This is a genomic window from Kitasatospora sp. MBT66, assembly GCF_000710405.2.
Lineage (GTDB): Bacteria > Actinomycetota > Actinomycetes > Streptomycetales > Streptomycetaceae > Kitasatospora > Kitasatospora purpeofusca.
Genome location: NZ_JAIY01000011.1, coordinates 290588 through 345803, shown reverse-complemented (window position 1 = coordinate 345803; position 55216 = coordinate 290588). Strand labels below are relative to the sequence as shown.

Annotated in this window: 49 protein-coding genes; 22 read left to right on the top strand and 27 right to left on the bottom strand. The window is 73.8% G+C overall.

All coding sequences use genetic code 11. The features are described 5' to 3' along the window. Window positions 1-802, bottom strand: an 802-nt coding sequence (locus tag BI06_RS32305; protein ID WP_043474092.1) for an NAD-dependent epimerase/dehydratase family protein, incomplete at its 3' end; no start/stop codon positions are given. 264 nt (window positions 803-1066) lie between these two features. Here BI06_RS32305 and BI06_RS32300 point away from each other — a divergent pair. Continuing rightward, entirely contained in the window at window positions 1067-1438 is a 372-nt protein-coding gene (locus tag BI06_RS32300; protein ID WP_149030555.1) for a hypothetical protein, read from the top strand. Window positions 1439-1541: 103 nt separating this feature from the next. Here BI06_RS32300 and BI06_RS32295 read toward each other — a convergent pair whose 3' ends face one another. Continuing rightward, window positions 1542-2456, bottom strand: a complete 915-nt coding sequence (locus BI06_RS32295; RefSeq protein WP_043474087.1) for a LysR family transcriptional regulator — start codon at window positions 2454-2456, stop codon at window positions 1542-1544. A 120-nt stretch (window positions 2457-2576) separates the two neighbouring features. Next, on the bottom strand, window positions 2577-3566 hold the full coding sequence (locus tag BI06_RS32290; protein ID WP_043474085.1) for an aldo/keto reductase: 990 nt from the start codon (window positions 3564-3566) through the stop codon (window positions 2577-2579). Between the two features lie 231 nt (window positions 3567-3797). Here BI06_RS32290 and BI06_RS32285 point away from each other — a divergent pair, with 231 nt between their 5' ends. After that, window positions 3798-5330: an AMP-binding protein gene (locus BI06_RS32285; protein ID WP_043474082.1), complete on the top strand. Its 1533-nt coding sequence runs from the start codon at window positions 3798-3800 to the stop codon at window positions 5328-5330. A 34-nt stretch (window positions 5331-5364) separates the two neighbouring features. Here the strand turns inward: BI06_RS32285 and BI06_RS32280 are convergent, their stop codons facing one another. Then, a complete protein-coding gene (locus tag BI06_RS32280) occupies window positions 5365-5739 on the bottom strand; it encodes a hypothetical protein (RefSeq protein WP_030397190.1) in 375 nt (124 codons plus the stop codon). A 309-nt stretch (window positions 5740-6048) separates the two neighbouring features. Between BI06_RS32280 and BI06_RS32275 the strand changes: the two genes are divergently transcribed. Next, the gene (locus BI06_RS32275) at window positions 6049-6534 is read left to right on the top strand and encodes a hypothetical protein (RefSeq protein ID WP_030397191.1); all 486 of its coding nucleotides are present in this window, start codon (window positions 6049-6051) and stop codon (window positions 6532-6534) included. A 78-nt stretch (window positions 6535-6612) separates the two neighbouring features. On the opposite strand, the gene BI06_RS32270 is transcribed toward BI06_RS32275, so the two are convergent. Then, window positions 6613-7107, bottom strand: coding sequence for a DUF1269 domain-containing protein (locus BI06_RS32270; protein ID WP_233290373.1), 495 nt, complete (start codon window positions 7105-7107; stop codon window positions 6613-6615). A 276-nt stretch (window positions 7108-7383) separates the two neighbouring features. Between BI06_RS32270 and BI06_RS32265 the strand changes: the two genes are divergently transcribed. Continuing rightward, on the top strand, window positions 7384-8286 hold the full coding sequence (locus tag BI06_RS32265) for a polyphosphate kinase 2 family protein (protein WP_030397193.1): 903 nt from the start codon (window positions 7384-7386) through the stop codon (window positions 8284-8286). Between the two features lie 171 nt (window positions 8287-8457). Next, window positions 8458-11181 carry an HAD-IC family P-type ATPase gene (locus BI06_RS32260; RefSeq protein WP_043474080.1) on the top strand — a complete coding sequence of 908 codons (2724 nt, stop codon included), beginning with the start codon at window positions 8458-8460 and terminating at the stop codon, window positions 11179-11181. A 30-nt stretch (window positions 11182-11211) separates the two neighbouring features. Here BI06_RS32260 and BI06_RS32255 read toward each other — a convergent pair whose 3' ends face one another. After that, a complete protein-coding gene (locus tag BI06_RS32255; protein ID WP_063795054.1) occupies window positions 11212-11451 on the bottom strand; it encodes an amphi-Trp domain-containing protein in 240 nt (79 codons plus the stop codon). A 423-nt stretch (window positions 11452-11874) separates the two neighbouring features. Between BI06_RS32255 and BI06_RS32250 the strand changes: the two genes are divergently transcribed. Together BI06_RS32250 and BI06_RS32240 are read left to right on the top strand one after the other, a co-directional pair. Next, window positions 11875-14463: a collagenase gene (locus tag BI06_RS32250; protein WP_233290372.1), complete on the top strand. Its 2589-nt coding sequence runs from the start codon at window positions 11875-11877 to the stop codon at window positions 14461-14463. A gap of 336 nt (window positions 14464-14799) precedes the next feature. Next, on the top strand, window positions 14800-15144 hold the full coding sequence (locus BI06_RS32240) for a 5-carboxymethyl-2-hydroxymuconate Delta-isomerase (protein WP_037782013.1): 345 nt from the start codon (window positions 14800-14802) through the stop codon (window positions 15142-15144). Window positions 15145-15187: 43 nt separating this feature from the next. Here the strand turns inward: BI06_RS32240 and BI06_RS32235 are convergent, their stop codons facing one another. Continuing rightward, complete coding sequence (locus BI06_RS32235; RefSeq protein WP_030397199.1) at window positions 15188-15442, bottom strand: hypothetical protein; 255 nt, start codon at window positions 15440-15442, stop codon at window positions 15188-15190. Between the two features lie 732 nt (window positions 15443-16174). Here BI06_RS32235 and BI06_RS32230 point away from each other — a divergent pair. Together BI06_RS32230 and BI06_RS32225 are read left to right on the top strand one after the other, a co-directional pair. Further along, on the top strand, window positions 16175-17392 hold the full coding sequence (locus BI06_RS32230; RefSeq protein WP_082558825.1) for a hypothetical protein: 1218 nt from the start codon (window positions 16175-16177) through the stop codon (window positions 17390-17392). A 145-nt stretch (window positions 17393-17537) separates the two neighbouring features. Continuing rightward, a complete protein-coding gene (locus tag BI06_RS32225; protein ID WP_063795053.1) occupies window positions 17538-19748 on the top strand; it encodes a tetratricopeptide repeat protein in 2211 nt (736 codons plus the stop codon). 97 nt (window positions 19749-19845) lie between these two features. Here BI06_RS32225 and BI06_RS32220 read toward each other — a convergent pair whose 3' ends face one another. The 4 genes from BI06_RS32220 to BI06_RS32205 form a co-directional block, all read right to left on the bottom strand. Then, the gene (locus tag BI06_RS32220; protein WP_149030554.1) at window positions 19846-20355 is read right to left on the bottom strand and encodes a DUF6545 domain-containing protein; all 510 of its coding nucleotides are present in this window, start codon (window positions 20353-20355) and stop codon (window positions 19846-19848) included. Then, window positions 20348-20899 carry an ImmA/IrrE family metallo-endopeptidase gene (locus tag BI06_RS32215; protein ID WP_051742394.1) on the bottom strand — a complete coding sequence of 184 codons (552 nt, stop codon included), beginning with the start codon at window positions 20897-20899 and terminating at the stop codon, window positions 20348-20350. The genes BI06_RS32220 and BI06_RS32215 overlap by 8 nt, the downstream gene beginning before the upstream one ends. 91 nt (window positions 20900-20990) lie before the next feature. Continuing rightward, entirely contained in the window at window positions 20991-21446 is a 456-nt protein-coding gene (locus BI06_RS32210) for a helix-turn-helix domain-containing protein (protein ID WP_043474077.1), read from the bottom strand. Window positions 21447-21597: 151 nt separating this feature from the next. Further along, entirely contained in the window at window positions 21598-22305 is a 708-nt protein-coding gene (locus BI06_RS32205) for an SDR family NAD(P)-dependent oxidoreductase (RefSeq protein ID WP_043474074.1), read from the bottom strand. A gap of 259 nt (window positions 22306-22564) precedes the next feature. On the opposite strand from BI06_RS32205, the gene BI06_RS32200 reads away from it, so the two are divergent. Next, on the top strand, window positions 22565-23047 hold the full coding sequence (locus BI06_RS32200; protein ID WP_043474072.1) for a GNAT family N-acetyltransferase: 483 nt from the start codon (window positions 22565-22567) through the stop codon (window positions 23045-23047). A gap of 27 nt (window positions 23048-23074) precedes the next feature. Here BI06_RS32200 and BI06_RS32195 read toward each other — a convergent pair whose 3' ends face one another. The 3 genes from BI06_RS32195 to BI06_RS32185 all read right to left on the bottom strand — a co-directional run bounded on the left by BI06_RS32195 (window position 23075) and on the right by BI06_RS32185 (window position 24981). After that, a complete protein-coding gene (locus tag BI06_RS32195) occupies window positions 23075-23446 on the bottom strand; it encodes a hypothetical protein (protein WP_030397207.1) in 372 nt (123 codons plus the stop codon). Beyond that, window positions 23443-23694: a toxin-antitoxin system HicB family antitoxin gene (locus tag BI06_RS32190; RefSeq protein ID WP_030397208.1), complete on the bottom strand. Its 252-nt coding sequence runs from the start codon at window positions 23692-23694 to the stop codon at window positions 23443-23445. Before BI06_RS32190 ends, BI06_RS32195 begins: the two co-directional genes overlap by 4 nt. Window positions 23695-23775: 81 nt before the next feature. Continuing rightward, window positions 23776-24981 carry an FAD-dependent monooxygenase gene (locus tag BI06_RS32185; protein ID WP_043474070.1) on the bottom strand — a complete coding sequence of 402 codons (1206 nt, stop codon included), beginning with the start codon at window positions 24979-24981 and terminating at the stop codon, window positions 23776-23778. A gap of 134 nt (window positions 24982-25115) precedes the next feature. Here BI06_RS32185 and BI06_RS32180 point away from each other — a divergent pair, with 134 nt between their 5' ends. Continuing rightward, window positions 25116-25712, top strand: coding sequence for a TetR/AcrR family transcriptional regulator (locus BI06_RS32180; RefSeq protein ID WP_037782016.1), 597 nt, complete (start codon window positions 25116-25118; stop codon window positions 25710-25712). A gap of 120 nt (window positions 25713-25832) precedes the next feature. Here the strand turns inward: BI06_RS32180 and BI06_RS32175 are convergent, their stop codons facing one another. Further along, window positions 25833-27314 carry a cytosine permease gene (locus BI06_RS32175; protein WP_043474067.1) on the bottom strand — a complete coding sequence of 494 codons (1482 nt, stop codon included), beginning with the start codon at window positions 27312-27314 and terminating at the stop codon, window positions 25833-25835. Between the two features lie 262 nt (window positions 27315-27576). Between BI06_RS32175 and BI06_RS32170 the strand changes: the two genes are divergently transcribed. Next, the gene (locus tag BI06_RS32170; RefSeq protein ID WP_043474316.1) at window positions 27577-28314 is read left to right on the top strand and encodes a VOC family protein; all 738 of its coding nucleotides are present in this window, start codon (window positions 27577-27579) and stop codon (window positions 28312-28314) included. Window positions 28315-28359: 45 nt separating this feature from the next. Here the strand turns inward: BI06_RS32170 and BI06_RS32165 are convergent, their stop codons facing one another. Further along, on the bottom strand, window positions 28360-29574 hold the full coding sequence (locus BI06_RS32165; protein ID WP_043474064.1) for a trans-acting enoyl reductase family protein: 1215 nt from the start codon (window positions 29572-29574) through the stop codon (window positions 28360-28362). A 299-nt stretch (window positions 29575-29873) separates the two neighbouring features. Between BI06_RS32165 and BI06_RS32160 the strand changes: the two genes are divergently transcribed. The 5 genes from BI06_RS32160 to BI06_RS32140 all read left to right on the top strand — a co-directional run bounded on the left by BI06_RS32160 (window position 29874) and on the right by BI06_RS32140 (window position 34195). Then, window positions 29874-31259, top strand: coding sequence for an NAD(P)/FAD-dependent oxidoreductase (locus BI06_RS32160; protein ID WP_063795052.1), 1386 nt, complete (start codon window positions 29874-29876; stop codon window positions 31257-31259). Window positions 31260-31264: 5 nt separating this feature from the next. Beyond that, the gene (locus tag BI06_RS32155; protein WP_043474061.1) at window positions 31265-31774 is read left to right on the top strand and encodes a nuclear transport factor 2 family protein; all 510 of its coding nucleotides are present in this window, start codon (window positions 31265-31267) and stop codon (window positions 31772-31774) included. Between the two features lie 308 nt (window positions 31775-32082). After that, on the top strand, window positions 32083-32643 hold the full coding sequence (locus BI06_RS32150; protein WP_030397216.1) for a dihydrofolate reductase family protein: 561 nt from the start codon (window positions 32083-32085) through the stop codon (window positions 32641-32643). Between the two features lie 227 nt (window positions 32644-32870). After that, the gene (locus BI06_RS32145) at window positions 32871-33113 is read left to right on the top strand and encodes a DUF397 domain-containing protein (RefSeq protein WP_369826281.1); all 243 of its coding nucleotides are present in this window, start codon (window positions 32871-32873) and stop codon (window positions 33111-33113) included. Window positions 33114-33235: 122 nt separating this feature from the next. Continuing rightward, window positions 33236-34195: a Scr1 family TA system antitoxin-like transcriptional regulator gene (locus BI06_RS32140; RefSeq protein WP_051742389.1), complete on the top strand. Its 960-nt coding sequence runs from the start codon at window positions 33236-33238 to the stop codon at window positions 34193-34195. A 27-nt stretch (window positions 34196-34222) separates the two neighbouring features. On the opposite strand, the gene BI06_RS32135 is transcribed toward BI06_RS32140, so the two are convergent. After that, on the bottom strand, window positions 34223-35050 hold the full coding sequence (locus BI06_RS32135) for an SAM-dependent methyltransferase (protein WP_043474059.1): 828 nt from the start codon (window positions 35048-35050) through the stop codon (window positions 34223-34225). A gap of 224 nt (window positions 35051-35274) precedes the next feature. Next, window positions 35275-35721: a hypothetical protein gene (locus tag BI06_RS49810; protein ID WP_149030553.1), complete on the bottom strand. Its 447-nt coding sequence runs from the start codon at window positions 35719-35721 to the stop codon at window positions 35275-35277. Window positions 35722-36545: 824 nt separating this feature from the next. Between BI06_RS49810 and thpR the strand changes: the two genes are divergently transcribed. After that, window positions 36546-37163 carry an RNA 2',3'-cyclic phosphodiesterase gene (gene thpR / locus BI06_RS32125; RefSeq protein ID WP_051742387.1) on the top strand — a complete coding sequence of 206 codons (618 nt, stop codon included), beginning with the start codon at window positions 36546-36548 and terminating at the stop codon, window positions 37161-37163. Between the two features lie 41 nt (window positions 37164-37204). Here thpR and BI06_RS32120 read toward each other — a convergent pair whose 3' ends face one another. Both BI06_RS32120 and BI06_RS32115 read right to left on the bottom strand, forming a co-directional pair. Beyond that, window positions 37205-38557 (bottom strand): glutamate-cysteine ligase family protein, encoded by a 1353-nt coding sequence (locus BI06_RS32120; RefSeq protein ID WP_043474053.1) that lies wholly within the window; start codon window positions 38555-38557, stop codon window positions 37205-37207. Beyond that, entirely contained in the window at window positions 38554-40086 is a 1533-nt protein-coding gene (locus BI06_RS32115; protein WP_107113449.1) for an NAD(P)/FAD-dependent oxidoreductase, read from the bottom strand. Before BI06_RS32115 ends, BI06_RS32120 begins: the two co-directional genes overlap by 4 nt. Window positions 40087-40509: 423 nt before the next feature. Between BI06_RS32115 and BI06_RS32110 the strand changes: the two genes are divergently transcribed. Continuing rightward, window positions 40510-41583 carry an NAD(P)-dependent alcohol dehydrogenase gene (locus tag BI06_RS32110; protein WP_082558824.1) on the top strand — a complete coding sequence of 358 codons (1074 nt, stop codon included), beginning with the start codon at window positions 40510-40512 and terminating at the stop codon, window positions 41581-41583. 67 nt (window positions 41584-41650) lie between these two features. On the opposite strand, the gene BI06_RS32105 is transcribed toward BI06_RS32110, so the two are convergent. Next, window positions 41651-43036 (bottom strand): amidase family protein, encoded by a 1386-nt coding sequence (locus BI06_RS32105; RefSeq protein WP_051742382.1) that lies wholly within the window; start codon window positions 43034-43036, stop codon window positions 41651-41653. Window positions 43037-43161: 125 nt separating this feature from the next. After that, entirely contained in the window at window positions 43162-43524 is a 363-nt protein-coding gene (locus tag BI06_RS32100; protein WP_233290371.1) for a hypothetical protein, read from the bottom strand. A gap of 316 nt (window positions 43525-43840) precedes the next feature. Between BI06_RS32100 and BI06_RS32095 the strand changes: the two genes are divergently transcribed. Beyond that, window positions 43841-45316: a glutamate synthase subunit beta gene (locus BI06_RS32095; RefSeq protein WP_043474051.1), complete on the top strand. Its 1476-nt coding sequence runs from the start codon at window positions 43841-43843 to the stop codon at window positions 45314-45316. Here the strand turns inward: BI06_RS32095 and BI06_RS32090 are convergent. Beyond that, complete coding sequence (locus BI06_RS32090) at window positions 45306-45902, bottom strand: TetR/AcrR family transcriptional regulator (RefSeq protein WP_051742380.1); 597 nt, start codon at window positions 45900-45902, stop codon at window positions 45306-45308. The two genes, BI06_RS32095 and BI06_RS32090, sit on opposite strands and share 11 nt — an antisense overlap. A 105-nt stretch (window positions 45903-46007) precedes the next feature. Here BI06_RS32090 and BI06_RS32085 point away from each other — a divergent pair, with 105 nt between their 5' ends. Continuing rightward, window positions 46008-46478 carry a nuclear transport factor 2 family protein gene (locus tag BI06_RS32085; RefSeq protein ID WP_043474048.1) on the top strand — a complete coding sequence of 157 codons (471 nt, stop codon included), beginning with the start codon at window positions 46008-46010 and terminating at the stop codon, window positions 46476-46478. Between the two features lie 18 nt (window positions 46479-46496). Here the strand turns inward: BI06_RS32085 and BI06_RS32080 are convergent, their stop codons facing one another. From BI06_RS32080 to BI06_RS32070, 3 genes are all read right to left on the bottom strand, one after another. After that, a complete protein-coding gene (locus BI06_RS32080) occupies window positions 46497-46928 on the bottom strand; it encodes a hypothetical protein (RefSeq protein WP_030397228.1) in 432 nt (143 codons plus the stop codon). A 182-nt stretch (window positions 46929-47110) separates the two neighbouring features. After that, window positions 47111-47851, bottom strand: a complete 741-nt coding sequence (locus tag BI06_RS32075) for a class I SAM-dependent methyltransferase (protein ID WP_043474045.1) — start codon at window positions 47849-47851, stop codon at window positions 47111-47113. 221 nt (window positions 47852-48072) lie between these two features. Beyond that, a complete protein-coding gene (locus BI06_RS32070) occupies window positions 48073-49656 on the bottom strand; it encodes an FAD-binding oxidoreductase (RefSeq protein ID WP_043474043.1) in 1584 nt (527 codons plus the stop codon). A gap of 66 nt (window positions 49657-49722) precedes the next feature. Here BI06_RS32070 and BI06_RS32065 point away from each other — a divergent pair, with 66 nt between their 5' ends. After that, entirely contained in the window at window positions 49723-50346 is a 624-nt protein-coding gene (locus tag BI06_RS32065) for a TetR/AcrR family transcriptional regulator (RefSeq protein ID WP_030397231.1), read from the top strand. Window positions 50347-50453: 107 nt separating this feature from the next. Here the strand turns inward: BI06_RS32065 and BI06_RS32060 are convergent. After that, the coding region (locus BI06_RS32060) for a DUF11 domain-containing protein (protein WP_043474041.1) at window positions 50454-55216 on the bottom strand (4763 nt) is incomplete at its 5' end.

The following is a 55216-nucleotide window of genomic DNA, read 5'->3' as shown; positions in this document are numbered from 1 at the left end:
CCACGGCCGCCAGCGCCGCGAGGTTGGCGGCGGCGACGTCCTCGACGTGGACGAAGTCCCGGCGCTGGCCGCCGTCCTCGAAGACCCGGGGCGCCTCGCCCCGGGCGAGGGCCGACCGGAAGAGCGAGGCCACCCCCGCGTACGGGGTGTCGCGCGGCATCCCCGGGCCGTAAACATTGTGGTAGCGCAGCGTCAGCACGGCCCCGCCGCAGGCACGCGCCCAGGCCGCGGCCAGGTGTTCCTGGGCGAGCTTGGTCACCGCGTAGACGTTGCGGGGGTCGGCGGGCGCGCTCTCCGCGACCAGGTCCGGCCGCAGCGGAGCGTCGCAGACCGGGCAGGGCGGCTCGAACCGCCCGGCGTCCAGATCGGCCGGCCGCCTCGGCCCCGGTGCCACCTCGCCGTGCCGCGCACAGCGGTAGCGCCCCTCCCCGTAGACCACCATGGACCCGGCCAGCACCAGCCGCCGGACACCGGTCCGCGCCATCGCGGCCAGCACCACCGCCGTACCGAGGTCGTTGCAGCCGACGTACTGCGGCGCGTCGTCCAGGTCCAGCCCCAGCCCGACCATCGCCGCCTGGTGACAGACCGCGTCCACCCCGGCCAGCGCCCCCTCGACGGCGGCCGCGTCCCGGACGTCCCCGCGCCGGAAGTCGACACCCGGGGGCAGCACGGGCGCCCTCCCGGCCGGATGGACGGCCGGCAGCAGGGCGTCCAGCACCCGCACCTCGTGCCCGGCCGCGACCAGGGCTCGTACCACGGACACGCCGATGAAACCGGCACCGCCGGTGACCAGGATTCTCATGCCGCCGACGCTAGCGGCCGCCCGGACCCGCGGCGCCCCGACACGGGGCGGCGTCAGGGAACGGTAAGACGCGGGCGGGTCGCACGACGGTCGGGCGGAACGCCTGGCACAGGCGTTGCGACCGACCGGGGTGGACGCCGCGCCCGCCCCGGTCGGCGGTCAGCGGCTCGGCTCGGCGGGCCGGCCTGGAAGAACGGGAACCGAAGGCGACTTCATGATCGTCTCCAGTTCCGGTACGAACGGACGATCGAGTGGGGGACGGGCATGGCGAGGACGACGGGCGTGGTGCTCTGCTTGCTGGCGGCGGGTGCGGTCTGGCTGCTCGGCATGATGTCCGGCATCGAGACCCGGCCGACGCGGGCCTGCGTCACCGAGCTCTACGGATGGGACCCGGCGGAGTACCGGGAACCCGAGCACAGGGACATCCGGATCGAGGAGTCGTTCTTCCCGCCCTCGCACGTCTGCCGCTGGCCGGACGGCCGCTCCGTCGATCTGGTGCCCTGGTGGAACGCCCCGCTCCTGTTCGGCGCGCTGGGCGGCGCCGTCCTGCTGCCGGCGTACCCGCTGGCCCGGCGCGCGGTCGCCCGGCGGCGGGGTCGCAGCACGCCGTCGCGGGCCGTTCGCACCGGGAGGTAGACCGACAGGTCGACGGACGGCGGCGGCCGGACCGCTGGCACGGCCTGCCTCCGGGTGCGGCGGCCTCGTCCGGCGTCACCCACCACACCGAAGCGAGGGGCCGTCAGGGGGCGGTCGGCGCCGCGAAGAGTGACCGGATGGTCTCGGTGGCGAGCTTGCGCAGCCAGGTGTGGGCGCGGTCGTCGTCGTAGCGCTGGTGCCACAGCAGGTGCAGCGGGACCTCGGGCAGTGGGAGCGGCAGGGGCAGGGTGACCAGGCCGAGCCGTTCCCGGGCCGTGCGGGTGACCGCGTCGGGGAGGGTGACCACCAGGTCGCTGTCGAGGGCGAGTTGCAGCGCGAAGGCGGCGGTGGGTCCGGCGGCGACGACGTGGCGTTCGAGGCCGCGGTGGGCCAGGGCGTCGTCGATCGGGGAGTGCAGGCTCCCGCGTCGCGAGACTGTGAGGTGTTCGGCGGCGGCGTAGCGCTCGACGGTCAGCGGCTCCTCGGTGAGGGGGTGGCCCGGGCGGACGGCGACGGTCAGCCGGTCCGTGCCGACCAGGTGGTGGCGGATGTCGGGGAGGGTCGGAGTGCCGGAGCCGGATTCGAGGTCGACCTCGCCCCGGCGCAGCTCGGTGTCGTCCGTGCCGGGCTCGGCGGACAGGCGCAGCCGGACGCCGGGTGCCTGGCGGCGGACGGCGGTGATCAGTGCGCTGCCGCAGGCGGCGGTCAGGGTGTCGTGCCAGCGCACGGTGAACACCCGTTCCAGTGAGGCGAGTTCGATCTCCTGCTGGGCCGACAGCAGCTGCTGGGCCTGCTGCACGAGGGTGTGGACCTGGGCGCGCATGGCGAGCGCGCGGGTGGTGGGCACCATGCTGCGGCCGGTGCGGACCAGGATCTGGTCGCCGGTGGCCTTGCGGATCCGGCCGAGCGAGCGGCTCATCGCCGGGGCGGTGACGTGTAGGCGGGCCGCGGCGCCGGCGACGCTGCCTTCCTCCAGCAAGGCGTCCAGGGCGGTGAGGAGGTTCAGATCCAGTTGCATGACAGTCACTCTACAAGTGCACAGAATGCACTCGTTGTTAATGGCTGAGGGCCCTGCCTGCGAAGCGCGGGCGCCCATCACGGCACCGGCACCTGTGCCGGTGCCGTGATGGGCGGTGGTTCAGCGGTTCACCGCGCGCATCCCGTCCTCGTCGTAGCGCTCGCCCTCGACCGCGGGCAGCTCGGCCTCGATGCGGGCCAGGTCCTCGGCGGTCAGCTCGACGTCGACCGCACCGGCGTTCTGCTCCAGGTAGCTGCGGCGCTTGGTGCCCGGGATCGGCACGAGGTCCTCGCCGCGGGACAGCACCCAGGCGATCGCCAGTTGGGCCGGGGTGATGTCCTTCTCCGCGGCGATCTCCTTCACCTTCCCGGCGAGCCGGAGGTTGGCCGCCAGATTGGCCTCGGTGAAGCGCGGGTTGGTGCGGCGGAAGTCGTCCTTGTCGAGCTCGTCCGGGGAGCTGAAGCGGCCCGCGAGGAAGCCGCGGCCCAGCGGGGAGTACGGCACGAAGCCGATTCCGAGCTCCCGGCAGGTGGGGAGCACCTCGGCCTCCACGTCCCGGGTCCAGAGCGAGTACTCGGTCTGGACGGCGGTGACCGGGTGGACGGCGTGGGCGCGGCGGATGGTCTCCGCGCTCGCCTCGCTCAGCCCGATGTGGCGCACCTTGCCCTCGGCGACCAGTTCGGCGAGCGCGCCGACGGTCTCCTCGATGGGCACGGTCGGGTCGACCCGGTGCTGGTAGTACAGGTCGATGCGGTCGGTCCCGAGCCGCGTCAGCGAACCGTGGACGGAGCTGCGGACGTGCTCGGCCGAGCCGTCCTGGCGGCCCACGGTCGACATGTCGCCCGGAACGGCTTCGTCCATGCGGTAGTTGAACTTCGTGGCGATCACGTACTCGTCACGGTGCCCCCGGACGGCCTCGCCGACCAGGGACTCGTTGGTGAGCGGCCCGTAGACCTGCGCCGTGTCGAGGAAGGTGATGCCGAGGTCCAGGGCACGCCGGACGGTCGCGACGCCCTCGTCCTGGTCGGCGGTGCCGTAGAAGGCGGACATCCCCATGCAGCCGAGGCCGATGGCCGAAACCTGGAGATCCCGCAGAGTGCGCTGTCGCATGTGGCGACCCGGCCCTTCGTCTCGTTCTTGCCGTTGGTTCCTGGTGAGGCCCCGACGCCGGCACCGTTCCGGGGCCCGGGCCCGGGCCCGGCGACCGCTCGGCCACGTCTCCTCGGAGAGGACCCTACGGTGCGCCCCGCTCCGGGGAACTGACCTGGCGTCGGTTCGGCGTGCCGCCCGGTGCGCGGTTAGCCTGGGTCCGTGGTTGCTGCCTACCAGGAAGAAGTGGCCATGAGCGTAGCGGAGTTCATCAGCGCACCCGCCCTCGTCCTGAGGTCCCTCGCCCGGGACCCCGACCGGCCGGCCGTCACCACCGCCGACGGCACCACCCTCACCGCCGGAGAGTTGGCCGCCACCGCCTACCGCCTCGGCCACGAACTCGTCGCCCGCGGCGTCACCCGGGGCGACACCGTCGCCCTGCTCACCGGCAACACCCCCGAAGCGCTCGCCGCCCGCTACGCCGCCGGGGTCGCGGGTGCCCGGGTGGTCAGCTTGTACGAGGGCATGAGCACCGCCGTCCTCGCCGGGATCGTCGCCAGTGTCGACACCGCCGTCCTCCTCGTCGACGCCGAACGGTACGCGGAAGCAGTGGAGTTGACCGCACTGACCGACGTGCCGACGGTGCTCGCCCTGGGCCCGGGCCCGGCCGCGGTCGGTGAGGACGCGATCGCCGCCGCCGCCCACCGTCCCTCCGAGCCCCCGGCCGTGCGGATCGGCCCGGAGGACCACCTGGGCATCCGCCACACCGGCGGTACCACCGGCATCCCCAAGGGCATCCTCAGCCTGCACGGCCCCTACCGCCGGGTGTTCGACATCCCCTTCGGCCCGGACGGGAAGGCGCCCCGCTTCCTCGCGGCCACCTCGCTCGCCCATCTGGCCGGAGTGCTATCCGATCTGACGCTCCATCACGGTGGATCGGTCTTCCTCCAGCGCTCCTTCGACCCCGGCGAGGTGCTGGCCGCCGTCGAACGCGAGCGCATCACCGACCTGTGGGTCCTGCCGCCGCTGCTCCACCGGCTGCTTGACCACCCCTCGATCACCGGCACCGACCTCTCCAGCCTGCACCGCGTCAGCTACGGCGGCTGCGTGGCCTCCCCGACCCGGGTCCGCGAGGCCATCGAGGTGTTCGGGCCGATCCTGACCAGTGGCTACGGGATGTCGGAGGCGCAGAACATCGCCGTCCTCACCCCGCAGGACCACGACCGGACCGGGCCCGACGGACAGCTCTCCGTCGGCCGCCCCCTCCCGGGTGTCGAGGTGGTGATCCGCTCCGCCGACGGCGCCCCGCTGCCGGCCGGCGAGCAGGGCGAGATCCACGTCCGCTCGCACTCCCTCATGGCGGGGTACTGGAAGCGCCCGGAGCTGACCGCGGAGGTGCTGCGCGACGGCTGGCTGCGCACCGGGGACATCGGCCACCTCGACCAGGACGGCTACCTCTACCTGGCCGACCGGCGCACGGACCGGATCATCGTGGTCGGCGGCCACGTCTACCCGTCGGAGGTGGAGGAACTGCTGCTCACCCACCCGGACGTGGCCCAGTGCGCCGTCCTCGGCGTGCGCGACGCGCAGCAGACCGAGCACGTCCACGCCGTGGTGGTCCCCGCGCCCGGGCGGCACCCGGAACTGGCAGACGTCCGCGCCTTCGTCACCACCCGCAAGGGCCGGATCTACGCGCCGGACGCGCTGCACCTGGTGCCGGAGATCCCGCTCACTTCCGCCGGCAAGCCGGACAAGAAGCACCTGCGCGCGACCCTCGCGGGCTGACCCCGGGCCGGGGGCCGACCCCCGGTCGGCCGCCTCACAGGAGCGTGAGCACATCCTGGTGCGCCCCGTCGAGGACGAGGCCGTTGTCCCACCGGACCCGGACCGTCACCCGCTTCCCCCGCTCGCGGTGGGCGGTCCACTCCGGTTCCAGTTCGGCGATCTCCGCCTCCAGCCGCTCCCGGCTGCCCGCCGGCATGGTGTGCCCGTAGTCCTCGAACAGTGCCTTGAGCCGCTGGTACTCGCGGACCTCGTGGCTCTCCGGGAGCTCCCCGTCCACCCGCTCGACGGTGCCCTCGATGCCGGCGCCCAGCGCGAGGAACCCGACCGCGGCCCCGGGCTCCCCGGCGAAGGCCTCGCCGATCCCGAGGTCCTCCGCCAACCGGACCCGCCGGCCTTCCTCCAGGGTCATCCGTCCGCTGCCTCTCCGTCGATCCGTCGTGGTTCCGCCGTTGTTCCGCTGCCGCCGCCGACCCGGCGGGCCCGCGACCAGGCCATTATCCGCGCTGCCGACCCTGCCCCTGGCCGGGGCCCGCACCGGGCGGTACTGCGTACGGCCGGCCGTCACGCGAAATTCACAAACCGGCATCTACTCGCATAGACCGACGGTGGGTCATCCTGGTGCGGCATTCGCGGGCGAGTCCGAGGTCCACCACACCCTCACCTGGAGAAGCCGATGAAGCTCATGAAGCTGACGAGGCCCATGACGCCGATGAAGCCGATGAAGCCACGTACCGCAGCAACCGCAGCCACCGTCGTCGCCCTGGCCCTGGCCGGCCTCGCCGTCTCGGCGCCCACGGCCGGCGCCAGCGGCACCAAGCTGTCGCAGGCGACGGCGGCCGGCCAGTTCCGGAGCGCCGGCATCACCTGGAGCTCCAGCGGCGGCTGCACCACCCGCTCCAACTCCACCTGCACCTCGTTCGAGCAGATCAACTCGGGCACGGTGAGCACGATCATCACCCTCAAGCAGTCCAGCGGCTGCGCCATCAACATCACGGGCGGGACCGAGGTGGGCCACGCCTCCGGTACCTACAGCCACTACAACGGCTACAAGGTCGACATCTCCCGCAGCTCCTGCATCGACGGCTACATCCAGAACAGCTTCACCTACATCGGCCTGCGCGGCGACGGCTACCCGCAGTGGAAGGCAGCCTCCGGCAACCTCTACTGCAACGAGGGCAGCCACTGGGACATCCTGGTCTACTGACGCCGGTCCACCGGGGGGCCGGCCGCTCCGGCCGGCCCCCCGGTGGCCCCGGCCGCGCTCACTCGCTCTGGCCGGCGCTCACTCGCCCTCGGTGAACGCCTCCCGCAGCCGGGCCTCCTCCTCCGCCGAGAGGTTCGTCTCCAGGAGCTCGGCGTGCCGGCCGGTGAACTCCGTCCTGACCCGGTCGACCACGGCGTCCGAGCTGAGCACGAACAGCGCCGAGGTGCCCGGGGTGACCTTCTCCCGCACCTGGCGCACGAAGTCGTCGTCGATGCCGACGTGCGCGAGGTGCCCGCCGAGCGCACCCCCGGCCGCGCCCAGCGCCGCGCCGAGCAGGGGGACGAAGAAGATCAGCCCGAGGATGAAGCCCCAGAAGGCGCCACCGACGGCGCCCATCCCGACGAGGTCGCCCAGATGACGGGTCCTGGGCTTCCGGGCACCGTCCGGCCAGCTGACCACGGCGCCGTCCTCGACCTTGATCAGTTCCTGCCGCTGGAGCTTCTGCAGGGTGTCGAGGGCTTCGTCCGCCCCGGTCGCGGTGGGGAAACGCCAGACCGTCAGGGTCGCCATCATGGTCTCCGATCGCAGGGGAATGCCCGAAGCCCCATCGTCGTCCCGGGCCCGGGCCGCCGCCACGCACGGCCGTCGGACGGGCGACCGGGGTGACCCCTGGCTGCTCGTGGGCCCCACCCCCGGACGGGCGAAGACGGATTGACGCCGCCACCGGGCGGCCACAGCGTGGCAGATGGCACTCCCTCCGCAGACCCGCCCGGCCCCGCCGGCTGTCCAGGTCCACCCGACCGCGCGGACGGAGCGACCGGCGGGCTGCGAAAGGAACCGGTGCGCGCGATGTCGGACGGACGGGCGGCCCAACGCGTCGCGAAGTTCATCAAGCCGCTGCGGGTGAAGCCGGGATCGACGGTGGACCTCACGGAGGACTTCGATCCCCGGTACAAGGCGGGCATGAAGAAGAGCGAAGGCGTCGAGCTGCTGCGCACCGGGGTCTCGCTGCTGGCCGACCTCCAGGCGCGGCTGGCCGCCCAGGACACCTACGGCGTGCTGTTCTGCCTCCAGGCGATCGACGCCGGCGGCAAGGACGGGACGATCCGCCACGTCATGAGCGGGGTGAACCCGCAGGGTGTCCGGGTGAGCAGTTTCAAGGTGCCGTCCGCCGAGGAACTCGACCACGACTACCTGTGGCGGTACGCGCAGCGGCTCCCGTCGCGCGGCGAGATCGGCATCTTCAACCGCTCGCACTACGAGGAGGTGCTCGTGGTGCGGGTCCACCCGGAGAACCTCGACCGGCAGAAGCTGCCCGAGGAGGCGAAGGGCCCGGACGTCTGGCGCCGCCGCTACCGGGAGATCAACGACTGGGAGCGCTACCTCACGGACAACGGGATCAAGGTGGTGAAGGTCTTCCTGAACCTCTCCAAGGAGGAGCAGCGCCTGCGCTTCCTGAAGCGGATCGACCGACCGGAGAAGAACTGGAAGTTCTCCGCGGCCGACGTCCACGAGCGGGAGTACTGGGACGACTACCAGGAGGCGTTCTCCGAGATGCTGTCGGCCACCAGTACGCCGTGGGCGCCCTGGTACGTGGTGCCGGCCGACCGCAAGTGGTTCGCCCGGATCTGCGCGGCCGGGGTGCTCGCGCACACGCTGTTCGGGATCGACCCGCAGTACCCCACGCTCGACGGGAAGGCGCGCAAGGAACTCCTCGCCGCCCGGCGCGGGCTGGAGTCGGAGGCGCCCTGACCGGGGCGCCGGGTCGGTCCGAGACGTGCCCGGACCGACGGACAGGTCCCCGGTCCGTCCGGCGCGTCCCCGGACTGGCCCGAGCGTCCCGACCGGCCCGAGCGTCCCGACCGTCCCGAGCGTTCCGACCGTCCTGAGCGTCCCGACCGTCCCGATCGTTGAGGAGTGAAGATGGCGGAGCAGCCCGGCGGGTCCGGACCGCAGGAGGCCTGGCACACCCTGACGCCGGAGCAGGTCGCCGCCCGGCTGGGCGTCGACCCGGCGGTCGGGCTCGGCGCCGCCGGGGCGGCCGAACTGCTGGCCGCCGACGGCCCGAACACCCTCCCCGAGGAGAAGCGGAAGCCGGACTGGCTGCGCTTCCTCGACCAGTACCGCAGCTACATGCAGATCATCCTGGTCGCCGCGGCGGTGGTCTCGATGGCCATCGGGGAGTGGACCACGGCGATCCTGCTGATCGTCCTGACCCTGCTCAACGCGCTGGTGGGCCTGCGCCAGGAGGGCAAGGCCGAGAGCGCGATGAACGCGCTGAAGTCGATGATGGAGGCGACGGCGCGGGTCCGGCGGGACGGCGCCGAGGCCGAGATCCCGGCCGAACAGCTGGTGGTCGGCGACATCGTGCTCCTCGCGGCGGGGGACGAGGTCCCGGCGGACGGGCGGATCGTCGTGGCCGGTTCGCTGCAGATCGACGAGTCCGCGTTGACGGGGGAGAGCGTCCCGGCCGCCAAGGACGCGGGCACCCTGACGGAGGCGGACCTGGGGCCGGGGGACCGGACCAACATGGCGTTCATGAACACCCCGGTCACCCACGGCAGCGGACTGCTCGTCGTCACCGCGACCGGCGCCGGGACGGAACTGGGCCGGATCTCCCGGATGCTGTCGGCGACCAGGAAGGAGCAGTCGCCGCTGACCCGCGAGCTCAACACCCTGACGCTGTGGATCGCGGCGGCCGCCGGCCTGACCATGGTGGTGATGTTCGCCCTCGGCCGCAGCCGCGACCAGGCGTGGGACACGCTGTTCGTCAGCGCGGTCTCGCTGGCGATCGCGGCCATCCCGGAGGCGCTGCCGACGGTCAGCCAGGTGATCCTCTCCGTCGGCAGCCTCAAGCTGGCCGAGCGCAACGCGATCGTCAAGGAGCTGCCGTCGGTCGAGACCCTCGGCTTCACCTCGGCCGTCAACTCCGACAAGACCGGCACGCTGACCATGAACCAGATGACGGTGGTGGAGGTGGTCAGCCCCACCGACCGCTACACCGTGTCCGGCACCGGCTACCGCCTGGAGGGGCGGATCCACCACGCCGCCGGATCCTCCCCGAGTATCGAGGACGCAGTGCTGCCCTACCTGGTCGCCAACGACGCCGAACTGGTCGACGGAGCGGTGGTCGGCGACCCGACCGAGGGCGCGCTGCTCGTCCTCGGCCACAAGGCGGGCCTGGACATCGCGGCCACCCGGGAGCGTTTCCCCCGGCTGGCGGTGCTGCCGTTCGACCCCGGCTACAAGCTGATGGCCAGCTTCAACGAGGCGAAGGACGCCGACGGCCGGCCGGTCGTGCGCTGCTTCGTCAAGGGCGCGGCCCCGGCGGTGACCGCCCGCGCCGCCACCGCGCTCGCGGACGGCGCGGGCATCCCGTGGGACGAGGAGCTCGCCGGCCGGGCCCGGGCGCAGAACGAGCGGATGGGCGCCGAGGGCCTGCGGGTGATGGCCGCCGCCTACCGCGATCTGGACCCGGCGGACTTCGACCCGGCGGGCGACCTGCTCGGGTACGTCACCGAGCTGCGGATGACCAGCCTGGTGGGCATGGTCGACCCGCCGCGCGAGGAGTCCAGGGCCGCGATCGCCGACGCGCAGGCCGCCCACATCCGGGTGCGGATGGTGACGGGGGACGACGTCACGACCGGCGCCGCCATCGCCCGCCAGCTCGGCATCGGCGGCGAGGCGGTGCTCGGCGCCGAGTTCGCGGCCTGGCCGGAGCAGGAGCGGCTGGACCGGATCGACGGCATCGGCGTGGTCGGCCGGGTCGCGCCCGAGCACAAGGTGCTGCTCGCGGCCACCCTCAAGCAGAAGGGCGACGTCGTCGCGATGACCGGTGACGGGGTGAACGACGCCCCGGCCATCAAGGCCGCCGACATCGGCATCGCGATGGGCAGCGGCACCGAGGTGGCGAAGAACGCGAGCCGGATGGTCCTCGCCGACGACAACTTCGCCACCATCGTCTACGCGGTGGAGGAGGGCCGGAAGCTCTACGACAACCTCACCAAGTACATCCGCTTCGTACTGGTGCTGCTGGTGACCTTCGTGCTGACCTTCCTCGGCGCCGCCGTCCTGAACATCGCGGCCGGCGAGCCGTTCACCCCGCCGCAGGTGCTGTGGGTCCACTTCGTCGTCAACGCCCCCTTCGGCTTCGCGCTCGGTTTCGACCGGGCGAGCCCGGGCCTGATGCGGCGCACCCCGCGCCCGCGCGGCGAGTCCGTGCTGACCGGGCCCGTCCTGATCACCGTCGGACTCGCCGGACTCGCCGTCACCGCCGCCCTGCTCGGCCTGATCAAGCTCGGTGAGCGGCACTACGACAGCCTGCCGATCGGCAACTCGATGGCGTTCACCGCCTTCGCGCTCTGCCTGATCGTGGCGGCCTACGAATGCCGCAGCGAGCGCGGCTCGGCGCTCGGCGTCAGCACCTTCGACAGCAAGCAGATGAACCGGGCCGCCGTCGGCGAACTCGTCCTGGCCGTCCTGGTCACCCAGATGGACGTCTTCCACCGCATCCTCGGCACCACCGACCTCGACGCCCGGCAGTTCGGCTGGGCCCTGCTCGCCGCCGTGACCCTCCTCGCCCTCTGGGAACTCGGAAAGCTCCTCGCCCGCGCCCTCTCCGGCCACCACCCGTCACCCGCCGGGTGACGCGCGGCTCCCCGGCCGGGGCGGGGGGCGTCAGCGGTCGGTGGGTTCGGTGTGCCAGGTCAGCTCGACCTCCAGCTCGATCTTGCCGTCCTCCAGCTCGACCTCGATCTCGGTGGAGAGCTCGTCGGGGATCCGCAGGGTCAGCCGTCCCGGTCCGAGTTCCAGCTCGGCCTGGCCGCCGCGTCTGAGCGCGGCCGCGAGGGCTTCCAGCTGACCGGCGGCCTCGGTGTGCGACAGGGTGCGCTTCTGGGTGAACTCAAGATCCTTCACGGGTGCCTCCCGCTCCCAGGAGAATCAGCGGCATCCCCCCATTCTGGTTCCGTTTCCTCCGGTCGGCCCGCCGGGGCGGCGGGACGCCGACCGGGCCGCGGGGCGGGGACATGTCCACGGGCTGGGACGGGCGGCGAGTACTTTTCGTGTTCCGCCGGTCGCGCTCGGGAAAGCCGTACACATGCCTTCGGGTGCGGAGCTGCGGCGCTCGCGGGGGCGGTCCGGGCCCGGTGTCACGGTGCGCCGGAAGTCGAGGACTTGGTTCCGTTCCACGCCTTCCACGGCAATGTGAAGTATGCAATTGTACATGCCGCACTTCACCGAACCGATGGTGTGCCGATCCCCGCGGCCTGCCCTTCGACGGTCCCCACCCACGCCCGGTCGTGACCCCACGACGCCCGGGTACAGCTCGGAGGCCCCCACTTGAGTCCCACCCGCATACCCGGCCTGCCGCAACTGGCAAGGCTGCTGACCCTCGTTCTGGCGCTGTGCACCGTGCTCGCCGTGTTCGCCCCCGGCAGCCACGCCGCCCCGACGGCCACCCCCACGGCCCCGGCCGGCACCGGCACCCTGGCACCGCAGCCCGCCGCCGGAACCTCCCCGTACACCGGGGAGGCCGACCGGGGCACGCCCGTCCCGGCCAGGAACCGGGCACCGTTCAACGCCCCGCTGGACGCGGTGGCTTCCGCCCAGTCCCTGGGTCTGACCACCAGCACCATCGGCCGGGCCCCGTCCGCCGGGAGCGCCGCGAAGTCCCTCGGCAGTGCGGCTCCCTCGGCCGCCGAAGCCGCCTGCAACGTCTCGGACTTCACCTCCCGCACCGGTGACGCCCTGGTCCAGCAGGTCAAGGCCGCCACCAGCGACTGCGTCAACCAGCTGTTCAACCTCACCGGGAACGACGCCTACTGGGCGTTCCGCGAGGCCCAGATGGTGAGCGTCGCCGACGCGCTGCGCTCCTCCGCCTCGGTCTACCCGGGCGACAACAGCACCTCGGTCGCGCAGTTGGTGCTCTTCCTGCGGGCCGGCTACTTCGTGCAGTGGTACCACGCGTCCGACGTCGGCACCTACGGCACCGCCCTGCAGAACTCGATCCGCGGGGCGCTCGACTCCTTCTTCAACAGCGCCCGTTCGCGCGACCTGACCGCCGCCAACGCCGCGATCCTCGGCGAGACGGTCACCCTGATCGACAGCGCCCAGGAGAACAGCCGCTACCTGCCGGTGATCAAGCGGCTCCTGACCGACTACAACCCCGCCACCCACAACGGCGTCAAGGGCATGGCCGGAGCGGTCAACAACGTCTTCAGCGTGCTGTTCCGCGGCCACCAGCTCGCGGGCTTCCCGGCCGCCGTCGCCGCCGACCCTTCGCTGCTCGACACCCTCTACAACTTCGCCGCCGTCAACGGCTCCCTCTACGGCACCGACTTCGGCTACCTGCCCTACAACGCGACCCGTGAACTCGGCCGCTTCGTCCAGTACACCGCGCTGCAGCCCAAGGTCCGCCCGCTGCTCAAGGGCCTGGCCCAGCAGAGCTCCCCGAGCGGACGGACGGCCTACCAGTGGGCCGCCGTCGCGGAGATGGCCACCGAGTACGACGCCGCGAACAGCGCCTACTACGGCACCACCGACGCGGCCGCGCGCCTGCGCACCGGCCTGCTGGCGACCAACTTCACCTGCTCGTCGAGCATCCGGATCATCGCCCAGCAGGCGACCTCCGACAACCTGAACGCCGCCTGCCGCAGCCTCACCTCCCAGGACGCCTACTTCCACACGGTGGCCAAGGACAACGGCGCGGTCGCGGACGACCGCAACACCACCATCGAGGTCGTCGTCTTCGACAGCCCCTTCGACTACCAGGTGTTCGCCGCCTCGATCTACGGCATCAACACCGACAACGGCGGGATGTACCTGGAGGGCAAGCCGAACGCGGCCGGCAACCAGCCGCGCTTCCTCGCCTACGAGGCGCCCTTCACCAAGCCCGCGTTCGAGGTGTGGAACCTCAACCACGAGTACACCCACTACCTCGACGGCCGATTCGACATGTACGGCGACTTCGACGCCGGTGTGACCACCCCGACCATCTGGTGGATCGAGGGCTTCGCGGAGTACATCTCCTACTCCTACCGCAAGGTCAACTACGACGCGGCGATCTCCGCGGCGGGCCTGCACACCTACAAGCTCTCCACCCTCTTCGACACCACCTACGAGAACACCAACACCGAGCGCACCTACCGCTGGGGCTACCTCGCCGTGCGCTACATGCTGGAGCAGCACCGCAACGACGTCGACGCCGTGCTCGCCAAGTACCGCACCGGTGACTGGAACGGCGCCCGCGCCGTGCTCAAGACCACCATCGGCACCCGCTACGACGCCGACTTCGACACCTGGCTCACCGCCTGCGCCGCCGGCGCCTGCGCCAACACCACCCCGCCCGCCAACCGGCCCCCCACCGCGGCCTTCACCGCCTCGGTCAACGGCAGCAGCGTCAATCTGACCGACCTGTCCACCGACCCGGACGGCACCGTCGTCGGCCGGACCTGGAGCTTCGGCGACGGCACCGGCTCCACCGCCGCCAACCCCTACAAGACCTACCAGAGCCCCGGCACCTACACCGTCACCCTGACCGTCGTCGACGACAAGGGCGCCAAGGCCACCACCAGCCGCAGCCTGGTGATCACCGCCGCGAGCGAGTGCGCCAACCCGGACGTCCGCGTCCTCGACCGCAACTGCGCCCGCAGCAACGTCTCCGCGACCACCGGGAACTACGCCCACTTCTACCTCTACGTGCCGGCCGGCACGCAGAACATCACCGTCAGCACCAGCGGCGGCACCGGCAACGCCGACCTCTACTACGACTGGGGCAGCTGGGCGACCAAGAACAGCTACGTCACCCGCTCGGCCAAGGCCGGCAACACCGAGTCCCTGACCATCACCAACCCCCCGACCGGCTACGTCTACTTCAGCCTCCTCGCGGAGGAGGGCTTCAACGGAGTGACCGTCACCTCTCGCTACTGAGCCCCGGTCCCCTGACGCCGGCCCCGTGACCCGGGCCACGCAGGTCCACCCTTTCCCCGGCAGGCGGCCGGGGAACGGGCCCCCGGGACACCACCGGCCGCCCGCCGCCTCCCCGGGGCCGGGCGGCCGGTGCCGTCCGCGCCCGGGCGCGGGCCGTCAGGCGCGGGCGGCGAGGATCGCGACCCGCACGTGTTCGGTGAACGTCTCCTGGCCGGCCGGCAGGCACCGCCGGACGTACTCGGCGAACGCGGGGCGGTCCGCGGGCGCGGGCGTGGGGCGGTAGCGTCGCGGGCACCGCCCGCCGGGCCCCGGCGGGTCCTGTCTCCGGAGGTTCCCTTGCCGCAGATCCTGGTCGACCACTCGGCCGAGCTCGACTTCGACCGTGCCGTCTTCGCAGAGGAGGTGCACCGGGCGATCACCGAGGTGATCGACACCACCGTGCCGGACTGCAAGACCGTCTTCCGCCCGGCCGCGCGGTACGTGGTCGGTGACGGGACGACGGGGGAGGCGGTGGTGCTGGTGGAGATCAAGATCCTGGCCGGCCGCAGCGTGGAGCAGCGCGCGGAGCTGACCGCCCGGGTGCTCGCCGTGCTGGAGTCCTGCGTCACCGTGCCGGCCGCGATCGGGGTCGAGGTCACCGAACTGGACCGTGCCACCTACCGCTTCGTTCACCACCGGTAGTGGGTCCGGCGCCCCGCCGGGCGGGGCGCCGTGCGAGGTCCGGTCAGCTCACGCAGGTGAGGATGACCTCCCAGTAGCCGGGGGCGATCACCTCGACCTCCGAGCTGCACTGGGCGTCGGTGTAGCCCGCGGCGTGCGCGGCGGCCCAGGCCCGGTTGGTGGCGGCGGACGGGTTGGGGCCGTAGGCCCTGAAGAGCTTGGTCGCGGTGACCGATGCCTCGGCGGCGGTGCCCGCGGCGCCGAGCAGGGCCACGGTGGCGAGGGTCACGGCGGCGATGCGGCGAGGAAGCGAACCCATGGCTGTTCTCCACTGTCCTGGATGGATGGTGCGGGAAACGGCACGTGCGCTGTCGTTGCAAGCAGGGACTGTAGCAATCGATGTGACGGTCCGACAGACGCCGGACGGTCGGGATCGATCGAGGGCGGAGGGCGTCCTCGCCCCGGGGTCCAGGAGCGCGTCGCCCGCCGGGTGCAATTCATTTCAGTTTATATTCTGGCGCGGCATCGAAGCCCGCCCGGCGGCCGCAAGCGGACTTCGTCGCCCCCGGCCGGCCCCGTGGAAGTCGGCCCTGACCTGCGCGCTCGACCTCGTCTTGCCCGGGGGTTTGCCAATCGCCGGTGTGCCGTTCTCTTGACGCGGGTGACGGGGGTTCATCACTCTTGGCCTCGGCCAGCTGGTGTGGCTGGGATGGAGAACCACATTCATCTCAGCTCATGCCTCCTCATGGCCTCGACCACGAGTCGTGGAAGGAGGTGTCCGTCATGAAGAAGATCGTCGTCCGCAAGGCCGGCCCGGTCCGCCTGACCAGCACGGCGCGTGCGCTGTACCTGCCGTGGGACTGCATGGTGCAGGTCTGATCCGACCCCGAGGGCAGGGGACGGCGGTGCCGGTCGGGCGCATCACGACCGGCACCGCTCCCTCCGACCGCTCAACCGGTCGAACCGCTCCACCCGTTCACCCCGTTCCACCCGTTCACCCGCTCCATCCGTCCGTTCCCTCCGCCCGCCCCACCTCCCGCAAGGAGGCCCCGTGCACTCCCCGGTGGACAGCAACTCCGACGCCCCGGGCCTCGACCTGGACCGACCGCTGCCCCTGCGCCGGCTCGTCTACCTGGAGGAGGCCGACGAAGTCACCATCGGCAGCCCGGAGACCGACACCTACGCCGTCTTCCCGGCCGACGGCGCGGAGCTGGTCCGGATGCTGGCCGACGGCCTCACCCCGCGCGAGGCGGCCGAGCGCTACCGGACCGCGCACGGCGAGAGCGTGGACATCGCCGACCTGGTCGAAGTGCTCGCGGACCTCGACCTCCTCCGCCCCGCCGACGCGCCGACGGTCGAGACCGCGCCGGTGCGCTGGCAGCGCCTGGGCGGAATCGTGTTCGGCCGCCCGGCGCTGGTGGGTTACGCACTCGTGACGGCCCTCGCCGCGGTCGAGATGGTCCGGGTGCCCGCCCTGGTCCCGCGCACCGACAACCTGTTCTTCACCACGTCCTACACCCTCGTCGTCCTGCTCCTGTTCTTCGGCCAGGCGCCGCTGCTGGCGCTGCACGAGGCGTTCCACGCGCTGGCCGGGCGTCGGCTGGGACTGCGCTCACGGCTCTCGGTCGGGCACCGCCTGGTGTACCTGGTGCTGGAGACCTCGCTCGACGGCCTGGTGAGCGTGCCGCGCCGACAGCGCTACCTGCCCATCCTGGCGGGCATGCTGGCCGACGTGCTGGCGATCGCCGTCCTCACCCTGGTCGCCGACGCGACGCGCGGGGGCGCCGCCACCGTCGCCCGGCTCTGCCTCGCGATCGCCTACGCCACGGTGCTGCGGCTGGCCTGGCAGGGCTTCTTCTACCTGCGCACCGACCTCTATGTGCTGCTCAGCACCGCGCTCGGCTGCGTGAACCTGCACGCCGCCGCGGTCGACGTGCTCCGCAACACCGTGGGGCGGGTCACCGGGCGGCCGCCGGTGGACCTGGAGGTCCACCATCCCGTCGACCGGCGTGCCGCCCGCTGGTACTCCTGGCTGATGGTCGTGGGCTACGCGTTCACCCTGACGATGTTCGCCGGCGTCGTCGTACCGACGGCGTACCGGCTGCTGCACGACGTGTGGCTGCGGATGACCGGCCAGGGGTCGACGGCCGCCCGGCTGGACTCGATCGTCCTGCTGCTGCTGAGCCTCGCCCAGACCGCCGCCGTCGTGGTCCTCGCCGTCCGGGAGCGCCGCGCTGCCCGGCGCCCCGCCCCCGCCCGGACGGCCTGACACGGACGGCCTCGCCCCGGACGGCCCGACACGGACCGCCTCACCCCGGGACGGCCTCGCCCCGGACGACCCGCCCCACCGTTCGCGTCACCACCCGCGACCACCTGCCCCACCTCCCCGTCACCGCACGAAAGGCAGCTGTGCCATGGCCGAACACCGCCACCACTGGGTCCGCGCCGCCGGGCGCCCCGCCCGCGCCGCCGCCCGCGCGACGCTCGACCTGCCGCCCGTGCTCGCCGTGGTGAACGCGGACCGCCGCCTGCGCGGGCCCTACACCGCCGTCGGGTCGATCCTGCGGGCGACCCTCCCCGACGCGCTCGCGCGCTGCCCCGAAGCCGTCGCCGGGCACGACATCGAGCTCCTCTCGACCACCCCCGAACTGCGGGACCTGGTGCCCGCCACCCGTGAGACACTCACCTCGCTCGCCGTGCCCAAGGAACGCACCCGCTTCTACTCCGCGCTGCGCACCCTGCGGATCGCCCACGGCCTGGTCGAGTTCCTGGAGGCGTACCTGCGCGCCCTCGGCACCGGCCCGCACACCCTGGTCGTCGAGGACGCGCACCGGGCCGATCCGACCGACGGCGAATTCCTCGCCGTCCTGCTGCGACGGATCGACCCGGCACTGCTGACCGTGGTCGTGACCACCGGCACCGAGCCGCTGGAGCGCCCGGACGGTCCGGGCCGCGAGACGCTGCCCGACGCGCTCGCCGCCCACTGCGCGGCGCACGACCAGGACGATCCGGTACTCGACCGGGCCGACCGGGGGCCCGCGACGCGCGGGCAGGCCGAACTCGGCCGCGCCCACATCGCCGCCGACGGCATCGGTGACGACGCCGACGTGCTCGCCGCCTACCTGGCACTCCCGGCCGACGAACGCGCCCGGCTGCACGACCTGCGGCGCGCCGAACTGGAGACGGCCGGCGAGTCCTCGCTGCGGCTGGGAGCGATCGCCTGGCACGCGGAGCACGGCAGCGACCCCGCCGGCGTCGGGGCGGACGTCCTGCGCCACGCCCTCGACCACTGCATGGACCTCGGCTACTACCACGCCGTGGTGGACCTCGGCGAGCGCGGCCGCCGGCTGGTGACGCACGAGAGCAACCCGAACCACTGGTGGGCCTTCACCACCAAGATGACCACCTCCTACGCCGCGCTCGGCCTGGCGGAGCGGGCCCTGCCGCTGTACGACGAGGCCCGTGCGCTCAGCGCCTCGCCCGAGGTCCACATGCAGGCCGCGTACGCCACCGCCATGCTGCACACCCGGCACTTCGAGGCCGGGCGCCGCGACCACCAACTGGCCCGCGCCTGGGTCAACCAGGCCATCGCCTTCGCCCGTTGGCACCCGGACCCGAAGGAGCGGGAGGCGCGCGTGGTGTTCAACCGCAACGGGCTCGCGCTGATCGAGGTCCACCAGGGGCGCCCGGCCGCGGCGCTGGAACTCCTGGACGCCTGCATCGCCCGGCTGGACGAGACCCTGGAGCCCGACGAGCACGCGCTGCACCGCTCGGTACTGCTCTACAACCGGGCCCAGGTGCACGCGGCACTCGGCCACCACACCGAGGCCGTCGCCGACTACACCGCGGTGATCGAGTGCGACCCCAACTACGCCGAGTACCACTTCGACCGGGGCATGCTCTGGCGCGACCTCGGTGAGCCGGAGCGCGCCCTGGCCGACTACGAGCACGCCATCCGGCTCTCCCCGCCCTTTCCCGAGGCCTACTTCAACCGGGCGGACGTGCTGGCCGAGCTGGGCGAGACCGAGGCCGCGGCGGCGGACTTCGGCTATGTGCTCCAGCTCGACCCGGAGTTCGACGAGGCCCGGATAAACCGGGCCGCCCTGCTGATCGAGACCGGCTCCCACGACCTCGCCCGGGCGGACATCGGCGCCGGGCTGGAGCGGAACCCGAAGAACGCCCGACTCCTCTGCCTGAAGGGGCAGTTGCTGGCCGCGGAGGAGGACCTCGCGGCGGCGGCCGGGGCCTACGCGGAGGCCCTCGACGTCGACCCCGGCTCCGCCGAGGCATGGGCGCTGCTCGGCGAACTCCGTTATCAGGAAGGTGACTTGGACGGCGCGGGCAGCCACCTGGCGCGCGCGGTCGAGCTGTCGGCGGAGCCTGGCATCCGGTTCAACCTGGCCGTGGTCCACCACGACGCCGGCCGGTACGGGGAGGCCGTCCGGCTGCTGGACGAGGTGGTCGAGGCGACCGAGGACGTCGACGCGCGCCTCCAGCGGGCCCGTTGTCTGCTCGGGCTGGACCGTCCCGAGGCGGCCAAGGCCGATCTGCTCGCCTGCCTGGAGGCCGATGCCGGGGCGGCGGAACAGGTGTACGGGCTGATGCCCGAGCTGGCCCGAGGCTGAACCAGCCTTCCCGACAGCACCGTTGGAGTACGCCGCACCAACCGCCCCGCCGCCCCGTCGCACGTCCGGCGGGGCGGCCGGGTCGGCGCGTCGGACGTCACCGCGCCGTCGCGACCCCGGCCAGCTCCGCCCGCACCCGGCGCCGGACATGGGCCATCACCGGTGAACGGCGATAGGCGGCGGCCACCTCGACCAGCCACGCCGCCTCCTCGCGCAGACCGGCCGTGAGCTGGTGCGGCACCCACCCCTCGGCGGGGCCGACGGGGAAGCGGTGCCCGGCGCGGGCCGCCTCCAGGGCGGCGGCGATCGCGGCGGCCTCGACCACGATCGCGAACTCCTCCGTCCCGATCGGGCGGACCACCTCGCCCACCCAGAACGGCACCCGGGGGTGCAGATACGGGCGCAGCGACAGCTGGCCGTCGCGGATCTCGATGATCCGCCGGAACAGCGCGAACCGGACGCCCCCGCGCCGACCGCCCCCGGGGCCGAACCACGGCTCGGGGGTGACGAGTTCGATCTCCGGACGCTCCGCCCGCAGCGCCGACCAGAGGGGACCGAGCCGGTGGAGGTCGGCCCAGTCCCGGACCGGTCCGCCCCCCTCACCCATGCCGCGCCGTTCCACGCGCCCGCGTTCCGCCGCGTCCGGCTCCCAGCCGGAGGACGCCCTCGGCCAGCTGCCCGACCACCGAGGACCGTTGACGCCGCAGCACCCGGTGCAGGGCCAGCGAGGCGACGAGCTCCGCCTCCTGCTCCTGCCGCTGGGTGTACACCGACCGTCCGAGCACCCGGCGGACCAGCTCGTGCGACAACCGGGGCGTCAACGCCTCCCGGACGTCCTCGCCGAGCACGGCGCCGTCCCCGGTGTGCCGGCAGAGGAGGTGGCCGATCTCGTGCAGCACGATGTGCTGCTGGTGCAGCGCGGTGGTGTCGACGGCGTAACCGATGTAGTCCGCGCGGTCGGTGCTGATCAGCACACCGCAGGGCGAGTGCGCGGGGCCGGAGAGCGGGACCAGTTCGATGGGTCTGCCCCGCAGCCGGGCCAGCGAGTCCGTCAGCGCCCGGATGTCGAAGGGCTCCGGGAGCGGTATCGAGTCCGCGACGCCGCGACATCGACGCCAGAGCCCGCGCTCGACCCCATCCGGATGCCCCACGTCCGTACCCCCTGCTGCTCCACCGCCCGAGTCGGGAGGCGATCCTACGGACGGGGGCGCCCGGGGAGAACCGCTTCGACAACGATTGCCGCTACCTGCCGCCGGCCCCGCCACCGGCCCCGGCGTCGGGCCTGCCTGCGGCCTCGCGGCGGGCGATCGCCTCGATCATGTCGCTGATCGTGCCCAGCCCCTCGGGCGACAGGGCCACCGCGCGCAGCGCCACGTCCCGCACCCCGGCGTCCCGCAGCGCGCCGAGCAGCGCCAGCTCCTCGGTGATCCGCACGCTCTGCCGGTCGTCGAAGAAGTACGCGGGCGGCACCTGGAAGAACTGGGCCAGCGCCTCCAGATGGCGCTTCGTCGGATTGTCCCGGCGGCCGGTGCGGAGCTGCCACAGATAGGTCGCCGAGAAGGTCTCGCCGGTCGCCTCCCGGCAGGCCCGGGCGACCTCCTCGTGGCTGTACGGCTCGCGGTCGGGACGGCGGACCACGTCGAACAACCGGTCCAGCTTCGCGGCGAGCGTGGACGCACCGGAGTCTGCTTCGGGCACGGCGCACCTCTTCCCTCACCCCGCGGACACGCCCCGTGCGTGTGCGGAACCACCACTCGCGACCGATCACCCATTCTAGGGGCCGCCGTCAAACCCCCTGTCCGTGGGACGGCGACGGTGCACGCCCCAACTCCCCGGCCGGGCGGGCCGCCTACCAGTCCAGCGGCTTCCCGTCGCGGAAGAACCCGCCGGTGGGTCCGGAGTCGGGCAGGGTCGCGGCCCAGACGACGCCGGCGGCGCCCCGGTCGACGGGCGCGCCGCCGGGGCCGCCCATGTCGGTGGCGATCCAGCCGGGGCAGACGGCGTTGACGAGGATCCGGTCGGCGCGCAGCTCGGCCGCGAGCTTGCGGGTCAGCGCGTTGAGGGCGGCCTTCGAGACCCCGTAGGCGGGCGTTCCGCCCGACATGTGTGTCAGCGATCCGGACTCGCTGGACACGTTGACCAGGCGCGGGTGCGCCGACCGGCGCAGCAGCGGGAGGAACGCCTGCGCGGTGCGCCAGGCGCCGAACAGGTTGGTCTCCAGGGTGCGGGCGACCTCGCCGAGGTCGACGTCGGTGGCGCGTCGCCCGGTGTCGTAGTTGACGGCGGCGTTGTTGACGAGCACGTCGAGGCGGCCGAACCGCCCGTCGACGGTGCGGGCCAGCGCGTCGACGCCGTCGGCGTCGGTGACGTCCAGCCGGTACGGCAGCAGCGTGCCGGGGACGCCGGGCGCCAGTTCGGCCGCGGCCCGTTCGGCGTCGGCGGCCCGGCGGGCGCACAGCAGGACGGTGTGGCCGAGCCCGGCGAGCTGACGCGCGGTCTCCCGGCCGATGCCCCGGTTGGCGCCCGTGACCAGCGATACCGGCGGGGTGGTGCTCATGCGCGCTCCTCGGCAGGACGATCGGGACCGGAGGCACGACGTCCGTCCCCCGGCGGCCACCGCAGTGTTCCACGCCGGGCGTACCGAAGGGCCTGCGACCCCCGTGGCCGGCGGTCGTGGCGTGATCTTGGCGGTCCCGGGCGTTCACGCCACTCGTGCGAGCCGGACCGGGGACCGCAGGATGGGGTCCTGGCCGACCGGGGAGTCCGGCGCGGCCCGCCGGATCCCGCCCCGACCAGCAGGAACACGAGGTCACCCGATGCCCGTCGCCACCCCTGCCACCACTACCGCCAGGGCCGGCGCGATCCGCCCGGCCCTGCCCGCCGACCTGCCCGCGATCGCGCGGCTCTGCGCTGCCCACGCCGCCTTCGAGGACGCCGGACCGGTGCCCGCCGACCTCGCCTCCCGGCTGGAGCCGGCACTGTTCGGGCCCGACCCGAGGGCCTGGTGCCTGGTGGTCGACCGCGGCGGCGAACTGCTCGGCTACGCCTCCTGGTCCCGGGAGTTCTCCACCTGGCAGGCTGCCGAACACGTCCACCTGGACTGCCTGTTCGTCACCGAGCCGCACCGGGGCGAGGGCTGGGGGCGTGCCCTGCTCGACGCGGTGAAGGACGCGGCTCAGGCCCAGGGCACCGCCGAGGTGCAGTGGCAGACCCCCGACTGGAACACCGACGCCGTCCGCTTCTACCACCGCGCGGGCGCGCTGGGGCGGCCCAAGGTCAGGTTCTCGCTCGCGCTCTGACCGCCGACAGGCCCGGCCCGGCCCGGTTCAGCGGTACCAGGCGCGGATGGCGGTGGCGGTCTCGCGGACGTCGGCCCGGCCGTCGCGGATCCGCGCGGCGAGGTCGACGGCCGCCTTGGGCTCGGCGGTCACGATGACCCCGGAGGCGCTGAGGTAGGACGCGGCGACGACGGCCGCGAAGTGCTCGTTGGCGAACTCCAGTGCGGGGACGCGGATGAGCTGGTGCATGAGGGCGGCCGCGCGCTGGTGCACGGCGCCGTACACCGCCACGTCCATCACCTCGTCGACATGGCGGGCCACCGCCGCGGCGAGGGTGCCGTAGTCCGTGACATCGGGATCGGCACGCAGGAACTGCTGGGCGACCTCCAGCAGCCAGGTGCGGTCGACGCGCAGGATCACGCCGCGTCCGCCGTCCCGGACCGGTGCCCGGCCCCGCCCTGCGGGTAGGGGCCGAACTCGGCCTCGAACGCCGGCGCCCACACCTGGGAGAAGTGCGCGGCGGCGGTGAGGAACCGCTCGCGCCGCTCGTCGGCCTCCTCGGCCAGGACCTTGCGGGCGTAGTCCGGCAGGCTCATCCCGGCCGCCTCGGCCCGCTGCTCCAGGGCCTCGTGGGTTTCCTCGTCGATACGCAGGTTCAGTTGCTTCACGCGTGGCAGCGTAGCGGCGGGTACACCTCGCTACAAGACGAGCGCGGAGAGCGGGATCCCGCTGCACTCAGAGCGACGCACTCAGCCCGACGCACCGAGGGCCGACGCACCGAGGGCCGGGGGCTGCCAGTCGTACGTCGGGCCGGAGCGGCCGAGCAGGGTGCGGGCGGGCAGTCGGCCGACCAGGGCGAGGGCGCTGTCGCGCAGGAGGACGGCGGCGGGGGTCCGGAGGGCGACGAGGTCGCCCAGGCGCCGGGATCCGGTGACGATCCCGGTGGTGCGCGGCAGGCGGGCGGCGGTGTAGGCGGGGAGGCCGGCGGCCGGGTCCGTGGACGGGGTGAGCGGGGCGGCGAGGACGACGGCGTCCTCGATCGCCTGGCAAGCGCCCTGGCCCTGGAACGGGCACATGGCGTGGGCGGCGTCGCCGAGGAGGGCGACCCGGCCGAGGTGGTGGGCGGGCAGGGGATCGGCGAGGTCCCACACGTCGTGGCGCAGGACGTGCCCGGGTTCGGCGAGCGCGAGGAGCTGGGGCACGGGCGTGCACCAGCTGCCGAACCGGCGCCGGAGTTCGGCCTTCTCGTCGCCGTCGGCCGCGCGGCTGCCGGCCGGGGCGAGTGCCGCGCCGTACAGATAGACCCTGCCGTCGGCGAGCGGGACGACGCCGGCGAGCTGCCCGCGCCCCCAGATCTCGCCGGCCGCCTCCGGCCGGCGGGCGGGGGTCACAATGGTGCGCCAGCTGGTGAAGCCGCTGTAGCGGGGGCCCGGGTGCCCGGGGAAGAGCAGGTCCCGGCTCGCGGACCGGATGCCGTCGGCGGCGACGACCAGCGCGGCGGACTGTTCCCCGTCGCCGGTGCGGACGACGGCGGGTTCGGTGTCGCTCCCCGGGGTGACGAGGGCGGCGGGCGAGTCGGTGCGGACAGTGCCCTCGGGAAGGGCGTCGACCAGGGCGGCGACGACCTCGGCGCGGGCGACGGCGGCGACGGTGTCGCCGAAGCGGGCCTCGAAGGTCGCCGTGTCGATGCGGGCGAGCCAGCGGCCGGAGGGGCGGCGCAGGCCGATCGCCGGATGCGGGGCGGCCAGGGCGCGCAGGCGCTCGCCGACGCCGAGCCGGTCGAGGGCGCGCAGGGCGTTGGGGGCGAGAGCCAGTCCGGCCCCGACGGGTTCGAGCGATGTCGCGCGCTCGTGGACGGTCACCGGGATGCCCTGCCGGTGCAGGGCGAGGGCGGCCGCGAGCCCGCCGATCCCGCCGCCGATGACGATAGCCGGGCGCGCGTCCGTGGTGAACATGGTGAGCCCCTTCTCCCCGCCACTACGGCTGTAGTGGCCTCTGGGTAGTACCGTACTACACCTGTAGTGGACGTGGACTACTCTTGTAGTGAGAACATTTCGAGCCCCGGTCGGGGCAGCCCGAGGGAGGGGCCATGATCGGATCCATGACGCCGCACCGCCCGACACTGATCGCCGACACCGCCATCGCCCTGATCGCCGAGCGCGGCCTGCGCGGGCTGACCCACCGCGCCGTGGACGAGGAGGCCGGACTGCCCGCCGGCTCGACCTCCAACCTCGCCCGGACCAGGGCGGCTCTGCTCGACCTCGCCCTCGCCCGCATCGTCGAACGGGAGACCGAGGGGAGCCCGGTCACGGCCGGCGAGCTCCCCGACGGCGCCGAGGCCCGGGAACTGCTGGTCCAGGGCGGAGCGGACCTGCTGCACCGGGCGCTCACGGTCGGCCGCACGCTCACCCTGGCCCGGCTCGAACTCGCCCTGGAAGCCACCCGCCGCCCCGAGCTGCGCACCGGCTACGACCGGCTGGGCGCCCGCTTCACCGACCTCGCCACCGCCCTGCTGGCGCGGTGCGGCTCCGCCGATCCGGCGGGCGACGCCCGGCGGCTGATCCGCTGGTGCGACGGGGTGCTGTTCAACTCGACTGCCGGCAGCGGGCACGACCGCGTCCCGACGGCGGAGGAACTGCGCGACGAGGCTGCGCGGTACCTGGCCGTGCTGCTCGACCACGGCTGAGCGGCCGCCCCGGCGCCCCGCCCCGGACACGCAGGACCGCCCCGGAAACGCAGGACCGCCCCGGCCGAAGCGGCCGGGGCGGTCGGAGCCGAAGGGCTCGGGGGTGGCAGGAGCCGGGGGTCAGACGGCGACCCGTTCGGGCCGCTCCTCCGCCGCCGCTTCGGCGGGCCGCTCCTCGTCGACGGGCGTGTTCTCCCGGGGGACGGGCAGAACGGCCATGATCACGCCGGAGACCACGATGGTCGCCGCCCAGGCGAGGCCGTACCGGCCGACGGGGGTGTCGGACAGCGGCCCGGCGAACCAGTCGCACTTGGTGAAGGCCAGCCCGACCAGCAGCGCCAGCACCCACGACACCATCGCCTGCCAGCAGAAGCCGCCGACGTACCAGTACCGGCTGCTCCGGCCGGTGTCCATCAGCGCGGCGGCGTCGTAGCGCACCGCGCGCGAGCGGCGGCGGAACATGTCCACCGCGTAGACGCCGATCCAGGCCGAGAAGGAGACCGCGAGCAGGATCAGGAAGGTGATGAAGGAGCCCAGGAAGCTGGTGGCGACCAGCATCAGCAGCAGGCCGCCGACCAGCGAGATCACGGCGTTGATGCTGACGGCCATGGCGCGCGGCAGCTTGACGCCCATGGTCTGGGCGGTGAAGCCGGCCGAGTACATGGAGAGGCTGTTGATCAGCAGCATGCCCACGATCGCGGTCAGCAGGTACGGCACGGCCAGCCAGGTCGGCAGCAGGTCGCCGAGGAAGGAGACCGGGTCCGCGGCCTCGGCCAGGCCGGGGGAGGCCACCGCCATCACGGCGCCCATCAGCACCATCGGCACCATCACCAGGCCGGCGCCGGAGACCGTCACGCCGACGATCTTCCGGCCGGAGGCCGAGTGCGGCAGGTAGCGGGCGAAGTCGGGACCGGTGGGGACCCAGCTGATGCCGCCGGCGGCGATGGTCCCGATGCCGGCGACCATCATCGCCGTGGTGCCCGCGGGCTTGGCGAAGACCTCGCTCCAGTCCATGGTCGCGACCAGGTAGCCGAGCACCAGGACGCTGAAGACGCCGAAGAGGTAGGTCGACCAGGTGTTGCAGACGTTCAGCGCCTTCCGGCCCAGGCCGGAGACCAGGAAGGTGCAGGCGACGAAGAGGAAGAGCGTGACGACGATCAGCGCGGTGTTGCTCCTGACACCGAGGAGCAGGTCGAGCACGGTCAGCACCGCGTAGGCGCCGGTGACGGCGTTGATCGTCTCCCAGCCGAACCGGGCGATCCAGAGGATCGCGCCGGGGAAGAGGTTGCCCCGCACGCCGAAGGTGGCCCGGGAGAGCGTGGCACCCGGGGCCCCGCCCCACTTCCCGGAGACCGAGAGCAGCCCGACCATGCCGAAGGAGGCGAGCGCGGCGCACGCGGCGACGATCAGGACCTGCCAGAAGTTCAGCTGGTTGAACACCACCAGGGCTGCCCCCATGGTGAGCAGCAGGACGCTGATGTTCGCCGCGACCCAGGTCGGGAAGAGCTCGCGCACTCTGCCCCGGCGCTCGTGGTCCGGGACGGGTTCGATACCGCGGGTCTCCATCGCGCCGTCGGTGTCGGCGGTGGACGGGTTGTCCATGAGGGTGGCTCCGTGCGTGTGAAGCGGGAGATTAATCGGTCAAAGTCGAACATTTATGGAAGTCTTCGCGCGTAGCGCGAAGGTTGGGTCATCCTACTTTGCCCGCTTCGACCTGGAACGCGGCCCCACGTCCGGGCCCCACCTCCAGCCCCGGCCCCGGCCCCGGCTCCAATCCCACCCCGCCCCGGGGTCCGTTCCCGACTCCTGCACCGCCCCGGAATCGCCGTCGACGGATCCGGGGACCGCTCATATGATCTTGGTCATGGCAACACGACTTGTGCAGATCAACATGAAGGCCCAGGACGACACCGCTCTGGGCCGGTTCTGGGCGGAGGCGCTCGGCTGGGGGATCGAGAGCGAGGGCCCCGGGGTGACCAACCTCGAACCGGTGGGGCTGCCCTACCCGGACCCGTCGGTGCTCTTCATCGACCTCGTCGCCCGTCCGGAGCCCAAGCTCGGGAAGAACCGGGTGCACCTCGATCTGGCCACCACCTCGGCCGCACACCAGGCCGAGCTGGTCGCACGCCTGAAGGACCTCGGCGCGACCCTCGCCGACGTGGGCCAGGGCGACGTCCCCTGGACGGTCATGGCGGACCCGGAGGGCAACGAGTTCTGCGTCCTGGAGCCCCGCCCGGTCTACGGGGACACCGGGCCGGTCGCGGCGGTGGTGGTCGACTGCGCCGACCCGCGCGAGATGGCCCGCTTCTGGGGCGAGGCGACGGACTGGACGGTGCACGAGGTCGCCGACGACCACGCGAGCCTGCGCTCCGCCCAGGGCGTCGGCCCGTACCTGGAGTTCGTCCGCACCCCCGACGCCAAGATCGGGTGGAACCGCGTCCACCTCGACGTCCGCCCCTACCCGGGTGGCGACGTGGAGGTGGAGGCGGCCCGGCTGCGCGCCCTGGGAGCCACCGATCCGGGGTTCGACCGGTCCGCGATCTCGTGGACGGTCCTGGCCGACCCGGAGGGCAACGAGTTCTGCCTCCTCAGCCCCAAGTGAGACCGGGGGCGCCCCCCGACGGACCTCGACGGACCCCGGCGGCCCTCAGCGCCCGGGCGCGCCCGTCGGCGGGGCGTCCAGGACCCGGAACGAGAGCCCGGCCGAGGCCAGCCGGTCGATCAGCGGACGTCCCATGGCCACGGCCGTGGTCAGCTGCCCGGCCGTGGACGGCAGGTCGTCGTAGGCGAGGCAGAGCGCTGACTCGGCGAGCATGACCGCGGTCTCCTGGTAGCCGGGATCGCCCCCGGACACCTCGGTGACCAGCGGCCGGCCGAGGTCCGTCCGGGCCACGAACCGCACGGTGAACCAGGACCCGGCCCGCTGCCGCTCGCCCGGGCCCTCGCCGGGCTTGCGCAGCCCCTCCAGTGCGCGGCGCAGCGGCCGCAGCTGGGCGGCGAGGGCGAGCGCCGCGACCGCGACGACGCCGCCGACCGCGATCGGCAGCCGCCGCACCGCGGCGTAGTGGGTGTAGCCGAAGTCCGGGCCGTAGGCGTCCAGTGCGGCGGCCGAGCGCCCCACCACCTGCGGGTCGATGGTGGGCAGCGGCAGCGCCCAGGCCCGGGCCGCCCGGGAGCGGTGCGGGCGGCCGGCCGGTGTGCGGACGCGCCGTCCCGCGGGCCGGGGATCGGCCGCGCGGCGTTCCCGGGCGGCCCGCGCCATCGCGCGCGGCCTGGAGAAGGCGGTCATCGCCGAGGCCAGCGTTCCGCCGGAGACGGTTCCGGCGACGCGGACGAAGCCCTCGACCGAGATCCGCTCCGGCTGCGCGCCGCGGCGCAGCAGTTCCTCGACGGTGAACAGCACGCCGAGGTCGTGCGGCACCGAGTCGAAGCCGCAGGCGTGGACCAGCCGCGCGCCGGTGGCCACCGCCCGCTCGTGGTGGCGCAGATACATCCGGTCGACGAACTCCGGCTCGCCGGTGAGGTCCACGTAGTCGGTGCCGCTGTCCGCGCAGGCGGCCACCAGCGGCTCGCCGTGGCGCAGGTAGGGGCCGACCGTGGAGACCACCACCCGGGCCGAGGCGGCCACCTTCCGCAGGGCCTCGCGGTCCCCGGCGTCGGCGACCAGCAGCGGCAGCTCGGCGCAGCGCGGATCGATCGCGGCCAGCGCGGCGCGGACGGCGGCGAGCCGGTCCGCGTCCCGGCCGGCCAGCGCCCAGCGGCAGCCCTCGGGCGCGGCCCGGGCCAGGTACTCGGCGGTGAGCCGACCGGTGAACCCGGTGGCGCCGAACAGGACGAGGTCGTACGGGCGCGCTGCGGCCATCAATAGTCCCTACTCGTGGGTAATCGCCCGCGCCACGCTAGGAGCCCGCCGCGGCACTGTCAACGAGGCGGCCTCGGGCGGCATGCGTCCGGTGCCTCGGTCCCACGGCGGGCCGCGTCCGTCCGGGCCGGGCCGATCGGCCGTCACATGCCGTCGCATGCCGTCACCCGCCCCGGCCGAGCGACCGTCGTCCACCGCCGTCACCCGGACGCGCGGGTGCCCGAGGGTGTGGGCCGGGTGCGGAACGGGAAGGTGGGACCGCGCGCCCGACGGCAGGAAACCAGCGATCGGAGCCGACCGTGAAGCCAGCGCCCGTCCGCAGCCGCAGGGGAACGAACCACGCGATCGTGCTCGGTGCGGGCATCGGTGGCCTGTGCGCCGCCCAGGCCCTGTCGGGGGCCTTCGAGCGGGTCACCGTCGTCGAACGGGACACCTTCCCGGCCGTCCCCGAGGTCCGGCGCGGAGTGCCGCAGGGGGCGCACGTCCATTCGCTCACACCCGGTGGCGCCGAAGTCCTGGAGGAGTCCTTCCCCGGCTTCGTCGAGGAGCTGGCGGCCGCGGGCGGTACCCTCGCCGGAGCCCTGGACGAGCTCGACATCGTGTTCTTCGGCTCGCGCCTGCGACAGGTGCCGCTCGGCCGGGTGCTCCAGGTGAGCCGGCCCTTCCTGGAGGAGCGGCTGCGCGCCAGGGTCCGGGCCCTTCCGAACGTCGACCTGCGGACCGGACTCGAGGCCACCGCTCCCGTCGCCGCCGGCTCCGCCGGCGTGACCGGCGTCCGGCTGGCCCGCCCGGGGGAGGCCGGCTCCGTCGAGACCGTCGACGCGGACCTCGTGGTGGACGCGACGGGGCGCGCCGGAAGGGGCGCCGCCTGGCACCGGGCCCTGGGCTACCAGGAGCCCGTGACGCGGCGTCTCCACGTCGGCGTCGCCTACGCCAGCCGCCGCTACCGGGTGCCGCCGGGCGCACTGGGCGCTGCCAAGGGCGTCCTGATCGGCGCCACCCAGGCCCGCCCGCGGGGCGCCGTCCTCACCCAGCAGGAGAACGACGCCTGGGTCCTCTCCCTCTACGGATTCGGCAAGGACAACCACCCACCGGGCACGCCGGAGGAGTTCCTCGGCTTCACCGCAGGACTGCTCGCCGCCGACACCCGGGCCGCCCTGCGCGCCGCCGAGCCCCTCTCCGGGGTCTCCTCGTTCCGCTACCCGGCCTCGGTCCGCCGGGACTTCCACCGGCTGCGCCGGCTCCCCGAGGGACTGCTCTCGGTCGGCGACGCGGTGTGCAGCCTCAACCCGATCTATGGGGCGGGCATGACCGTCGCCGCCCTGGAGGCGAAGGCCCTGCGGACCTGCCTCGACGACGGCGGCGTCGACGGCCTTCCCCGGCGCTTCTACCGCGAGGCCGCCCGCGCCGTGCGGCTCCCGTGGCTGTTCTCGACCATGGCCGACCGGTCCATGCCGCAGGTCCCGGGCACCCACCCCGTGCTGGCCCGCCTGCTGGCGCACTCCTTCCGGGCGACCATGCGCGCCGCGGCCGCCGACGCCGGGGTGGCCGCCGCGGTCTGGAACGCCGTCAGCCTCACCGGCTCCCCGGCGGAGCTGGCGCGGCCGAGGGTGCTGGCCTCGGTGCTGCGCCACTGGTCACCGCCCCGCACCACGACCGTCGGCGCCCTTCCCGGAGAGGACTGATCCCCGTGCCGGAATTCGACGTGCCGGAATTCGACGAGAGCGAGCGGAAGGCGTTCGTGGAACGCTGGGTGGCGATGTGGGAGTCCCCGACGGCACCCGCCGACGCCCTGGCGTACTACACGGAGGACGCCGTCATCGAGGACATGGCGTTCGGCCACACCTACCGGGGGCACCGGGAGTTGCACGAGTACTTCGCCCGGGCCGGCACGCTGTTCTCCGACATCCGGTCCGTCAGCGCGGGCGTGCTGGTCGGCCGGTCGCACGCGGTGGCGCACGTGCGGTACGGCGCCACGATCAGGCAGCCGTTCCTCTGTCTTCCGCAGTCCAGCCGGGGGAAGAGCTTCTCGCTGTACGTGATGAGCCAGCTCGAATTCGCCGAGGACGGGCGGATCGTCAGGTCGGTGGACGCGTACGACCGCACCGCGGTGCTCCAGCAGCTCGGCGCCCTCCCCGCCACCCTGCTCGCCCCGGCCGAGGTCCGCACCCCCTTCTCCGGTACCGCACCCTCCGCCTGAGCGTTCAGCGTCGGACCATTGCAATGGCTTGACCCCTTTTCGTTGCATTGAATTCAGGCCCGTTGCAACGATCATGGAGCCATTGAGCTGCGGAAATGCTTGATCTGTGTCGCATGTATGTTGTGAAAGTTGGAAAAGCAACCTAGCTTCTGCGTTGTCAGAACGCGGGCGGCGGCCGCCGGGCACGGGGGTGCGGCGGCCCCGCGCGTGCTCCGGAAGAACTTTTTCCGCCGGGACCGATGAGTTCCGCCCCGCCGGCCGGTCTGACCGTATGAAAGCAAGCAACACCAAGACACAGGGAGATCCTGATGCGCAAGCTCACCGCAGGTCTGTTCATCGCCGCCGACGGCGTGGTGGAGAGCCCGGAGCAGTGGCACTTCCCCTACTTCGACGCGGAGATGGGCGCGGCGGTCGGTGCCCGGCTGGCGGAGGCGAACACCGTGCTGCTCGGCCGCGCCACCTACGACACCTTCGCCGCGACCTGGCCGCACCGTGAGGACGCGGGCGGCGAGGAGGGCGGGATGGCCAAGGCGCTCGGGGACGCGCGCAAGGTCGTCGTCTCCCGCTCGGAGCTGGAGCTGACCTGGCGCAACTCCGAGCAGCTGAAGGGCGGGCTGGTCGAGGGCGTCACCGCGCTGAAGCAGGAGGAGGGCGGCCCGATCGGGATGTCCGGCTCGGTCTCGGTGGTGCGGGCGCTGCTGGCCGCCGGGCTGATCGACGAGCTGCACCTGCTCGTCCACCCGATCGCGGTCGGGCGCGGCATCCGCCTGTTCGAGGAGGGCGTCGACCCGATCCGGCTGAAGCTCCTGAGCAGCACGGCCTTCGCCAGCGGTGTCCTGAACACCGTCTACGGCCCGGCGGACCGGTAGCACGCGGTCCGTCCGACAGTGCTATCAGCCGCTGACAATAGGTATGCATAAAGCGATCCGCATTCACCCTATTAGGGAGTGGCGCTGTTCGATTGTCGAGGTGAATGATTCAAGTCGCCCGGCCTGCGCAATCCCGCACGGGATTGCGCAGGAGTCCCACCAGGGCACTTCTCCGTGCCGTATGAAGATCGGAGGAGCGGGCGCCCATCGGACAGTGGAGATGGCTGATCGTGATCGACTACTTCAACGGCATGCCGGCCGACGTCATCGAGGCGACGGACGGCTGGCAGAAGGCCCGGGCCAGCCAGGGCACGGGCGCCTGCGTGGAGCTGCGGAAACTGGACGACGGCCAGGTGGCCCTGCGCAACAGCCGCTTCCCGAGCGGTCCGGCCCTGGTCCTCACCGCACCGGAGATCGCGGCACTTCTCAGCGGCGTGAAGAACGGTGAATTCGACCGTCTGGCGGTTTGAGTTCGTAGTACCGGCACCCGGGTCCAGCGGTCCGGCGTGACGACGGAGCCCCCCTTGTGTGAAGCTGAACCCGACCGTTCGGGGTGAGCTTCGAGATTGTGCCCAAGGGGGGCCCTTTGCCCATGGAGGACCGTGCAGTTCCGTTCGGGCGTCCCGCGCCCGACCCGCCGGGGTCCTGGGGCGTTCCCGCCCTGCTCCTGGGTGCGGAGCTGAAGATCGAACGCGGCACCCTGACCCAGCGGCAGGTGCTGCAGCGGACCAGGGTCAAGGTCTCCACGTCGGTCTACAGCCGGATCGAGAACGGCGAGATGCGGATCGACAAGCCGGCCGTGGTCGAGGTCCTCCTGGACGCCCTCGGGGTCCGGCCCGGGCCCCGGCGCGCACAGTTGCTCCAACTCGCCCACGACGCCTCGGCGGAGGGGTGGGCCAACTCGGTGCGGACCCGCTCCCGCGCCGCCTACCGCGAGGCCGTGCCGGACTCCATGCTGCGGCTCACCAGCCTGGAGGAGTGGGCCGCGCGGCAGATCATCATCGACACCAATGTGATCCCCGGGGTGCTCCAGATCCCGCGGTACCGCGAGGTGGTGACGGGCCGGACCCTGCTCGCCAGCCAACGCAGGCTCGCCGACCGGATCATCGAGGTCCGGGGCCTGCGCGCCGACCGCTTCGCGCGCCGGCTCCCGAGGTCGACCTTCTTCGTCCAGCGCGGCGCCCTCTACGCCGACTTCGGCGAGCCCCGGATGATGGTCGACCAGCTGTCGGTGCTGCTGCGGCACGTGGACGAGGAGCGTTCGCCGGTCGCGGTCAGGGTGATCGCGGCGGAGAACCCCCTCGCGCTCCAGGTGACTTCGCTGATCCGGCTCAGCTTCGAACGAGGCTCGTTCGCGGCCCCGGACGTCATCTACACCGAGGCCGGGGGACGGGCCGAGTTCCACCGGGGCCCGATCGCCGGCGAGGCGGCGGACAGCGACTACCTCGACTACCAGGACCTCAGCGACAGCGTCATCCGTCAGGCTCCCGGGCCGGTGCCGAGCCGTGAACTGGTCGCCGAGGCGCTCGACTGGCACCGCGCCCGCCTCTGACGCCGCCACCGCGACCGGCCGGGGGCCTCAGTGGACGGTGGCCAGGCCTCCGTACTCGATCCACTCCTGGGTGGCCTGGCGCCGGACCAGCTCGGTGTCCGGCCGCCAGTCCGTGACGTCGAGCAGGCCGACCTCCTCCTCGATCCGGAGCCGGGGAACGGTGAAGAGCTCGGCCACCTCGGCCTTGGTCCGCACCCGGCCCCAGCGGCCGCCGGTCTGCTCCCGCATCAGCTCGGTGACCGCGTCCCGGATCCTGGCGTCCTCGCTGACCAGCTGGCAGATCACCACGACACTGCCGGGGGCCAGCAGCCGCACGGTGTCCTCGACCATCCTGCGCGGGTTCCCCCGGTCGTCGTCGGGGACGCAGTGCAGCACCGACACGAACAGCGCGGCCACCGGCTGGCGGAAGTCGATGATCCGCGCCGCGTCGGCCGCGATGGCCGCGGTCTCCCGCATGTCCGAGGGCAGGATGAGCACGTTCCGGTTCTCCTCCAGGAACGCGCGTCCGTAGCCGAGGACCAGCGGGTCGTTGTCGATGTAGACCACCTTGCTGTCCGGATCGACGCTCTGGGCGACCTGGTGCACATTGTTCTGGGTGGGCAGGCCCGAGCCGTGGTCCAGGAACTGCCTGATCCCGTAGCGCCGGGCGATGTGGCGCACCACCCGCTCCAGGAAGGCCCGGTTGTTGAGCGCCAGCTCCCGGGTGCTGGGGGCGGTCACCAGCAGCTGGTCGCAGGCCTCGCGGTCGCACGGGTAGTTGTAGTGCCCGCCCAGGAGGTAGTCGTACATCCGCGCCGCGCTGGGCGTGTCCGCGTCAACGTAGTGCTCCCGCGATTCGGCCCTCGCGTCGTTCACGGTACCCCCTTGGGTGTGCCGAAGTTCCTTGTCGACAAGCCATTGTGATGACACGTCATCCTAGGTCGGCCCGATCGCGGTTGAAACAACCCGGGTGGGTGAACTGTGGCGGGGCATGGCGATGCCGTGGCGCACCGGCGTCCGCGGGGGAGCGGTCGGGCGCGCCACGGTGGGGCGGCGTCTTCGAACGGCGTCTTCGAAGGGCTTCTTCGAGGGGTGTCCGGTCAGGCGCCCCCGTTCCGGCCGCCGGGGTCGAGTTCGGCCAGGATCCGGCGGGCGGCCCGGAGTTGGACCTGCAACTCGGGTTCGCCCAGGCCCATCAGGGCGGCGGCGGCCTTGGGCGCGAGGCCCAGGCGCTCGTGCAGGAGCGCGGCGTCGGCCGGCCGGTCGGGCAGTGCCCGGTGCAGGTCGTCGGCCGACGCGTCGGCGGCCTCGCCGCGGGCCGTGGTGACGCTCTCCCGCAGGACGTCCCAGGTGAAGGCGGCGGGGTCCCCGCGGAGTGCGGCGCTCCAGTCCAGCTCGGCGCGGCGCAGGACCTGTGCGACGACCGTCGCCGCCAGCGAGCGGTCGCCCAGGCGGGCGCGGGCGTACCGCTCGTAGGTGTGGCGGTGGAGCTGGACGAAGGCCGCGTAGCCGGCCGGGCCGGTCGCGGGCCTGTGCGGACTGGGCACCGTGCCTCCGATCGGGGTCGGGTCGCAGGTGTGCGGGGGCAGTCGGGTGGCTCGGAAGGTGCGCGTGGTGCGCGGGGCGCGCGCCGGGGCCGGAGTTCCGGGGCGGGGGCGCGTGCCGTCCGGCCTCCGCCAGGAGGGGGCCGGATGCTCTTCGTTCGGCGGTGGCGGGTCCGGCGGGTCGGTCGCGGCCCGGGTCCGGGCGGTCCGACCCGCCCTCAGCAGGCCGGGGACCGTCGCGAGGTGTTCCCGCACGGCCGCGCCGCCGGCGTACGCCGCCCGGTCGGTCGCGAACAGGACGGGCGGCCGGTCGAGTCGGCCCCGCCAGGGGTGGCGCGCAGGCTGCGAAATCCCGTGGGCGCGCTGCCGCCCCTGCTAGCGTGGGAGATCACCGGGGGCAGGTCCGCCCGCCCCCGGGAGGGTCGGTCATACACAGGTGTGCCTCATCTTCCTTGATCGGCCCGTGCGCCCCACTCGGTGTGCTACCACTGGGTGGGGCAACCCCATTACGGGAAAAGGCCGTTGAGCAGAACCGTACCGTCCGTGCGGGCGCGTTCCGGCCGTTCCGGACCGCGCGGGATCCCCCGGTCGGATCCGGTCGCGACCCGGTCGAATCCGGGCTGGCGTCGGCCCCGACCGCCCCCTCCCGACCAGGTACGATCGCCCGCCGTTCCCCCCTCAGGGACGACAGCACCCCCGCGGCGCCCGCGCCCCGCCCCTCCTGCGCCCGCGCCTTGTTCCTCCGGCGGCCGCACTCCGCCCTTGCGGCGCCCGCACCCCGGGCACCGGTGGGCCGGGCCGCTCCGGCCTGGGCTAACCTCCCCGTCGTGAACGATCACCCCGAGCCCTCGACCCTGCGCGTGTTCGTGGCCCTGGCCCCGCCCGACGACGCTAAGGACGAACTGGCCCGGGCCCTGCGCCCCGCCTACGAGACCTTCCCGGGACTGCGCTGGAACCGGATCGAGGACTGGCACATCACCCTGGCCTTCCTCGGCGAACTGCCCTCCACGGCGGTGCCCCCGCTGCGCGCGGCCCTGGCCGCCCCGGCGGCCTCGCGCCCCGCCCTGGACCTGCGCCTGCGCGGCGGCGGCCACTTCGACGAGCGACTCCTGTGGAGCGGGATCGACGGCGACCTGGAGGGGCTGCACGCCCTCGCCGCCGACGTCCGCGCGGTGGTCGGCTCCTGCGGCATCACGTTCAGGGACCGCCCGCTGCGCCCCCATCTGACCCTGGCCCGCTCCCGCCGCGACGACGCCACCAGCGTCCCGCTGGCCGCCGCCGGGCTCACCGGCTTCGAGGGCCGGCCGTGGCCGACCGAACGGCTGCACCTCGTCGGCAGCAACATCGGCCGGGGCCCCGGGCCGATCCGCTACCGCGACATCGAGGCATGGCGGTTCGGCTCCGCCGTCCCGAGCGGCGGCGAGGGCGCCCCCACCGCCCGGTAGCCGGGAGGACACGCACCCCACCGCCCCGGCGGCAGGGACGGTCAGACCCGGTACGCGGCGACGTAGCGCGCCGGGTCGGCACGGAGGTCGCCGTGCCAGCGGTCGAGGCACTCGGCGGCGAAGGTGCGGCCGGTGGCGGCGATCTCGTCCAGCGGGTCGAGCAGGGCGGGGACGTGGGGCGGTTCCAGGCCGGCCGCGACCCGGGCGTGGAGGCCGGCCCGGGCGAGCCGGAGCAGCTCGACGGCCAGGGGGCGCACGGGCGTGTCGCCGAGGCGGGTGTCGAGGCCGTGTGCGGGCAGGTGGGCGCGGGCGGCCCGGTGCTCCCCGGCGGTGTGGTGCCGGAGGAGCTCCCAGGCGGCCAGGCAGGACTCCGGGTGGTAGCTGAGGCCGGTCCACAGGGCGGGCAGGGCGGCGAGGTGGGGCCGGGGCGGGCCGTCGGCGCCGCGGAGCTCCAGGGTGCGCCGGACCCGGGTGTCGGTCCACAGCTGGGAGAGGTGGCCGGCCCAGTGGTCGAGGGTGGGCGCGGTGCCGTCGCCCAGGCCGTCGCGGATCAGGTCGGCGAAGGTGCCGTCCGGTGCGCGGTGGTAGCGGCCGTCGGCGGTCCGGTAGTGGATCAGCGGGATGCCGAGCGCCCAGTCCACGATGTCGTCGGCGCTCACGTCGGGCCGCAGCGCGGGCGGCAGCAGGCCGTGGCGGCGCGGGTCCATCCCCAGCCAGGACCAGGAGCGGTGCGACAGCAGGCCGCACGGGCGGCCCTCGTGGAGCGGTGAGTTGACGAGCAGGGCGGAGACGACGGGGGCGGCCGCGGTCTGCATCCGCAGCTTCCGGCCGAAGTCCCCGGGGTCGAGGAAGTCGAGGGTGACCTGGGTCGACAGCGACAGCGCCATCACGTACGGCGCCCTGGCCCCGGCCGGGCCGAGGTCCTCGAAGTGGCGGCGCATGACGGCGCCGCGGGTCATCGGCACCCATTCGACGTCGGCGAGCCGGCCGAACGGCAGGTTGCCGCCCAGCACGAGGGCCAGGCCGAACCCGGCGGCCAGGTCGGCGAGCCGCTCCAGCGCCGCCCGGACTTCGTCCATGGCCTTGCCGACGCCGGGGGCCGGTGTCGAGGAGTACTCGATCTGGCCGCCGTGCTCCAGGGTGACGCTGCTGCCGTCGGGCAGCCGGACGCCGGTCAGCCGGCCGGTGTCGAGTTCGGGTTCGCCGCCCCACTGCCGCAGCACCGCCGTCAGCACGGCGTGGACGCCGCGCGGGCCGTGGTAGCGGGCGCCGACACCGGTGACCGGGTCGAGCAGCCCGCACTCGACCTCCACCCCGACCTGCTCGGTGGCGTGCGGCGCGGGGCCGAGCAGGGACCGCAGTTCGGCGCGGCCGAGCGGCTCGCGCGGGCTCATCGGGCGGGCGCCGCGGCCGTGCCGCGCGGGTGCCGGGCGTGCTCCAGCAGGGCGCCGACCGCGCCGAGCGCGGACTGCGCCGCGCCCTGGCACCAGGCGTGGGCGCCGGACAGGTGCTCGCCCGCGAAGAAGATCCGGGGCCGCCCGGCCGGGTGCGGGGCGCCGAGCACCGACAGGTAGCGGGTGTGCTCGCCGGGTGTCAGATGGGCGAACGCGCCGCCGCCCATGCCGGTCTGCACGTCCCAGTTGCAGTGCACGATGTCGTCCACGTCCGAGGTGATCCCGGGGTGGAGCTTCTCCAGGCACTCCAGCACCAGGGCCTCCCGGTCGGACTGGTCCAGTGCGGCGAACCGGCGGGCGTTGGCCCCCCACAGATAGGCGCCGAGCAGCGCGGCGGGCTGCGCCGACCGGAGCGGGTCGCGGACGTCCCAGCGGGGCGTGCCGAAGCCGTTGACGCCGCCGTCGGTGCGCACCGCGTTGTCGGAGGGGTACCAGACCTGCTGGATCGGCAGATCGGTGAAGCTCCCGCCGCCGTGGATGCCGTCCTCGCTCTCCCAGCGGCGGCGGGTCACGTGCAGCACGGTCTTGGCGCTGCTGGCGTAGCTGATGCCGCGCACGGCGTGGCGCTGGGGGTGCGGCAGGCCGGGGGTGACGGTGATCTGGTCGAGCGCGGGGGCCGGGACGCAGCAGACCGCGAAGTCCGCGGTGTCGTCGAGCCGGCCCCCGATCCGGCGGCCGCGCACCCGTACGCCGTCCGGGGTGGGCGCGAGTTCGTCGATCCGGCTGGACAGCCGCAGGGTGCCGGGGCGCAGCGCGCGGACGAAGGCGTGCACCAGGGAGTCCAGTCCGTCGGTGAGTTCGACCTGGCCGCGGTGGAAGAGGCCGAAGTAGTCGACCAGGACCTCCAGCAGCGAGGACTGCTCGTAGTGCGCGAGGCCGCTGGCGTGGCCGTAGAGGTCCCAGGCGTCCTGGGAGAGGTGCTCGTGGACGAACTGCCAGAGCGAGACCGAGGCCGCGCGCTCCAGCGCGGGGTCGTCCCAGTGGCCGTCCAGGGCGAGGCGCTGCTGCTCGGCGGTGAAGGCCTGCCAGACCGGGCCGAGGATCCGGTCCAGCAGCGCGGACGGCTGGTGGCGCTCCTCCGGCCGCAGGGCGAAGGCGGGGAACAGGGACGCGACGTTCTCCACCCGGACCCGCCGGCCGCGCAGGTGGTAGTAGGCCCTCGGGTTGCAGTTGACGAACGGGCGGGTCGGCAGCCGGAAGCGGGTCACGTAGTGGAGCACGCAGTGGTGGTTCGCGGGGATGCGCATCGCGCCGAGGTCGGCGTGGGTGCCGTCCCAGAACCGGTGCGTGCGAACGCGTCCGCCCGGGCGGTTGCCGCGTTCGTAGACCACGACGTCGAAGCCGCGCCGCTGCAGCTCGTACGCGCACACCAGCCCGGCGATGCCCGCGCCGATCACGACCACCCGGCCGCCGGGCCCGGCCACCGGGTTCAGCAGGGCCCGGGGGAACGCGAAACTGGAGTCGAACATCGGGGGCGGCCCTTCGCTGGACGGCCCCGGCCGCCTGGCTGACGATCCATCAGCAAACATGCCGGGCACGTGGGTTGACTTGTGTCGGTGGAAGCGGTGCCGGCCGTCGCTCCGCCCGCGCCCTCGGTGCTCCGGTTCCGGCGTGCGCCGGTTGGGCGCCGCGGGGCAGTGGTGCGTGGACGATCGAACGTGGTGCGACCGTCCCGTCGGCCGCGACGGCTATCGGGCAGTCTGCCGGGTCGCGGGGCGACGGCCGCGCATTGTCACCCGAACGGGCGGAGAGCCCGGGGGAGGGCCCGGGGGAGGGCCGCGGGCCGATCGGGGAGGTGCCGGTCGTCATTCCCGGCCGGGAATTGAGCGGAGACCGGGGTCGGCGGCACGGTGGAGGCACACAGCGAACACCTCACCACCGGGGGAACGACCATGACCACCACCGCGCCCGCCGCGACCACCGCCGTCCCGACGAACGCCGCCGCGTTCCCCTCCACGGTGCGCAGCTACCACCTCGGCGAGGGCAGCGGCCTCGACCGGCTGTCGCTGCGCACGGCCCGGCCGAGGACCCCGGGGCCGGGCGAGGTCGCGGTCGCGGTCCGCGCGGTCTCGCTGAGCTTCCGGGAACTGCTGGTGCTGCGCGGCCAGTACGTGCTGCCGGTCAAGGCAGACCTCGTCCCGGTCTCCGACGGCGCCGGCGAGGTCGTCGCCGTCGGACCGGGCGTCCGGTGGGCGAGCCCGGGGGACCGCGTCACCGCCACCCTGTTCCCGCACTGGCGGGACGGCCGGCTGGCGGCGGACCTGCTGCCGCAGCTCGGCGGCTCGCTGGACGGGATGCTGACCGAGCTGGCCGTCCTCCCCGAGCAGGCCCTGCTGCCGGTCCCCGCCCACCTCTCCTACCAGGAGGCGGCCACCCTGCCCTGCGTCGGCCTCACCGCCTGGAACGCGCTGACCGGCGACGGCCGCGGCGTGCGCCCCGGGGAGACCGTGCTGACCACCGGCTCCGGGGGAGTGTCCCTGTTCGCGCTCCAGTACGCCCACGCCCTCGGCGCGCGGGTGATCGCCACCACCGGCAGCCCGGCGAAGGAGCGGCGACTGCGCGAACTGGGCGCCGACGAGGTGGTGAACTACCGGGACCGGCCCGACTGGCACACCGCGGTCCGGGAGCTGACCGGCGGACGCGGCGTCGACCGGGTCGTCGACACCGCCGGTTCGCTGGAGCAGTCACTGAAGTCGCTCGCCGTCGACGGCCACCTCGCCCTGGTCGGCTCCGTCTCCGGCGACTGGCCGCCGCTCGACCCGCGCCTGCTCTTCGGCGTCGCCGCGACCGTCCGCGCGGTGGCGGTCGGCAGCCACGCCCAGTTCGCGGCCATGAACGCCTTCGTCGCCGAGCACGCCCTGCGCCCCGTCGTCGACCGGGTCTTCCCGTTCGAGGAGGCCGCGGCGGCCTACGAGTACTACGAGCGGGCCAAGCCGCTGGGCAAGGTCGTCATCGCCGTCGGCTGACCGGCACCCCGCCCCGACCGGCCACGGGGGTGCCGGTCGGGACGCGGGCCGCGACCGCCCCACCACGTCACGGGCGAGCGTCCCCGGGCTCCCCCCGTCGCAGCAGGGCGTCGATCCGGGCGGCCACGGCCAGCAGCCCCCGGTCGCCGCCGCGCGGACCGACCAACTGGAGGCCGACCGGCGGTGAGCCGTCGACCGGCAGCGGCACCGTGACCGAGGGCAGCCCCGCGGTGGCCGAGGGGGAGGTGTTGCGGATCAGCGTGGGGAAGGTGGGCACCTCCCGGCCGTTGAGGCGCAGCGACGCCTCGTGCCGGTGCAGCGGCCGGGCGCACACCGGCACGGTGGGGCAGAGGATCGCGTCCACGCCGCTCACCGCGAAGAGTTCGGCGTATGCGGCCTGCATCGCGCGGCGCTCCACGACCGCCCCGCGCAGCGCGGCCGGGCCCGGGTACGCCGGGCCGGTGGGCAGGGCGGCGGCCCCGAGCAGCTCCGCCACGGCCGGGTCGGCGGCCGCCCCGACCACCTCGGCGGTGCTGCGCCCGATCCGGTGCCCGGCCAGGTAGCGGTCGAAGGCGGCGGCGAACTCCCCGAGCACGAGATGCATCCCGGCCCGGGCGTCGAACTCCACCAGGTGCCCGGTGTCCACCGGGACCCAGACGGCCCGCGCCGTGCCGAGCCGCTCCACGGCCGCCTCCCACGCCACCCGGACCGGGGCCTCCAGGTCCTCGGTGAACACATGCCTCGGCAGGCCGAGCCGGAGCGTGCGGTCCGGGGGCAGCGCCGCCCCGGCGCGGCCAGTGAGGAAGCGGCCGGTGACGAAGGCGTCCAGCGCGGCGAGCCGGTCCAGGGTGCGCGCCATCGGCCCGGGGGTGTCCCGGGTGACCGACAGGGGCGTGACACCGCCCGAGGGGTAGCGCCCGGCGCTGGGGCGCAGGCCGTAGATCCCGTTCAGCGCGGCCGGGATGCCGACGGACCCGCCGGTGTCGGTGCCGAGCCCGGCGTCCACGATGCCCGAGGCCACCGCGGCGGCCGTACCGCCGCTGCTGCCGCCCGCGAACAGGGCCGGGTCGGCGCCGTTGCCGACCGCGCCGAAGGTGGGGTTGCCGGAGGTGACCCCCAGCGCCAGTTCGTGCATGTTGGTCTTGCCCAGGACGATCGCGCCGGCCGCGCGCAGCGCCGCGACGACGGGCGCGTCGGCGGCGGGGACGAACCCGGCGAGCCCGGGGGTCCCCGCCGTGTTGGGCAGGCCCGCGACATGGACGTTGTCCTTGACGGCGAGGCACCAGCGGCGGGCGCCGCCGCCGCGCCGGTCGTGACGGGCCGCCTCCGCCGCGGCCCCCTCGCCGTCGAGGGTGATGAAGGCGTTGAGGTGCGCGACGGCGGCGGCGCGCTCCAGGGCCGCCGCCACCGCCTCCTGCGCGGGCCCGCGGCCCGCCGCTCCCTGTCCGACCATGCGCGGCTCCCTCCGAACGACCGGTGCGCGTGCGGCACGACCGCGCACCAGTCTGACGGGAGGACGGGCCAGGCGCGGCCCGCTCCGGGTGGAGCCGCCCCGGCCTGACGCCGCCCGGGGCACCGTCAGGCCGGGACCACCCGGTAGCTCCGCGCCGCGGCCGGAAGGTCGGACTGCACCAGGGATTCGGTGGCCCACGGGTGGGCGCCGGTGCAGCCGGCACCGGGGTAGAGCAGGACGGACGCCGAGCCGGAGGCGACCTGGACCGACCGGGCGGGCGTCGCCAGGGTGTGGCAGGTGCCGAGGTCGGACAGGTCCACCGAGGTGACCGTCCCGGTGCCGGTGGTCCCGGAGTACAGGTACCCGCCGTCCTGCAACGGCGGCCAGCCGGCGGCGTGGGCGGCCCCGGTCCCGACGGTGGCCAGGGCGGCGGCAGCGGCGGCGGCGGCCGTGAGCGTGCCGCGCAATGTCGTCATCAGGGTGGCCAAGCAACTCACCTCGTCCTCGGTCGGTGGCGCGGTGGCTCCCGGGGCGTCCGGCGCGGAGCACGCGACGGACGCGGCGGGGGCACCGCTCCGGCCGGACCCGGCCGGCCGCAACCGAGCCTGGCACGGCCGATCATGGGCCCGGGAGTGCAGAACCGGTCAAACCCGGGCGTCGCCCCGCGCCGCGGCACGAGGCCCGGGGAGGCCGGCTCCCGGCCACCGCTTCCCGCGAGCCGTTCGTGGGCGTACCGTGGCCACACGGTGGCGCGTCCGCCGGGGTGCCGCCGACCCGTGTCGGCACGCCCTGCCGGAGGCCGCGATGGCAGCAGACCGGATGGCCTTCCTCACCACCCCGCGCGCGGAGCGCGTGCGACGGGACGCGCGGGAGCGGGTCGAGGACTGGCGGGAGGTGTACCGTCCCGGGTCCCTGCTGCCGATCGTCGGCGGGCAGGCCGCCCGCTGCATGGACTGCGGGCTGCCGTTCTGCCACAGCGCCTGCCCGCTCGGCAACCTCGTCCCGGACTGGAACCGGCTGGTGGCCCTGGACGGCTGGCGGGCCGCGGCGGTGCGCCTGCTGGCGACGAACAACTTCCCCGAGTTCACCGGGCGGCTCTGTCCGGCCCCCTGCGAGAGCGCCTGCGTGCTGGCCGTCGACGGCGGGGCGCCCGTCACGATCAAGAACATCGAACTCGCCCTCGCCGACCGCGCCTGGGAGGAGGGCTGGGACCTCCCGCAGCCGCCCGTCGGCACCACCGGCCGGCGGGTGGCCGTGGTCGGCTCCGGCCCGGCGGGCCTCGCCGCTGCCCAGCAGCTCACCCGGGCCGGCCACACCACCACGGTGTACGAGCGGGCCGACCGCCCCGGCGGGCTGCTGCGCTACGGCATCCCGCCGTTCCGGCTGGAGAAGCACCGGCTGGACCGCCGACTCGACCAGATGCGGGCCGAGGGCACCACGTTCCGCACCGGCCTGTGCGTCGGCCGGGACCTCGCGGCCGACGAACTGCGGGCCGAGTGCGACGCATTGGTGGTCGCCGTCGGCGCGGGCCTGCGCCGCGAACTGCCGGTGCCCGGGGGCCGCCTCCCGGGCGTCCATCAGGCGATGGCCTACCTGACCGGCGCGAACCGGGTCGACGAGGGGGAGCTCCCGGTCGCGCCGGTGTCCGCCGAGGGCCTCCGGGTGGTCATCGTCGGCGGTGGCGACACCGCGGCGGACTGCCTCGGCACCGCGCTGCGGCAGCGGGCGGCGGCCGTCACCCAGCTCGACATCAACCCGCGCCCGCCCGCGCGCCGGGCCCCCGGACAGCCCTGGCCGGTCCACCCCAAGGTCCACCGGGAGACCACCTCGCACGAGGAGGCCGACGCCACCGGGAGTGGGGTCCGGGTGTTCGCCGCCAGCACGGTCGCCTTCGAGTCCGGCCCGGACGGACGCCTCGCCGCGGTCCGCTTCGCCGACGCCGAATCGCCCGACCGCACCCCCCGGGCGGGCACCGAGCGCAGCGTCCCGGCCGAACTGGCCCTGCTCGCGCTCGGCTTCACCGGCCCCGAGCCGGAGCCCTGGCTGAGTGCCGGGCTCGGGCTCACGGCCGGCCCGGACGGCGCCTTCGCCCGCGACGACGGCTTCGCCGCCGGGACGGCCGGCGTCTTCGTCGCGGGCGACGCGGGGCGCGGTCAGTCGCTGATCGTGTGGGCGATCGCCGAGGGCCGCTCGGCCGCCGCCGCCGTGGACCGCTACCTGCGCGGCGGCACCGAACTCCCGGACCCGATCCGCGCCTCCGCCCGCCGGCTCACCCTGTGACGCCGGCGCTCGCACCGGCAGTGGCGCCGGCACCGGCGTTCGCGAGCAGCAGCCGGGCGACCTCCCGGGCCTCGGCGGCGGGGGCCGGGGTGCGGGTCAGGGCGGCGAGGGTGATCGCCCCCTCGGCGAGCAGGGCCAGGCGGACCCCGGTGCCGGCCGGAGCACCGGCGTCCTCGGCGAGCCCGGTCAGGTAGTCGCGCAGCGCCTCCTTGTGCCGGCGCGCGACGGCGGCGACCCCGGGCGCGGTGGTGCCCAGTTCGCCGTAGGAGTTGACGAAGGCGCAGCCCCGGAAGCCGGGCCGGGCGAACCAGTCGGCGAGCCAGTCGTACACGGCGAGCACCCGCTCGGCCGGGGTGCCGGCGACCGCGTCCACATGCTCGGCGAGCTCGGCGAGCCACCGCCGGTCGCGGCGCTCCAGATAGGCCTCGACGAGGTCGTCCTTGGACGGGAAGAGCTGGTAGAGGCGGCGCAGGGTGACGCCGGCGGTGGTGCGGACGGCGTCCATGCCGACCGACTGGACGCCCTGGGCGTAGAACAGCTCCTCGGCCGCGTCGAGGATCCGGGTACGTGCGCCGTCGGTGTCCATCAGCCCTGTCCTTTACATGAGAACCATCGTTCTCATAGGGTAGCGGACGCGGTGAGAACGACCGTTCTCACCTGACTCCGGAGTCGTCCGCAGAAGGAGACCGGCATGTCCGAGCAGCGCCCGCCCCTGCCCCCGTTCACCGAGGAGACCGCCCGCGTGAAGGTCCGCGCCGCCGAGGACGGCTGGAACACCCGCGACCCGCAGCGGGTCTCCCTCGCCTACACCCCGGACAGCCGCTGGCGGAACCGCGCCGAGTTCGTCACCGGGCGCGAGGAGATCGCGGCCTTCCTCACCCGCAAGTGGCGGCGCGAGCAGGAGTACCGGCTGATCAAGGAACTCTGGGCGCACACCGCCGACCGCATCGCGGTCCGCTTCGCCTACGAGTGGCACGACGACTCGGGCCAGTGGTACCGCTCCTACGGCAACGAGAACTGGGCGTTCGACCGGGACGGCCTGATGGCGCACCGGCACGCGTCGATCAACGACCTGCCGATCACCGAGGCGGAGCGGCTGTTCCACTGGCCGCTCGGCCGCCGCCCCGACGACCACCCGGGGCTGACCGAACTCGGGCTCTGAGCCCGGCGCTCACGTCGCTCAGGTGATCGAGTAGGACAGCTTGACCCGGTCGAAGCTGTCGCTGATCCTCAGTCGGAGGTAGTAGACGAACTCGCTGTCGTTGCCGTCGGGATGGGTGGACAGCGTGCAGGCGTCGGAGAGCGTCGCGGTCAACGGGGTGGCTTCGGGTGATCCGGCCGGTCCGATCCTGCCGACCGTCTGCTGCGTGATGTCGGAGTCCGACAGGTCGCAGCACTGGCGCACGGTGACGCCCACCGTCCCGTTGCCGGGGATTCCATTGGGGTCGTCCAGTTCGGCCAGCAGCTGAACGTTGATCGTGGTGCCTGCGGAAGCGTGGAACGGGGGCGAGAACAGGGTCGCCGTCGTGGTGGCGGTGAACGACTCGCTGATCGGCAGGGCACGGGAACCGCTGCAGGACTTGTCCGTCCTCAGGTCGAGTTCGTCGGACACGGCTGCGTCCTCTCGTGAGGTCGAGAAAAATGCCGAATGTCGAGGAAATACCGATACTTTCAGCATCGCCGCAACGCGCCCGGGCCGCATCTCTGTCGGTCCGCTGCGAGCCCGGTCCTCCCTCGGCCGCCCGACGGCCGAGGGAGGACCGGAACGGGGTGCGGCCCGCCGCCTGCGCCGGTTCAGGCGCGGCAGCGCAGCATCGTCAGCGGGGGATTGGCGGCGTAGTCGTCCCAGAACTCCTCGCCGTACTCCCGCACACCGGCCGCCGAGATCTCCAGCGGGACCCAGGTGGTCCCGGTGAACCCGGCCGCCCGCAGGCTCCGCTCCCAGACCTCGCGGCCGGGCGGGTTCGCGACGAAGGAGATCGGCGGATCGAGGAGCGCGGTGATCCTCACCCTGGGCCCGATCTCGGTGTGCTCGCCGAGCGATTCGCAGAGGAAGCCGTACTTGGCCAGGGACGGCCCGTCGAAGCGGAAGTCCGGGTGCTGCCCGAAGGCGAAGAACTCGGACCCGGCCGCAAGGCTCCGGTGGATGTTGCGGCACATCCGCTCGATGGTGGCGACGTCCTCGGCGTAGTTGAACAGCTGGACGGCGACCGCGATGTCGAAGGGTTCCTCGAACGCGCGCAGTTCGGCGACGTCGCCGAGCTCGTAGCGCACACCCAGCGGCTCGTCCTCCTCCCGGGCCCGGGCCGCCTCGACCATCGCGGAGGAGATGTCGACGCCGAGCACGCGGGAGGCCCCGCGGCGCTTGAACTCCCGGCTGTAGAAGCCGGTTCCGGAGGCGAGGTCGAGGACCGACCTGCCCTCGACGTCGCCGACCAGGCCGAGGAAGCCGGGCACCTCCCCGTAGCGGGCGAGCGGAAGGTTCTTGAAGCCCTCGAACGCCTCGCCGATCCCGTCGTACAGCTGACCGCTCATCGCGTCGGCCCCCCTCTGTTCGGTCCCTGGCGGCGGCCTTCGGAACGGGTCGCCGCCCCTGGCGGGAAGTCTCCCTCCCGCCCGCCGGGCCGGCGAACTGGTGGAAACCCCGAACCTGGTGAGGTCACGGGCGGTTCGGTTCTCGTGTTCGTCCCGACCGGAGCCGATCGGTCGCCGGTACGTCCGCACACCGACGGCCCACCAGTGTCGGCCGGTACCGGTCAGTCGAGCAGCACACCGGGGTTGAGGATGCCGTGCGGGTCGAGGGCGTCCTTGGCGGCGCGCAGGGCCAGGGCGAACGGCTCCGGACGCTGGCGGTCGTAGCCGGGGCGGTGGTCGCGCCCGACGGCGTGGTGGTGGGTGACCGTGGCGCGGTGGCGGTGCAGGACGTCGGTGGCGGCGGCCTTGATCTCGTCCCAGACGGCGACCTCCTCGCCGGGGCGTCCGGCCACGGCGACGGTGAAGTACGGCGCGGCGCCGTCCGGGTAGACGTGCGTGAGGCGGCAGTTGACGGTGGCCGGCTGCCCGGTGGCCGCGTGCGCGGCGGCGCCGACCTCGGCGCGGACGGCCTCGATCAGGGCGGGGATCCGGTCCCAGGTGGCGGCGGTCTCGAAGGTCTCCACGACGGCGCCCATCCGGGCCAGCCCGTCGCGCAGGTAGGGCATCCGCAGGAACGCCGAACGCCAGGCGCCCACGGCGCCGCCGCCCGCGGTGTCGGCCGCGACCCGTCCGCCGTGGTCGCGGGCCAGGCCGACGGCGGCGGCGAGCCGGTGGTCGACCGGCCCGGTGGCGGACTCGAAGCCCAGGACCAGGACGCTCGAACCGTCCTTCGACGCACCGGAGAACAGCGCCTCGCCGGGGTCGAGCAGCCGGCAGTTGGCCGGGGCGAGATCGGTCTGCGCGACGGCGCGCACGGCGTCCAGCGCGCGCCGGAAATCGGTGAACTCCAGTGCGGCGGAAGCCTTGTGACGGGGACGCTCCTGCACCCGCATCCAGGCTTCGGTGATGACCCCGAGGGTACCCTCGGAGCCGAGGAAGAGCCGGTCGGGCGAGGGCCCGGCGCCGGACGACGGCAGCCGCCAGGAACTGCTGGTCCCGGCCGGGGTGACCACGCGCAGCGCCTGCGTGAAGTCGTCGATCCGGGTGTGCCCGGTGGCGTAGTGGCCGCCGGCCCGGGTGGCCAGCCAGCCGCCGAGGGTGGAGAACTCGAAGCTCTGCGGGAAGTGGCGTAGGGTCAGGCCGTGGGGCCGCAACTGGTCCTCCAGTACCGGACCGAGGGCCCCGGCCTGGATGCGCGCGGAGCGGCCGGTCGGGTCGACCTCCAGGACGCGGTCCATCGAGGTCAGGTCGAGCGACAGCACGGCGCGGTGGGCGTCGCCGCGGTACTCCACCCCGCCGACCACGGAGGAGCCGCCGCCGAACGGAACGACGGCCACCCCGTGCGAACCGGCCCAGTCGAGCAGGTCGGCCACCGCCCGGTCGCCGGTCGGACGGGCGACCAGGTCCGGGATCCGGCCCGGGCGGCCGCGCAGGGCGCGGGCGACGTCCCGGTAGGCCTTGCCCATGGCGTGGGCGGCACGGTCGCCGGGGTCGGCGCCGACGAGGTGTGCCAGGGAGGGCGGTGGCGTCACGGCGGGCCGGCCGACGGCGAGGTCGGCGACCCGGGGGACCGGCAGCGGGCGGGCCAGGGTGCCCGGCAGCAGGGCGCCCAGCGCGAGGCACTCGGCGTCGTCGGGCTGGGCGTCCTGATAGCCCCAGCCCCACCAGGACCGGAGGCGGGGGACGGTCTCGGCGGCAGGCGTCATGAGGCAGCTCCGGGGGATCCGATGAACTTACCGGTCAGTAAATTACCCTAAGGTAAGATCAGTTCTATGACAATGCTTCCCACCAGGGCCGGCACCAAGGGCATGCCCAGGGCCGAGCGCGAACGACAGGTTCTCGCCGCGGCCACCGAGGAGTTCGGCCGACGCGGCTACGAGGCCACCACCATGGCCACCGTCGCCGCCCGGGTGGGCGTCACCAAGCCCCTGCTGCACCAGTACTTCGGCAGCAAGCAGGACCTCTTCCTCGGCTGCCTCGAACCCGTCGGCGACCGGCTGCTGACCGCCGTCCGGACCGCCATGGCCGACCACGACAACGGCGCACCCCCCACCCCCCTGCGCGTGCTGCGCGCCCTCTTCGACGCCCTCGACGGGCAGCGCGAGGCATGGTTCGTCCTCTACGACCCCTCGCTGCCGCCCGGCAGCGAGGCGGCCCACCGCGCCGCCCACTACCGCGACGCCATCGACGAACTCGCCGCCACCGGCACCGCCGAACTCCTGCGCAGCACCGGGTCCGACGACCCCCTCGACGCCGACGCCCTCAAGTACGCCTGGCGCGGCCTGTGCACCACCCTGGTCCGCTGGTGGATCGAGCACCCCGACCAGAGCCCCGAGGCGATGGCAGGACGCTGCGCCCGGATCTTCGCCACCGCCCGGGCCGTCGATCCTGGCTGAGGGTCCGGCCACGCACCACCGTCGGTCAGCGTTCTCCGTCAGCACCGCCGCGAACCGCCGTCGGGCGGCCGACAGAGCCGACCGCCCGACGGTGATCGCTGGGACGCTCAGCGACGGGAGCGCCGCGCCGCCACCAGCAGGCCACCGAGAGCGAGGAGCAGAACGGCGACCAGCAGCGCCGGCTTCGGGCTGCCGCTCCCGGTGGGCGGCAGCGGAGGCCGGGTCGTCGGGCTGGGGCTCGGGCTCGGCAGCCTGCGGACCGTGGTGGTGGTCGAGCAGTTGCCGCTCGTGCTCACCGCCGCCGCCCGCCGCGCGCCGGTCCCGCCGCTACCGCCACTGCCACTGCCATTCCCGCCGGCGCCGCCGGAGCAGTTGGACCCGTCGGCGGTGAGCCGGTTGACGAGCGTCGCGCCACCCGCCCCGGGCTTCACGTTGACGGTGTAGCTGAGCGTCGCCGTCGCTCCGGGCCGGAGGTCCAGCGTCCAGGTCAGGCGAGGCGCCGCGTAGGCCGTCCGCCCGGTGTCGGCGCGGGCGTCGAGACCGTAGACCGCGCCGTCCAGGACCCCGGAGAGGTCGTCGGTGACGACGGCGCCGACGTACGTGCCACCGGCCCGGTTGGTCGCGGTGACGGTGTACGTGACCCGGTCACCGGGCTTGGGGTCGGTCGGCGTCGCGCGCTTGGTGAGCAGCAGGTCGTGCCGCACGGTGATCGGAACGGTCGGGGTGGCCACCGCGGTGCGGTCGGTCGCGTCCGGGTCCGGCCCGCCGGTCACCACCACCGTGTTGATCGGGACGGCCGTGGCGTCCGCGTCCAGCGTGCCGGTGAGCGTCCAGCCCGCCGTCCCGCCGACCGGGATCTCGACGGCCGGGCAGGTCGCCGTGCCGTCCGCGATCGGGCAGGCGGTGCCGTCGTCCGCCGCCATCGTGGCGCCGTTCACCCCCGCGGGCACCCGGTCGGTGACGACGACGTTCCGCGCCCGCGAGGGCCCGTGGTTGGTGACCGTCACCCGCCACTGGATCTGCTGCCCGGCGACCACCGGGTCGGTCAGCAGCACCTTGGCGACGCTCAGCCGCGCCTTCGCCGACGGCGACTCCGAGGGCGAGGCGACCGCCGTGTGCGTGGGTGTGGCCGGGTCGGGGCCGCCCGTGACGGTCGCCGTGTTGGTCGGCGTGACGGTAGCGCCCGGGTCGAGCGTCCCCTTCACCGTCCAGGCGAGCGTCCGGCCGACCGGGATCTCGACGGCCGGGCAGGTCGCCGTGCCGTCCGCGATCGGGCAGGCGGTGCCGTCCTGGGCCGTCATCGAGGCGTTCAGCACCCCGGCCGGGATCCGGTCCGTGACGACGACGCCCCGCGCCAGCGAGGGCCCGTCGTTCGTCACGGTCACCCGCCACTCGACCGGGGCACCCGGTACGACCGGGTTGGTCACCAGCACCTTGGCGACGGTCAGGTGCGCCTGAAGCACCGGCTCGACGGAGGGGCTGGCGACGGCGGTGTGCGTCGGCGTGGCCGGGTCCGGCCCGCCGGTGACCGTCACGGTGTTGGCCGGCGTGACGGTGGCGGCGGCGTCCAGCGTGCCGGTCAAGGTCCAGGTCCGGGTCGCCCCGACCGGGATCCCGACCGCCGGGCAGACGGCCGTCCCGCCGGTGATCGCGCAGGCGGTGCCGTCGTCCGCCGCCATCGTGGCGCTGTTCACCCCGGCGGGCACCCGGTCCGTGACCACCACGTCACGGGCCACGGACGGGCCCCGGTTGGTCACCGAGACCTGCCACTGGATCCGCTGCCCGGGCACGACCGGATCGGTCAGCAGCGCCTTGGCGACGCTCAGGCGTGCCTCCTGCACCGGCTCGACGGACGGGCTGGCGACGGCGGTGTGCGTCGGCGTGGCCGGGTCCGGCCCGCCGGTGACCGTCACCGTGTTGGTCGGCGTGACGGTGGCGCCGGCGTGGAGCGTGCCGGTCAGGGTCCAGGTCCGCGTCCCTCCGGCCGCGATCTCCACGGCGGGGCAGGTGGCGGTCCCGTCCGCGATCGGGCAGGCGGTGCCGTCGTCCGCCGCCATCGTGGCGTCGTCGACCCCGGCCGGCACCCGATCGGTGACGACGACGTTCCGTGCCCGCGAGGGGCCGTTGTTGGTGACGGTGACCCGCCACTGGATCTGCTGGCCGGGGACCACCGGGTCGGTGACCAGGATCTTCGCGACGACGAGGTTGGCCTGCGGCTCCGGGCTACCGGTCGGTGAGGCGACCGCCGTGTGCGTCGGTGTGGCCGGGTCCGGCCCGCCGGTCACGGTCACCGTGTTGGCCGGCGTGACGACGGCATCGGGGTCGAGCGTGCCGGTCAGGGTCCAGGCCAGGGTCTCGCCGGCCGCGATCTCCACGGCCGGGCAGGTCGCCGTCCCACCGGCGACGGCACACGCGGTACCGTCCTGCGCCGCCATCGTGGCGCCGTTCACCCCGGCGGGCACCCGGTCGGTGACGACGACGTTCCGCGCCCGCGAGGGCCCGTGGTTGGTGACCGTCACCCGCCACTGGATCTGCTGGCCGGGGACCACCGGGTCGGTGACCAGGATCTTCGCGACGACGAGGTTGGCCTGCGGCTCCGGGCTACCGGTGGGCGAGGCGACGGCGGTGTGCGTCGGTGTGGCCGGGTCCGGGCCGCCGGTGACCACCACCGTGTTGGTCGGCGTGACCGTGGCGTCCTGCGCCAGCGTGCCGCTCAACGTGTACGAGGCGGTCTCCCCGACCTCCAGGTCGATCGCCGGGCACGTGGCGGTGCCGCTCGCGACCGGGCAGGCGGTGCCGTCCTCGTCCGAGGCCATGGCGGCGCCCGACACCCCGTCCGGCACCCGGTCCGTGATGACGACGTTCCGGGCCCGCGACGGACCGTTGTTGACCACGGTGACCCGCCACTGCACCGTCCGACCGGGCACCACCGGATCGGTCACCAGCACCTTGGAGACCGTCAGTTTCGCCTGCGGTGCCGGGGAACCGGTGGGCGAGGCGACCGCCGTGTGCGTCGGGGTGGCCGGGTCCGGGCCGCCGGTGACCACCACCGTGTTGGTCGGCGTGACCGTGGCGTCCTGCGCCAGCATCCCGCTCAACGTGTACGTGACGGTCCCGCCGACCGGGATCTCGACCGGTGGGCAGACGGCCGTGCCGCCCGTGACCGGACAGGCCGCCCGCGTCGTGTCCGGCGAGAGCGAGGCGCCGACGACACCGTCCGGGATCCGGTCGCTCACCACGACGTCGCGGGCCAGGCTCGGCCCGTTGTTGGTCACGCTGATCTGCCAGGCGATCGACTCGCCGGGCACGACCGGGTCGGTGACCAGTGCTTTCGACACGGTGAGGCTCGCCCGCGGCTCGACCGTCTCGCTGGCGGTCGCGGTCGCCGTGTGGGCGGTCGCCGTCGGATCGGGCCCGCCGGTGACGACGGCCACGTTGACCGGGGTGCCGGTCGCCGCCGGGTCGAGCGTCCCCCCGACGGTGTAGGAGACGCTGCCGCCGGCCGGGATCTCCACGGCGGGGCAGGTCGCCGTCCCACCGGTGATCGGGCAGGCGGAACCATCGGCGTCCGAGACCATGCTCGCGCCGTCGACCTGGGCCGGGACGCTGTCGGTGACGACCACGTTCCGGGCCCGCGACGGGCCGTTGTTGGTCACCGTGACCCGCCACTCGATCCGCTGTCCGGGGACGACCGGGTTGGTCACGAGCACCTTGGCGATGCTGAGGTTCGCCTGCGGAGTGGGCACGGCGGTGGGCGAGGCGACGGCGGTGTGCGTGGGTGTGGCCGGATCGGGGCCGCCCGTGACGGTCACCGTGTTGGTCGGCGTCACGGTCGCGTCCGGGGCGAGCGTCGCGGTCAGCGTGTAGGAGGCGGTCTGTCCGACCTCCAGCTCGATCGCCGGGCAGACCGCCGCACCGTCGGTGATCGGGCAGGCGGACGCGTCGGCGTCCGACTGGAGGACGGCGTCGGAGACCCCGGCCGGGATCCGATCGGTGATCACGACATTGCGCGCCTTGGACGGACCGTTGTTGGTCACCGTGACCCGCCACTGGACGACCTCACCCGGCACGACCGGGTCGGTCAGCAGCGCCTTGGCGACGGTCAGGCTCGCCTGCGGCGCCGGCGAGTCGGTGGGCGAGGCGACGGCGGTGTGCGTGGGTGTCGCCGGGTCGGGCCCGCCGGTGACCACCGCCGTGTTGGTGGGCGTCACCGTCGCGTCCTGCATCAGCGTGCCGCTCAGTGTGTAGGAGACCGTCTGCCCGACCTCCAGCTCGACGGCCGGGCAGACAGCCGTCCCGTCCGTGATCGGACACACGGTGCCGTCGGCGGCCGTCATGCTCGGCCCGCTCACCCCGTCCGGCACCCGGTCGGTGACCACGACGTTCCGGGCGCGGGAGGGTCCGTTGTTGGTGACGCTGACGCGCCACTGGATCTGCTGGCCGGGGACGACGGGGTTCGTGAGGAGTACCTTCGACGTGGTCAGGTTCGCCTGCGGCGCGGGGGAGTTGGTCGGCGTGGCGACGGCGGTGCGGGTCGGTGTGGCGGGGTCGGGGCCGCCGGTGACCGTGGCGGTGTTGGTCGGTGTGACCGTGGCGTCCTGGGCCAGTGTGGCGGTGAGCGTCCAGGTCAGGGTCTGGCCGACGGGGATCTCGACGGCGGGGCAGGTTGCCGTGCCGTTGCTGATCGGGCAGGGCGTGTTGTCGGCGTCGGCCTTCATGCTCGCACCGGTCACACCTGGCGGGACGGTGTCGGTGACGATGACGTTCCGGGCGCGGGAGGGTCCGTTGTTGGTGACGCTGACGCGCCACTGGATCTGCTGGCCGGGGACGACGGGGTTCGTGAGGAGGACCTTCGAGGCGGTGAGGTTGG

What these genes read in the sequence shown, in the direction of transcription:
- BI06_RS32140 (WP_051742389.1), top strand. Translation starts at nt 33,236, where the DNA reads ATGGAGGACCGTGCAGTTCCGTTCGGGCGTCCCGCGCCCGACCCGCCG.
- BI06_RS32150 (WP_030397216.1), top strand. Translation starts at nt 32,083, where the DNA reads ATGCGCAAGCTCACCGCAGGTCTGTTCATCGCCGCCGACGGCGTGGTG.
- BI06_RS32225 (WP_063795053.1), top strand. Translation starts at nt 17,538, where the DNA reads ATGGCCGAACACCGCCACCACTGGGTCCGCGCCGCCGGGCGCCCCGCC.
- BI06_RS32265 (WP_030397193.1), top strand. Translation starts at nt 7,384, where the DNA reads ATGTCGGACGGACGGGCGGCCCAACGCGTCGCGAAGTTCATCAAGCCG.
- BI06_RS32270 (WP_233290373.1), bottom strand. Translation starts at nt 7,107, where the DNA reads ATGATGGCGACCCTGACGGTCTGGCGTTTCCCCACCGCGACCGGGGCG.
- BI06_RS32120 (WP_043474053.1), bottom strand. Translation starts at nt 38,557, where the DNA reads ATGAGCCCGCGCGAGCCGCTCGGCCGCGCCGAACTGCGGTCCCTGCTC.
- BI06_RS32095 (WP_043474051.1), top strand. Translation starts at nt 43,841, where the DNA reads ATGGCAGCAGACCGGATGGCCTTCCTCACCACCCCGCGCGCGGAGCGC.
- BI06_RS32280 (WP_030397190.1), bottom strand. Translation starts at nt 5,739, where the DNA reads ATGACCCTGGAGGAAGGCCGGCGGGTCCGGTTGGCGGAGGACCTCGGG.
- BI06_RS32200 (WP_043474072.1), top strand. Translation starts at nt 22,565, where the DNA reads ATGCCCGTCGCCACCCCTGCCACCACTACCGCCAGGGCCGGCGCGATC.
- BI06_RS32085 (WP_043474048.1), top strand. Translation starts at nt 46,008, where the DNA reads ATGTCCGAGCAGCGCCCGCCCCTGCCCCCGTTCACCGAGGAGACCGCC.
- BI06_RS32065 (WP_030397231.1), top strand. Translation starts at nt 49,723, where the DNA reads ATGACAATGCTTCCCACCAGGGCCGGCACCAAGGGCATGCCCAGGGCC.
- BI06_RS32260 (WP_043474080.1), top strand. Translation starts at nt 8,458, where the DNA reads ATGGCGGAGCAGCCCGGCGGGTCCGGACCGCAGGAGGCCTGGCACACC.
- BI06_RS32175 (WP_043474067.1), bottom strand. Translation starts at nt 27,314, where the DNA reads ATGGACAACCCGTCCACCGCCGACACCGACGGCGCGATGGAGACCCGC.
- BI06_RS32115 (WP_107113449.1), bottom strand. Translation starts at nt 40,086, where the DNA reads ATGTTCGACTCCAGTTTCGCGTTCCCCCGGGCCCTGCTGAACCCGGTG.
- BI06_RS32165 (WP_043474064.1), bottom strand. Translation starts at nt 29,574, where the DNA reads ATGGCCGCAGCGCGCCCGTACGACCTCGTCCTGTTCGGCGCCACCGGG.
- BI06_RS32300 (WP_149030555.1), top strand. Translation starts at nt 1,067, where the DNA reads ATGGCGAGGACGACGGGCGTGGTGCTCTGCTTGCTGGCGGCGGGTGCG.
- BI06_RS32090 (WP_051742380.1), bottom strand. Translation starts at nt 45,902, where the DNA reads ATGGACACCGACGGCGCACGTACCCGGATCCTCGACGCGGCCGAGGAG.
- BI06_RS32290 (WP_043474085.1), bottom strand. Translation starts at nt 3,566, where the DNA reads ATGCGACAGCGCACTCTGCGGGATCTCCAGGTTTCGGCCATCGGCCTC.
- BI06_RS32220 (WP_149030554.1), bottom strand. Translation starts at nt 20,355, where the DNA reads ATGGGTGAGGGGGGCGGACCGGTCCGGGACTGGGCCGACCTCCACCGG.
- BI06_RS32110 (WP_082558824.1), top strand. Translation starts at nt 40,510, where the DNA reads ATGACCACCACCGCGCCCGCCGCGACCACCGCCGTCCCGACGAACGCC.
- BI06_RS32235 (WP_030397199.1), bottom strand. Translation starts at nt 15,442, where the DNA reads ATGGGTTCGCTTCCTCGCCGCATCGCCGCCGTGACCCTCGCCACCGTG.
- BI06_RS32170 (WP_043474316.1), top strand. Translation starts at nt 27,577, where the DNA reads ATGGCAACACGACTTGTGCAGATCAACATGAAGGCCCAGGACGACACC.
- BI06_RS32275 (WP_030397191.1), top strand. Translation starts at nt 6,049, where the DNA reads ATGAAGCCACGTACCGCAGCAACCGCAGCCACCGTCGTCGCCCTGGCC.
- BI06_RS32205 (WP_043474074.1), bottom strand. Translation starts at nt 22,305, where the DNA reads ATGAGCACCACCCCGCCGGTATCGCTGGTCACGGGCGCCAACCGGGGC.
- BI06_RS32070 (WP_043474043.1), bottom strand. Translation starts at nt 49,656, where the DNA reads ATGACGCCTGCCGCCGAGACCGTCCCCCGCCTCCGGTCCTGGTGGGGC.
- BI06_RS32185 (WP_043474070.1), bottom strand. Translation starts at nt 24,981, where the DNA reads ATGTTCACCACGGACGCGCGCCCGGCTATCGTCATCGGCGGCGGGATC.
- BI06_RS32180 (WP_037782016.1), top strand. Translation starts at nt 25,116, where the DNA reads ATGATCGGATCCATGACGCCGCACCGCCCGACACTGATCGCCGACACC.
- BI06_RS32285 (WP_043474082.1), top strand. Translation starts at nt 3,798, where the DNA reads ATGAGCGTAGCGGAGTTCATCAGCGCACCCGCCCTCGTCCTGAGGTCC.
- BI06_RS32295 (WP_043474087.1), bottom strand. Translation starts at nt 2,456, where the DNA reads ATGCAACTGGATCTGAACCTCCTCACCGCCCTGGACGCCTTGCTGGAG.
- BI06_RS32105 (WP_051742382.1), bottom strand. Translation starts at nt 43,036, where the DNA reads ATGGTCGGACAGGGAGCGGCGGGCCGCGGGCCCGCGCAGGAGGCGGTG.
- BI06_RS32075 (WP_043474045.1), bottom strand. Translation starts at nt 47,851, where the DNA reads ATGAGCGGTCAGCTGTACGACGGGATCGGCGAGGCGTTCGAGGGCTTC.